Annotated in this window: 47 protein-coding genes and 2 pseudogenes (2 of these 49 cut by a window edge); 30 read left to right on the plus strand and 19 right to left on the minus strand. The window is 39.9% G+C overall.

The genetic code is table 11. From position 1 onward, the window contains the following. Positions 1 to 1,089, plus strand: partial view of a DEAD/DEAH box helicase gene (locus QMA00_RS02065; RefSeq protein ID WP_290155778.1) — the 3' portion only. 213 nt of this gene lie to the left of the window's left edge; the window shows 1,089 of its 1,302 coding nt (coding positions 214-1,302); its start codon lies beyond the left edge, outside the window; the stop codon is at positions 1,087 to 1,089. Positions 1,090 to 1,118: 29 nt separating this feature from the next. Here the strand turns inward: QMA00_RS02065 and QMA00_RS02070 are convergent, their stop codons facing one another. Together QMA00_RS02070 and QMA00_RS02075 are read right to left on the minus strand one after the other, a co-directional pair. After that, a complete protein-coding gene (locus tag QMA00_RS02070; RefSeq protein WP_290155781.1) occupies positions 1,119 to 2,624 on the minus strand; it encodes an amidase family protein in 1,506 nt (501 codons plus the stop codon). Between the two features lie 92 nt (positions 2,625 to 2,716). After that, positions 2,717 to 4,324, minus strand: a complete 1,608-nt coding sequence (locus QMA00_RS02075) for an NAD(P)/FAD-dependent oxidoreductase (protein ID WP_290155783.1) — start codon at positions 4,322 to 4,324, stop codon at positions 2,717 to 2,719. 188 nt (positions 4,325 to 4,512) lie between these two features. Between QMA00_RS02075 and fdxA the strand changes: the two genes are divergently transcribed. Both fdxA and QMA00_RS02085 read left to right on the plus strand, forming a co-directional pair. After that, the gene (gene fdxA, locus QMA00_RS02080) at positions 4,513 to 4,836 is read left to right on the plus strand and encodes a ferredoxin FdxA (protein WP_008114035.1); all 324 of its coding nucleotides are present in this window, start codon (positions 4,513 to 4,515) and stop codon (positions 4,834 to 4,836) included. A 141-nt stretch (positions 4,837 to 4,977) separates the two neighbouring features. After that, positions 4,978 to 7,224: a carbohydrate binding family 9 domain-containing protein gene (locus QMA00_RS02085; RefSeq protein ID WP_076921844.1), complete on the plus strand. Its 2,247-nt coding sequence runs from the start codon at positions 4,978 to 4,980 to the stop codon at positions 7,222 to 7,224. 351 nt (positions 7,225 to 7,575) lie between these two features. On the opposite strand, the gene QMA00_RS02090 is transcribed toward QMA00_RS02085, so the two are convergent. From QMA00_RS02090 to QMA00_RS02120, 7 genes are all read right to left on the minus strand, one after another. Then, on the minus strand, positions 7,576 to 8,280 hold the full coding sequence (locus QMA00_RS02090) for a TorF family putative porin (protein ID WP_076921792.1): 705 nt from the start codon (positions 8,278 to 8,280) through the stop codon (positions 7,576 to 7,578). A gap of 8 nt (positions 8,281 to 8,288) precedes the next feature. Further along, complete coding sequence (locus QMA00_RS02095; RefSeq protein WP_008111451.1) at positions 8,289 to 9,506, minus strand: BCCT family transporter; 1,218 nt, start codon at positions 9,504 to 9,506, stop codon at positions 8,289 to 8,291. A gap of 166 nt (positions 9,507 to 9,672) precedes the next feature. Continuing rightward, a complete protein-coding gene (gene betA, locus QMA00_RS02100) occupies positions 9,673 to 11,340 on the minus strand; it encodes a choline dehydrogenase (RefSeq protein WP_008111455.1) in 1,668 nt (555 codons plus the stop codon). A 9-nt stretch (positions 11,341 to 11,349) separates the two neighbouring features. Continuing rightward, the gene (gene betB / locus QMA00_RS02105; protein WP_008111456.1) at positions 11,350 to 12,813 is read right to left on the minus strand and encodes a betaine-aldehyde dehydrogenase; all 1,464 of its coding nucleotides are present in this window, start codon (positions 12,811 to 12,813) and stop codon (positions 11,350 to 11,352) included. Position 12,814: 1 nt separating this feature from the next. Continuing rightward, a complete protein-coding gene (gene betI, locus QMA00_RS02110; protein ID WP_008111458.1) occupies positions 12,815 to 13,390 on the minus strand; it encodes a transcriptional regulator BetI in 576 nt (191 codons plus the stop codon). Positions 13,391 to 13,829: 439 nt separating this feature from the next. Further along, a complete protein-coding gene (locus QMA00_RS02115; protein ID WP_290155791.1) occupies positions 13,830 to 14,132 on the minus strand; it encodes a hypothetical protein in 303 nt (100 codons plus the stop codon). Then, positions 14,132 to 14,389, minus strand: coding sequence for a DUF3081 domain-containing protein (locus QMA00_RS02120; RefSeq protein WP_008111462.1), 258 nt, complete (start codon positions 14,387 to 14,389; stop codon positions 14,132 to 14,134). Before QMA00_RS02120 ends, QMA00_RS02115 begins: the two co-directional genes overlap by 1 nt. Before the next feature lie 146 nt (positions 14,390 to 14,535). Between QMA00_RS02120 and QMA00_RS02125 the strand changes: the two genes are divergently transcribed. Then, positions 14,536 to 15,816, plus strand: coding sequence for a flavohemoglobin expression-modulating QEGLA motif protein (locus tag QMA00_RS02125; RefSeq protein ID WP_064663025.1), 1,281 nt, complete (start codon positions 14,536 to 14,538; stop codon positions 15,814 to 15,816). Positions 15,817 to 16,035: 219 nt separating this feature from the next. Here QMA00_RS02125 and QMA00_RS02130 read toward each other — a convergent pair whose 3' ends face one another. From QMA00_RS02130 to QMA00_RS02145, 4 genes are all read right to left on the minus strand, one after another. Next, on the minus strand, positions 16,036 to 16,839 hold the full coding sequence (locus QMA00_RS02130; RefSeq protein ID WP_036983952.1) for a DUF1338 domain-containing protein: 804 nt from the start codon (positions 16,837 to 16,839) through the stop codon (positions 16,036 to 16,038). A 27-nt stretch (positions 16,840 to 16,866) separates the two neighbouring features. Then, entirely contained in the window at positions 16,867 to 18,333 is a 1,467-nt protein-coding gene (gene astD / locus QMA00_RS02135; protein ID WP_248474373.1) for a succinylglutamate-semialdehyde dehydrogenase, read from the minus strand. Positions 18,334 to 18,341: 8 nt separating this feature from the next. Next, the gene (astA, locus tag QMA00_RS02140; protein ID WP_013463229.1) at positions 18,342 to 19,376 is read right to left on the minus strand and encodes an arginine N-succinyltransferase; all 1,035 of its coding nucleotides are present in this window, start codon (positions 19,374 to 19,376) and stop codon (positions 18,342 to 18,344) included. An 81-nt stretch (positions 19,377 to 19,457) separates the two neighbouring features. Then, entirely contained in the window at positions 19,458 to 20,663 is a 1,206-nt protein-coding gene (locus QMA00_RS02145; RefSeq protein WP_036984073.1) for an aspartate aminotransferase family protein, read from the minus strand. Between the two features lie 190 nt (positions 20,664 to 20,853). On the opposite strand from QMA00_RS02145, the gene QMA00_RS02150 reads away from it, so the two are divergent. The 3 genes and pseudogenes from QMA00_RS02150 to QMA00_RS18925 all read left to right on the plus strand — a co-directional run bounded on the left by QMA00_RS02150 (position 20,854) and on the right by QMA00_RS18925 (position 23,086). After that, a complete protein-coding gene (locus QMA00_RS02150) occupies positions 20,854 to 21,282 on the plus strand; it encodes an Lrp/AsnC family transcriptional regulator (protein WP_036983954.1) in 429 nt (142 codons plus the stop codon). A 255-nt stretch (positions 21,283 to 21,537) separates the two neighbouring features. Further along, positions 21,538 to 21,912 carry a hypothetical protein gene (locus QMA00_RS02155; protein WP_036983956.1) on the plus strand — a complete coding sequence of 125 codons (375 nt, stop codon included), beginning with the start codon at positions 21,538 to 21,540 and terminating at the stop codon, positions 21,910 to 21,912. 296 nt (positions 21,913 to 22,208) lie between these two features. Continuing rightward, a pseudogene (locus tag QMA00_RS18925) lies at positions 22,209 to 23,086 on the plus strand (GGDEF domain-containing protein). Between the two features lies 1 nt (position 23,087). On the opposite strand, the gene QMA00_RS02175 reads toward QMA00_RS18925, so the two are convergent. After that, positions 23,088 to 24,011, minus strand: a complete 924-nt coding sequence (locus QMA00_RS02175) for a hypothetical protein (RefSeq protein ID WP_028834784.1) — start codon at positions 24,009 to 24,011, stop codon at positions 23,088 to 23,090. Positions 24,012 to 24,395: 384 nt separating this feature from the next. On the opposite strand from QMA00_RS02175, the gene QMA00_RS02180 reads away from it, so the two are divergent. The 10 genes from QMA00_RS02180 to rluF all read left to right on the plus strand — a co-directional run bounded on the left by QMA00_RS02180 (position 24,396) and on the right by rluF (position 39,823). Then, the gene (locus QMA00_RS02180) at positions 24,396 to 24,698 is read left to right on the plus strand and encodes an isoamylase early set domain-containing protein (protein ID WP_013463235.1); all 303 of its coding nucleotides are present in this window, start codon (positions 24,396 to 24,398) and stop codon (positions 24,696 to 24,698) included. Positions 24,699 to 24,707: 9 nt separating this feature from the next. Continuing rightward, positions 24,708 to 26,696, plus strand: coding sequence for a 4-alpha-glucanotransferase (malQ, locus tag QMA00_RS02185; RefSeq protein ID WP_290155803.1), 1,989 nt, complete (start codon positions 24,708 to 24,710; stop codon positions 26,694 to 26,696). Beyond that, complete coding sequence (gene glgB, locus QMA00_RS02190; RefSeq protein WP_262976434.1) at positions 26,697 to 28,919, plus strand: 1,4-alpha-glucan branching protein GlgB; 2,223 nt, start codon at positions 26,697 to 26,699, stop codon at positions 28,917 to 28,919. Next, complete coding sequence (gene glgX, locus QMA00_RS02195; protein WP_290155852.1) at positions 28,912 to 30,975, plus strand: glycogen debranching protein GlgX; 2,064 nt, start codon at positions 28,912 to 28,914, stop codon at positions 30,973 to 30,975. Before glgB ends, glgX begins: the two co-directional genes overlap by 8 nt. Then, positions 30,968 to 33,493: a glycogen/starch/alpha-glucan phosphorylase gene (locus QMA00_RS02200; RefSeq protein ID WP_076921804.1), complete on the plus strand. Its 2,526-nt coding sequence runs from the start codon at positions 30,968 to 30,970 to the stop codon at positions 33,491 to 33,493. The genes glgX and QMA00_RS02200 overlap by 8 nt, the downstream gene beginning before the upstream one ends. Positions 33,494 to 33,513: 20 nt before the next feature. After that, complete coding sequence (gene glgC, locus QMA00_RS02205) at positions 33,514 to 34,788, plus strand: glucose-1-phosphate adenylyltransferase (protein WP_290155806.1); 1,275 nt, start codon at positions 33,514 to 33,516, stop codon at positions 34,786 to 34,788. 58 nt (positions 34,789 to 34,846) lie between these two features. Then, positions 34,847 to 36,379, plus strand: coding sequence for a glycogen/starch synthase (locus QMA00_RS02210; protein ID WP_076921806.1), 1,533 nt, complete (start codon positions 34,847 to 34,849; stop codon positions 36,377 to 36,379). 83 nt (positions 36,380 to 36,462) lie between these two features. Next, positions 36,463 to 37,677, plus strand: coding sequence for an HDOD domain-containing protein (locus QMA00_RS02215; RefSeq protein ID WP_290155808.1), 1,215 nt, complete (start codon positions 36,463 to 36,465; stop codon positions 37,675 to 37,677). 27 nt (positions 37,678 to 37,704) lie between these two features. Next, the gene (locus QMA00_RS02220; protein ID WP_290155854.1) at positions 37,705 to 38,790 is read left to right on the plus strand and encodes a DUF418 domain-containing protein; all 1,086 of its coding nucleotides are present in this window, start codon (positions 37,705 to 37,707) and stop codon (positions 38,788 to 38,790) included. A 43-nt stretch (positions 38,791 to 38,833) separates the two neighbouring features. After that, positions 38,834 to 39,823, plus strand: coding sequence for a 23S rRNA pseudouridine(2604) synthase RluF (rluF, locus tag QMA00_RS02225; RefSeq protein ID WP_290155810.1), 990 nt, complete (start codon positions 38,834 to 38,836; stop codon positions 39,821 to 39,823). Positions 39,824 to 39,878: 55 nt separating this feature from the next. On the opposite strand, the gene QMA00_RS02230 is transcribed toward rluF, so the two are convergent. Beyond that, a complete protein-coding gene (locus QMA00_RS02230) occupies positions 39,879 to 42,944 on the minus strand; it encodes an efflux RND transporter permease subunit (RefSeq protein ID WP_290155812.1) in 3,066 nt (1,021 codons plus the stop codon). Between the two features lie 2 nt (positions 42,945 to 42,946). Continuing rightward, the gene (locus QMA00_RS02235; protein WP_290155814.1) at positions 42,947 to 44,029 is read right to left on the minus strand and encodes an efflux RND transporter periplasmic adaptor subunit; all 1,083 of its coding nucleotides are present in this window, start codon (positions 44,027 to 44,029) and stop codon (positions 42,947 to 42,949) included. Positions 44,030 to 44,151: 122 nt separating this feature from the next. On the opposite strand from QMA00_RS02235, the gene QMA00_RS02240 reads away from it, so the two are divergent. Both QMA00_RS02240 and QMA00_RS02245 read left to right on the plus strand, forming a co-directional pair. Next, complete coding sequence (locus tag QMA00_RS02240) at positions 44,152 to 45,054, plus strand: LysR family transcriptional regulator (RefSeq protein WP_290155816.1); 903 nt, start codon at positions 44,152 to 44,154, stop codon at positions 45,052 to 45,054. Beyond that, positions 45,044 to 45,349, plus strand: a complete 306-nt coding sequence (locus QMA00_RS02245) for an MGMT family protein (RefSeq protein ID WP_290155818.1) — start codon at positions 45,044 to 45,046, stop codon at positions 45,347 to 45,349. The genes QMA00_RS02240 and QMA00_RS02245 overlap by 11 nt, the downstream gene beginning before the upstream one ends. Position 45,350: 1 nt before the next feature. Here the strand turns inward: QMA00_RS02245 and QMA00_RS02250 are convergent. The 3 genes and pseudogenes from QMA00_RS02250 to QMA00_RS02260 all read right to left on the minus strand — a co-directional run bounded on the left by QMA00_RS02250 (position 45,351) and on the right by QMA00_RS02260 (position 49,211). Further along, a pseudogene (locus QMA00_RS02250) lies at positions 45,351 to 47,894 on the minus strand (EAL domain-containing protein). 35 nt (positions 47,895 to 47,929) lie between these two features. Beyond that, complete coding sequence (locus tag QMA00_RS02255) at positions 47,930 to 48,379, minus strand: hypothetical protein (protein WP_290155820.1); 450 nt, start codon at positions 48,377 to 48,379, stop codon at positions 47,930 to 47,932. 199 nt (positions 48,380 to 48,578) lie between these two features. After that, positions 48,579 to 49,211, minus strand: a complete 633-nt coding sequence (locus QMA00_RS02260; RefSeq protein WP_290155822.1) for a hemolysin III family protein — start codon at positions 49,209 to 49,211, stop codon at positions 48,579 to 48,581. Positions 49,212 to 49,492: 281 nt separating this feature from the next. Between QMA00_RS02260 and QMA00_RS02265 the strand changes: the two genes are divergently transcribed. The 11 genes from QMA00_RS02265 to QMA00_RS02315 all read left to right on the plus strand — a co-directional run. Then, complete coding sequence (locus QMA00_RS02265) at positions 49,493 to 49,771, plus strand: hypothetical protein (protein WP_076921815.1); 279 nt, start codon at positions 49,493 to 49,495, stop codon at positions 49,769 to 49,771. A gap of 210 nt (positions 49,772 to 49,981) precedes the next feature. Beyond that, positions 49,982 to 50,578, plus strand: coding sequence for an LON peptidase substrate-binding domain-containing protein (locus tag QMA00_RS02270; protein WP_290155825.1), 597 nt, complete (start codon positions 49,982 to 49,984; stop codon positions 50,576 to 50,578). A 70-nt stretch (positions 50,579 to 50,648) separates the two neighbouring features. Beyond that, the gene (locus QMA00_RS02275) at positions 50,649 to 51,272 is read left to right on the plus strand and encodes a sigma-70 family RNA polymerase sigma factor (protein ID WP_076921816.1); all 624 of its coding nucleotides are present in this window, start codon (positions 50,649 to 50,651) and stop codon (positions 51,270 to 51,272) included. Continuing rightward, positions 51,265 to 51,939, plus strand: coding sequence for a ChrR family anti-sigma-E factor (locus QMA00_RS02280; RefSeq protein WP_076921817.1), 675 nt, complete (start codon positions 51,265 to 51,267; stop codon positions 51,937 to 51,939). The genes QMA00_RS02275 and QMA00_RS02280 overlap by 8 nt, the downstream gene beginning before the upstream one ends. Before the next feature lie 8 nt (positions 51,940 to 51,947). Further along, a complete protein-coding gene (locus QMA00_RS02285) occupies positions 51,948 to 52,901 on the plus strand; it encodes a DUF523 and DUF1722 domain-containing protein (protein WP_290155826.1) in 954 nt (317 codons plus the stop codon). After that, complete coding sequence (gene phrB / locus QMA00_RS02290; RefSeq protein ID WP_290155827.1) at positions 52,901 to 54,295, plus strand: deoxyribodipyrimidine photo-lyase; 1,395 nt, start codon at positions 52,901 to 52,903, stop codon at positions 54,293 to 54,295. Before QMA00_RS02285 ends, phrB begins: the two co-directional genes overlap by 1 nt. A 1-nt stretch (position 54,296) precedes the next feature. Continuing rightward, complete coding sequence (locus QMA00_RS02295) at positions 54,297 to 54,725, plus strand: nuclear transport factor 2 family protein (RefSeq protein WP_013463257.1); 429 nt, start codon at positions 54,297 to 54,299, stop codon at positions 54,723 to 54,725. A gap of 2 nt (positions 54,726 to 54,727) precedes the next feature. Further along, positions 54,728 to 55,438: an SDR family NAD(P)-dependent oxidoreductase gene (locus tag QMA00_RS02300; RefSeq protein WP_076921820.1), complete on the plus strand. Its 711-nt coding sequence runs from the start codon at positions 54,728 to 54,730 to the stop codon at positions 55,436 to 55,438. Continuing rightward, positions 55,435 to 56,688, plus strand: coding sequence for an FAD-dependent oxidoreductase (locus QMA00_RS02305; protein WP_076921821.1), 1,254 nt, complete (start codon positions 55,435 to 55,437; stop codon positions 56,686 to 56,688). Before QMA00_RS02300 ends, QMA00_RS02305 begins: the two co-directional genes overlap by 4 nt. Next, positions 56,681 to 57,418, plus strand: a complete 738-nt coding sequence (locus tag QMA00_RS02310; RefSeq protein ID WP_058156007.1) for a DUF1365 domain-containing protein — start codon at positions 56,681 to 56,683, stop codon at positions 57,416 to 57,418. The genes QMA00_RS02305 and QMA00_RS02310 overlap by 8 nt, the downstream gene beginning before the upstream one ends. Before the next feature lie 54 nt (positions 57,419 to 57,472). Continuing rightward, on the plus strand, positions 57,473 to 57,671 hold the beginning of the coding sequence (locus tag QMA00_RS02315; RefSeq protein ID WP_033104221.1) for a cyclopropane-fatty-acyl-phospholipid synthase family protein. 1,064 nt of this gene lie beyond the right edge of the window; 199 of the gene's 1,263 nt are visible here — the first part of the coding sequence; its start codon is at positions 57,473 to 57,475; its stop codon lies off the right edge, out of view.

Genomic DNA, 57,671 nt, shown 5'->3' on the forward strand with positions numbered 1-57,671 from the left:
AATGCGCCAAGCGCCTTAGTCCTTGCACCTACGCGTGAGCTTGCAGAGCAAATAGCGAATAACTTTAAAGACTTTGCTAAGTACACTTCGCTAAAAGTAGTGAGTTTATTTGGTGGTGTTAATACCGCAGGACAAGAAATTGCACTCAAAGAAGGTGTGGATATTGTAGTAGCAACACCAGGGCGTTTACTTGATCATATTCGTTTAGGTAACTTAAGCCTTGCCCAAGTAAAACATTTAGTCCTTGATGAAGCTGACCGTATGCTTGATATGGGCTTTATTAATGACATGCAAAGCGTAATAAAAAGCTGTTCTGATGAGCGTCAAATTTTATTGTTTTCAGCTACTTTCCCAGCAGCAATTAAACAGTTTGCCTCTAAAGTGTTAAAGCAGCCTGAAATTGTCCGTGTTGATCAAACTAACAGCACCGCAAGCACAGTACAACACGTGGTTTACCCAGTAGAAGAGCGCCGTAAGCAAGAGTTGCTTTCTGAACTGATTGGTAAGAAAAACTGGCAGCAAGTGCTAGTGTTTGTAAACATGAAAGAAACCGCAGATGAGTTAGTGACTGAACTTAACCTAGACGGTATCCCAGCGGCAGTATGTCATGGCGATAAATCGCAAGGTAACCGTCGTCGTGCGTTGCGTGAATTTAAAGAAGGCAAAGTACGCGTGCTAGTTGCAACAGAAGTGGCAGCCCGTGGTATCGATATTGACGGTTTACCGCGCGTTATTAATATTGATTTACCTTGGCTTGCTGAAGATTACGTACACCGTATTGGCCGTACCGGTCGTGCTGGTAACCAAGGACAAGCAATTTCGTTTGTGAGTCGCGAAGAAGAAAACATGTTGTTTGAAATTGAAACCTTAATTGGTCAAAAAATTAAACGTGTTTACTTAGAAGGTTACGAAGTAAGTAATCGTGAAGTACTGATTGATAAAATTGGTAAAAAGCCAGCGCATTTACGCCGTACCCGTGCTAACAAGCCATCAGGCCAGGCTACCGGTGAAGCGAGAGCGAAAAACCGTTCGCGTATTTCTAATGTACGTAAAAGCTTAAAAGGCGAAAAGCTGTCACTTAAAAAGTAAGACAGCTAAGCCATTAAAAAAACCTGAGTTTACTCAGGTTTTTTTGTGCCTAATACATTATCGATAATAGCAGCGTACGCATAAGCAGCCGCTTCATCGTTTTGATTAGCAATAACCGACAAACCTACCGGTAAGTGGCTTACTTTGCCAACCGGTAAAGTAATATGGGTCGTCCCTGCAATGGCAGGCAATGAACTGCTACTGCCTTTAAAGTTATCGCCGTTAATTAAATCGGTTTTCCAAGCCGGTGAAACGGTGGGCGTAATTACAATATCTAGCTTATTATTGCGGTATAAATTGCTAATAGCGCGCTTTGCTAGTGCGCGATAACGCACCTTGGTTTTTTGATATTGTTGTTTCTCACTCAAATCAACCGCGTTAGCTTGTTGTAAAATATCTTGCTCAAAGTAGGGCATTTCCTGCTGTTTATTTGCGATATTAAATGCGATTAACTCGTCTAAACTTTTTACCGTTACCTGCGTTGGTGTTTTGCTTAAGTAGTGGTTAATTTCGGCTTTAAAGTCGTAAAGTAGGATGGCGTATTCATCAACGTAAAGCGTGCTTAAATCATCTTTTACTTCAACATTGACTAGCGTATGACCTGCGTCTTTTAATGTTTGTAACTGCTTAGCGTAAAGCTTTTGTGTTGCCACAGTAAACTTATTGGCAGGTAAAGCGCCTATTCTCAGTGACGGCTTAGGCGCTATGCCATCAAGCGTTCTATTTACGTTGAGTGTTGATACATCATTAGGGTCCTCCCCTTGAATGACGGACAATACTGCGAGTGCATCTTTTAAAGAATGCGCCATTGGACCTACCGAATCTTGGCTACTAGAAAGGGGGATCACGCCTGCGCGTGAAACTTGCCCCATACTGGGTTTAATGGCGTACACCCCATTAACAGATGCAGGGCAGGTAATTGAGCCGTCGGTTTCAGTGCCCAGCGCAATAGGCGCAAAATTTAAAGCAACCGCCACGGCAGAGCCTGAGCTTGAGCCACACGGATTACGAGTTACATCATGGGCGTTATGGGTTTGTCCGCCAATGGCACTCCAGCCAGATGACGAATATGATGAGCGAAAATTAGCCCATTCACTTAAGTTCGCTTTGCCTAAAATAATAGCGCCTGCTTGGCGTAATTGTTTAACCACAAAGGCATCTTTATCGGTAACGTTATTTTTAAGTGCCAGTGAACCTGCTGTGGTGGGTAATGTACCTGTTGTTTCAATGTTATCTTTTAGTAATACCGCAATACCATGTAAAGGGCCTGCCCATTTTCTGGCTTTAAACAGCGCATCGAGTTGTTTGGCTTGTTCAATTGCAGTGGGCTCAATACTAATTACCGCATTATATTTAGGATTGAGAGCGTTTATTCTGTCGATATAAGTGCGGGTAAGCTGCTCAGCTGTAGTGCTATTATTTTTATAGGCACTGTGAATGTCACTAATGGTTTTAAGCTCTGTATTGTTAGCCGCTGCGTGTAAGTTAGTTATTGTACAAACACATAAGGTTAAAAGTAGCCGTTTTATACTCATTGTTATTATCTATTTTATGGAAACACAGGTTATTTTTAGCACAAAAAAACCTCACAATGTGAGGTTTTTCGATAAAGGTCGATTAAATCGAGTTAGGCGTTTTCTAGCATCGATAACGCAACCGCTTCAGCGGCTTTAATGCCATCAATACCCGCTGATAAAATACCGCCTGCATAACCTGCGCCTTCACCTGCAGGGTAAAGCCCTTTAGTATTAATACTTTGGAAGGTTTTATCGCGCTTGATACTTATTGGTGATGAAGTACGCGTTTCTACCCCAGTGAGTAAGCCATCATTAGTTGAAAAACCACGAATTTGCTTGTTAAAGGCTGGAATTGCTTCACGCAAGGCTTCAATCGCAAAAGGAGGTAATACGTTGCTTAAATCAGTCAGTTTTATACCTGGCGTATACGAAGGCTGTACATCGCCTAAATTAGCCGACGATTTACCTTTTAAAAAGTCACCAATCAGCTGTGCTGGGGCATCATAATTTTTACCACCCAGCTCATAGGCTTGCTCTTCTAGCTTACGCTGTAAATCGATACCAGCTAAAGGGTGGCCTGGAAAATCTTTTTCTGGCGAAATACCCACTACAATAGCGCTGTTAGCATTACGTTCACTACGTGAATATTGGCTCATACCGTTGGTAACCACACGGCCTTCTTCAGAGGTAGCGGCAACTACAGTGCCGCCAGGGCACATACAAAAGCTATATACAGTTCGGCCATTATTACAATGGTGTACCAATTTGTAATCGGCAGAGCCTAAAATAGGGTTACCCGCATTATCACCAAAGCGGCATTCATCAATCATTGATTGCTTATGTTCTATTCTAAAGCCTACTGAAAAGGGTTTTGCTTCAACATAAATGCCTTTATCGTGGATCATTTTAAACGTATCACGGGCACTGTGACCAACCGCTAAAACCACATGGCGAGTTTCAAGCTTTTCACCATTAGAAAGTGTCAGCCCTGTAACTTGGCCGTTGTCTAAATGGATATCGTCAACGCGGGTGCTAAAACGAATCTCACCACCAAGTTCTATAATTCGGGCGCGCATTTTTTCAATCATGGTTACTAGTTTAAAAGTACCAATGTGCGGCTTACTAACGTATAAAATTTCTTCAGGAGCACCAGCCTCTACAAATTCAGTGATCACTTTACGGCCATAATGTTTAGGATCTTTTACTTGGCTGTAGAGCTTACCGTCTGAGAACGTGCCTGCACCACCTTCACCAAACTGAACGTTTGATTCGGTATTGAGGGCCTTTTTACGCCAAAAGCCAAAGGTGTCTTTGGTGCGTTCACGTACCTCTTTACCGCGCTCTAGAATTATTGGTTTAAAGCCCATTTGTGCCAGCACTAAACCGGCAAATAAACCACATGGGCCAAAGCCAATTACTACAGGACGCTCTTTAATGCTGCTATTAGCGTGTGCTACAAATTTGTAGTTGGTGTCAGGGGAGACTTTAACGTGTTGGTCTTTTTCAAACGAGGCTAACAGTTGTGCTTCGTTATCTACCTCAACATCAAGCGTGTAAATCAGTAAAATGGCGCTTTTTTTACGTGCATCGTAACCGCGTTTAAACACATTGTAGCTGTGTAGCTGCTCTGGACTTATATTTAATTTATTGATGATGGCTTGGCCAATGGCATTTTCGTCATGGTCAAGCGGCAGCTTTATTTCGGTTAAACGTATCATTAATATCTCTTTTGGTGTCATAGCGGAAAGTAAATTCCGCTCACAATAAGGGGTGTGCACAAAGCGCTGATTTATAAGCGCCATATGTTACGTTAAATTGCCCACTTTTGGCACTTATTTATTGTGTTTTGGTAAGGGTTGGGTATGATCCGCAGCTGTTATTGTGAAACATTAGGTATTAAACCATTATGGCGTTTGTAGTCACCGAAAACTGTATAAAATGTAAGTATACTGATTGCGTATCAGTATGCCCTGCAGATGCATTTTTTGAAGGTCCTAATTTTTTGGCTATTAGCCCTATTGACTGTATTGACTGTGGTTTATGCGTACCTGAGTGTGCCGCTGATGCTATTTTTCAAGAAGATGAATTACCTGAATCGCAAAAAGAGTTTACCCAATTAAATGCGGAGCTAGCAGAAATATGGCCACGCATCACCCAAGTTAAACCCGCCCCAGAAGATGCCGATAGCTGGAATGGTGTGGCTAATAAATTAAAACTTCTCGACACATAATCATTCCACTTCGTTGTGTATTGGTTTTTTGTTAATTTTATTGCAAATAATAGCGCGCAACTATTAACAAATGTACCTGTATAATTTACACTCCTGAGCAAAGTTTACTTTTAACAAGTAAATAAACCTAAATGGATGTTTATGCAGTACTTTATACCTATAAAAATAACAACATTGCTGTGTTTTATCAGCTTCAGCCTCGGTTTAACTCTCAGCCCTAATGCACTTGCCGATAAGCTTAATTATCAACTCGCGCACATTAATAAAAATATTGATGTAGATGGCGTGCTTAACGAGCCACATTGGCAACAAGCAACACATGTTGCGGTAAATTATCAAGATGAGCCGAATGAAAAAGGCACACCGCCAGTAAAAACCGATGCATACCTTTATGACGATGGTCATAATTTATATGTGGCGTTTGTAGCTTATGACCCCGATCCGAGTAAAATTCGCGCGGCGCTTCGTGACAGAGATACCCTCTGGCAAGATGATACTGTCGGTTTGGTGATTGATACCTTTAACGATGAACGTACAGGCTATGAGTTTTATGTAAACCCACTGGGCGCTCAAGGTGACCTTCGCATGACGGATACCGATGAATGGGTGTCAGATTTATCGTGGGATGCCATTTGGGACAGTGCCGGTACCGTAAACGAGCAAGGTTACGTAGTTGAAATGCGTATTCCGTTTAAAGCGCTGCGATTTGCGCAAAATAAAGATCAATCTACCTGGGGTTTTGCTGTAATGCGAAACTATCAGCGTGATGTGTTGTATCAATTATCAAGCACAGGCTTTGACCGTGATATTAAATGTAGTTTATGTCAGTTTGATAAAATAAGCGGATTTAATAATTTAGCACCGAGTAAAAACCTGCAATTAACGCCAACCTTAACCGCATTAAGAAACGATCAAAAAACACAAGTACCGGGTGCGTGGGATAATGGCGATGTAGACACTGAGATAGGGCTTGACCTTCGTTGGGGGGTTACCAAAGATGCGGTAATTAATGCCACAATAAACCCAGACTTTTCTCAGGTAGAAACCGATTCGTTAGAGCTGGATGTAAACACCACTTATTCTATTTATTACGCTGAAAAACGTCCGTTCTTCTTAGATGGCGCGTCTTATTTTAAAAGTAATTTATTTGAGCTGCTGTATACCCGTACCATAGCTGAGCCAAATATTGGCGCCAAGCTGACCGGTAAAACCGACAGTCACAGTTATGCGCTGATGTTTGCAGATGACGATAACAGTAATATTTTATTGCCAAGTAACCAAGGCTCGGGCTTTGCCAACTTAAATGATAAAACCAAAGCGGCGGTGGCACGTTATCAATATGATATTGGCCAACAAGGTACTATTGGTGTCACTTCTACACATAGAGAAAGTAGTGACTACCATAATACGGTGCTATCGGTTGATGGAAGCTATTGGTTTAATCAGTCAGATACGCTTAATTATCAAATCGCGAATGCTGATACCAATAACTCGCCGTTTTTAGTTGATAACTACAATTTAGCAGACTCTCAGTCGGATATGGCGTATGCATTAAAGCTGACACGCGATAAGCGTGATTATAAGCTCTACGCGACCTATGACAATATTGGTGAGGATTACCGGACCGATTTAGGTTATCAAGAAAAGGTAGACTATGAAAAAGTAGGTTTTGGTGGCGGACAAACTTGGTATGGTGATGAACATGATATGCTAACAACCTGGTCATACACCGCCGATTGGGATAAAACCTGGGCGCAAAATGGCGAGTTACTTGAAGAAGAATACGAAGGTTACATGACCTTTCAAGGTCAAAAGCAGTCTGTATTTGAGCTGGGTTTGTTAAATCGCTATGAAAATTATAACGGCAAGTTTTATAACCAAAATATTGGTTATTTTTATACGGCTTTTAGACCGTCAAAAGATCTGAGATTATCGTTATATGCCGAATATGCAAGCCGTATAGATTACACTAATGAGCAGCTAGGCGATGTTTTAACCACACAATCGCAGGCTGTTTGGGATATTAATAACCATTGGCAGGTCGATGTTAGGCATAATTATAGCCATTTAGATGATTACCAAGGGCGACGTGTTTTTACCGCAAACCTTATTGATTTTAGGCTTTATTATAAGTTTAGTATGCGCGCTATGCTTAAGCTGATTTTACAGTTTGAAGATATAGACAGAGATGAGGATGCTTACTTTTATCAGGTTAGCGAAATCAACAAAGATTACGGTAGTCAGCTGGTGTACTCATACAAAATTAACGCACAAACGCTATTTTATTTAGGTTATTCAGATAAAGGTTATCAGGATGACTCGTTAAAAAGCATTGAGCGAGACCAACGTACTTTCTTTACTAAAGTCAGTTATGCGTGGCAGTTATAACGCTATAAATAATATAAAAGTAAGATTTTGCTAGGCAATAAAAAAACACGCTAACCAGTAGCGTGTTTTTTATATTTACTAGGGTCTGTTGACCTTTGTGGATTGAAATTTGTTCAAACTAGGGGGTGTTTAATCGCGGCGCGAGGTTTGTAACCTAGTGGGCTAAGTAAAAACCGAGCAACAAAGAGTAAATAGCCCCTAGGAAGAACCCTTTGGGCATCGCCTGTTTGGCATTAATGCTACGTTATCGCCTATTTATGGAGAATAACACTACATAGGCTCTGCTTTGCCTAAATACCAAACAGGCTGCTGCAAATTCAATCTTAAAAGTACAACAGACCCTGCTAACTATTACAAGTCAAATGTACGTGAGATAGCAAGTACAATTCGCTCATCGGCATAATCGTAGTCTAGGCTGGTATTTTCAGCTGCTACTTCAATACCAAATCCTTCATAGCTTGTTTGGTATGCTAAGCGATAATGATGATACGATTTATCGCCCTTAGCTTCATCCCATTGGAACTTATTGCCATCGAGTGAGTTTGAAATATCAAAGCTGGCACGAATCGCATGATTTGGCGCAAGCTCGTAAGTGTGCGCAATCATAGAAATCACATGGCCAGTATCGTAGCCAAAGTAATCCCAGCTGTACCAAAAGTTAAGCTCTGTTTGGCCGTAGTCACTGGTGTAACCAAATTTAGTATACGCTTCGGCGTAGTTACCATCGCTGTTATTACCTTGGTAAGTGTAATAAGCAATACCGTAATCCAGGCTTACTTGTTCGTTTAACTGAATGTATCGGCCTACATAAGCATCTAGTTCAAAGTCGGTGTCATCACCAAAATCTACGTTTGATGCCCATACACCGGCATAAACACCGTTATCATACGCGTAGTCAAGGCTTGCTTGCAGTGCCGGATCGTTATCTGTTTGTGATACACCATTAAAGGTGTAATCAGATGCAGCCGTAATCGTTGTTGACCAGTTAGCCGCTGCCGTTGTTGATAAAACGGTGAACGGTAAAGCGATAAAAAGTTGTTTTAATTTATTGTTCATGTGTTTTACTAGCTGATAGTTTCTATTTTTGTGTAATCAATTTTATTCGCTTTAGGCGATCCTTCGATATTGCTGACCGTTTTAAGTTTGCTGTAGGCAATAAAACCAAGGCAAATAAAGAATAACCCTATAACTAAAGCACCCACCCATTGAATTTGCAAAAACTCAAGCTTAAATAGCAATGTTAGTAGCGACAAAGCGACAACGTTCATGGCAATATATTTAAATTTACCAAAGCGTTTTACGGTTAGGTTTAAATTATCTGTGTATAAACGAATCAGTGAATCGAGCGAGTTAATAACAAATACGATACCTACAAACACCATAGCAAAGTTTTTGATTCCCTCGGTTGGAATACCGGCTTCATGGTAGTGATATAACACACTAAACCAGATAGCGATTGGAATCGATGGGAAAATCAGCATAGCACCAAGGACTTGATAGGTTTTTAAACCGCCCACAAAACGCGATGTAAATTGACCAATCATAATGCTCCACGCAAACCACCAAAATAAGTAAAACTCATGGTAATCATTCAGTGGTAATACAAACTCATTGATGTTGGCAAAGTAATTACCAATTAATCCAATGTTTTTAGTAAATGCAGAGAGTTCGCTATCGCCAAATAAGAAGGCATCAGCCCACATAAAGCCAATTAGGGCTATAAACAACCAAGTAGTTGCAATACTTAAAAAGCGTACATATTTAATATCGGTACTTGAATACACCGCAAAACAAATAGCGGCAAGCACGATTAAGTAAAACTCAGGAATAACATTTGAGCCGTCTCCGAGTTCAGGTAAATACCACGGTAGGTTGCTCAATAGTAAGTAAGCGGTAAACGCACAAGTACCAATGATAACTACGTTGTTTAAAAATTTAACCCATGGAATTTCAAAAAATTTTACTTTGGGTTCTATTACACAGAAATAAAAGCACGTAAGAAAATAAAATCCCCAAATTAAAAATCCCCAATAACCAAACTCAATAGAGAGAGGGTTGGCAAATGCATATTCTGGGCTTGCTTTTATGTCTGCATAACCGGCAAATTCGGTTAAAGGAAACATAATGAGGCCAACGTCTAGGCCCGAGGTAAACAGGATTGCTATAAAGGTGAATGTTCTCACTGGTGTGACGCCTACTACGCGTACATTGCCCCATTTAATTAAAATAGCAACAATCGCAAGTAAGGTGAAAATAATGCCAGCATTAAGCCAAATAGTCATTATCGCCCTCCCAGAATGAATAAAAGTAACACATATATACTCCGTTTTTTATTGTGCTTGCATTAACACAGGCATAACCTATTTATGCTTGTGAGCCACTGCAAGGCGCATAAAGGCACTCCTTAAAGCATTTTGCTTAAAGGAGTGGCCTTTATGGCAGGCTAAATTAAAGGGTTTTATTTCGTTGTGTAGTTTGCCAATCAGTGGCATTCACAACATCAACTCCTGTATGAGCTAAGGGCTTATTTCCTAAAATAATATCAGCGGCTTTTTCGGCAACCATAATGGTAGGCGCATTTAAATTACCGTTAGGTATTGTTGGAAAAATTGACGAGTCAACCACACGCAAGCTTTGCATGCCATGCACTTGAGTGTTTGAATTAACCACCGCCATGGCGTCTTCACCCATTTTACAAGAGCAAGAAGGGTGGTAAGCACTTTCTACTGCTTGGCGCACAAAGGCATCAATTTGCTCATCAGTTTGAACTTGTTGCCCTGGTTGAATTTCTTCACCACGGAAATTGTCAAAGGCAGGTTGTTCAATGATTTCACGCGTTAAACGTACGCACGCTCTAAAGCCTTCAATGTCGTCTTGATGCTCAAGATAATTAAACACAATTTTTGGTGGTTGTGTTGGATCAGCTGATGCAATGGTGACACTGCCACGACTTTTAGGTTTGTTATGACCTACATGCACTTGAAAACCATGCCCTGCAAAAGCACTGCGTCCATCGTAACGCATTGCTGCCGGTAAAAAGTGATACTGAATATCTGGCCATTCAACACCGGGTTTTGAGCGAATAAACGCACATGATTCAAAGTGATTAGTTGAGCCTAAACCTTTACGGGTAAGCAGCCATTTTGCACCAATCAAGCCTTTTGAAAACAAGCCTAATTTACCGTTTAAAGTAATGGGTTGTTTACACTTATATTGAAAGTAAAACTCGAGATGATCTTGCAAGTTTTGACCAACACCTGGTAGGTGATGTTTTACTTCAACACCTGCTTTTTCAAGTATTTGTGTATCACCAATACCGGACAGTTGTAACAGGTGAGGTGAACCGATAGAGCCCGCACTTAAAATAACCTCTTTATTTGCTTTGGCTGTTTTAACTGTGCCATTGAGCTTGTATTCAATACCGGTTGCTTTTTTACCGTCTAAAATAACGCGCTGCGCAAGTGCACCGGTTACAATTGTTAAATTACTGCGATGCTTAATCGGATCTAAATATTCACGAGAGGCTGAGCTGCGCACACCGTTTTTAACGGTCATGTGCATAGGGCCAAAGCCTTCTTGTTGAGCACTATTATAATCAGCTGTAGTGGCATAACCCGCTTGAGCACCAGCATCAATAAAGGCGCTATACAAAGGGTTTTCCATGTTATTACCGTTATTAACGCCAAGGGGGCCTTTTCCACCACGATGGCTGTTTTCACCTAGGTAAAAACTTTCTGCTTTTTTAAAATACGGTAAACAGGCTTGATAATCCCAGCCATTAGCGCCATGTTGCTGCCATTCATCAAAATCTTTCGCATGACCACGTACATACACCATGCCATTAATAGATGATGAGCCGCCAAGCACTTTACCGCGTGGGCAGTGCATTTCACGGTTATCTAAGTACTTTTCTGGCTGCGTATGAAATTGCCACGCATACTTATCGGTATTCATTGGAATCGACAGAGCAGTGGGCATTTTAATAAAGATGCTTTTATCGCTGCCGCCGGTTTCAAGTAACAATACTTTGTTACTTGAATCTTCAGACAAGCGATTTGCTAACACACAGCCTGCAGAGCCTGCGCCTACAATAATATAATCAAAAGAGTGGTTCATAATGATTCCTTAAAATGGGCTTTCTATGTCAGCCATACCAACATAAACAGACTTAGTTTGCGTGTAATGATCAAGCGTTTGTATGCCGTTTTCGCGGCCGATACCTGATTGCTTATAGCCACCTACAGGCATTTCTGCCGGCGAGTTACCGTAAGCATTGATCCAACAAATACCGGCTTGTAGCTGATGAATAACGCGATGAGCACGTTTAATATCGCTGGTGAAAACGCCTGCAGCTAAACCTAAGTGAGTGCCGTTAGCACGTGCAATTACATCATCTTCGTCATCAAATACTAAAACGCTCATTACTGGGCCAAAAATTTCTTCTTTAACGATGGTCATTTCATCGTTGCAATCAACAAATACGGTTGGCGCTACAAAATAACCATTTGGCGCAGATGCTGGTGAAAGCGTTGAGCCACCGGTTAATAGCGTTGCCCCTTCTTCAAGGCCTTTGTTGATGTAGCTCAGCACTAAATCTTGATGCTTTTTAGAAATAAGCGCGCCAAAGTTAGTGTTTAAATCTTGTGGATCACCGGCAATAATATTGTTTTCGGTGCGAGTTTTAAGCTCATCAATAAACTGCTGGTACACATTTTTGTGAACATAGATACGAGTGCAATTAGTACAAATTTCACCTTGGGTATAAAAGTTCCCTAACATTGCCGCGCTTACTGCTTGCTCTATATTGGCATCGTCAAAGACAAGTAACGGCGATTTACCACCTAGTTCCATAGTCACATCTTTTAATGTACCTGCAGCACTGGCGACGACTTTCTTACCGGTACCTACTTCACCAGTAAACGATACTTTTTCAATATCTTGGTGTGCAGTAAGCCATTGGCCTACTTCACTCGCGCCTTGAACTACATTGAATACGCCAGCGGGTACACCTGCTTCAATAAACACCTCTGCTAATTTAATTGCGCCAAGCGGGGTTTCTTCTGAAGGTTTAAAAATAAATGCATTACCCGCTGCAAGGGCAGGGCCAGACTTCCAACATGCAATTTGTAATGGGTAGTTCCATGCACCAATACCAGCACAAATACCTAAAGGCTCTTTGCGTGTGTAGTAAAAGTCATCGCCAACCATTTGTTGTTGACCAACTTGTGCAGGGGCAAGGCCTGCAAAATATTCAATTACATCTGCACCTGTTTCAACATCTACGCAGTTAGCTTCTTGCATTGGTTTACCGGTATCGAGCACTTCAACTAGTGCAAGCTCATCATTACGCTTGCGTAAAATAGCAACGGCGGTTAATAAAATACGGCTGCGCTCAATAGGGGTCATGGCTGACCAAACTTTAAAGCCTTGTTTTGCACTTTCAATTGCTGCGTTTTGAACGTATTCATCGGCAACTTCAACGGCATAAATTACTTGGCCGGTTGCAGGATTTACTACATCAAATGTTTCGCCGCTTTTGTTTGCAAGGAATTGACCGTTGATAAAGTTTTGATAGATAGGTGTAGTCACGTTAGGCTCCATATTGCTTGATAAGTGAATGCACGTAGTTTTTAGCCAGTGATTCACTGTGTTTAAACTGATTTTCGTCTGATTGGCTTAATACGGCTCGTAGCCATAAACCATCGATCATTGCTGCGGTTAACTCTGCCGCGAGATTTGCTTGCGCTAAAGGCATTAATTGCTTAAATGAAACGGTTAAATTGCTTTGCAAGCGTTTGCTGTTTACATTTTGTAAACGATGAAGTTCCTTGTCGTGCATTGATTGCGCCCAAAAACTTAACCACGTCCGAGTGGTGTCTTTTCGTTGTTGTACTAGCGCAAAGTTTGATTCAACAATAAACATTAACCTTTGAGTTGGCGTGGTCTTTTCATCTACTTTGCTGATCAAGTCATCTTTCAAGTTAGACAGTAAGTAACGCACAGTTGCTTCAATTAGCCCCTGTTTCCCACCAAAGTAATGGCTAATTATGCCAGAGGACATCCCCGCATTTTTGCTAATACTATTAATTGTGGTTGCTTGTAACCCTTTTTGAGCAACTGACTCTATTGTTGCGTCAATTAGCTGCTGACGCCTTACAGGTTCCATTCCAACTTTAGGCATAATTTTTATTAATTGATCGTTCAATAAAGATAAGCTTAAGGTAATAGCTCTAACAATTCAAGGTTCGTGCAAATGGTGAGTGTCTGAAATGTGGATAAATAATTAATAAAATAAGTCTAAAATGAAGTTATATTAACAAGCTGGATTTTTATAAAATATCATTTAATAACAACTTGTTACGTGTGTTTTTTTGATTGCTTTTTGCGGTGTAAATATTTTTTTTACATAATTGGTGAAACTTTTAGTGATTTATTTATTAGTGTGATAACTATTAGAGTACTAATTGTATTTTTTGTGGGCAGGTTACTTTAAAAAGCGGTAAGGCGAGTTTGTGGGAAGATCCAAGAAAAAAGATTTAGGAAGTGTAATATGAGATTAATTTACAGAAATGTTAACTTAGTGAAGAGATAAATAAAGACGCTGTTTAGGTTTCAACAACGCCTTTAAATAACAAAGGATAACGTCTTAAACGGTTGCCAATATAATCGTCAGCCATAATTTGGTCGCAAATTTCATCAATATTATCGGTCGCTTCAAATACCCAATCAAAGCGTTCTATTGCAAGTAAAAATCCACGTTTTAAATGCGTTTGCGCACGGTAATAAGCAAGGTTGTTTTTGATGAGTTGCAGTTTTTCAGGCTCTGCTTTTAATTGCGCAATAACTCGGTTAATAAACTGCAAATTGCGCGAACTGGTTGGTCTGTTTCTTCTATTTGTTGATCGCATCACTCTTCATTAGCTATGTTGTAAAGTTTTTTCAAAAAGTCGTCTTTGTGTTTGTCATGTTCATAATCAAGGTGATAAGTATTATGAAACCCAAAGCGAAGTAAAACACCACTGCCTTGTAAATAGACGGTATAGCCGTCAATATCAGAAAATGCAGTGATCCCTTGATAAAATTTACCTTCTTCTGTGACTTCTCCGCGTTGTTGAATGCGTTCGTAAACCGCTAGAATCTGTTTATTGTCGATTTCATTTTTCATTGTTTGTCCCTTTTATTTAATCACTCATACGCTATAGAAGTGAGGGTCGATCATCATAAAAACAATAGTCTAAAAAGTATGATATTGCTTTGTTATTTTTCATTTATAAATTATGCTCAAAGTTCACTTTTTGTTGAGCTTTTACCATGATAGACAAAGCGTTACTTTTGAAAACTCGTGAATTATCCGACCAACTCATTGCATTGCAAACACCCATTAGAATACTCGATGCAATAAATTGGGATAAACAAATTAAAGAGGAATTTTTTAGACAAAAATGTCAAAAAAATCCACTTATTGATCGTGCTTATTATCAACAGCGCGATTTAGGGTTTGTTCCTAGCGAGTTGCGCCAAGCATTTTCAACACTGCACCGCAATATTATTAACCAGTTGGGGCAATTAAACCCAATTGCACAATATATGGGTAAAATGTGTACCGAATATAAAACGGTTCTGAGCATGCTTGAATACCGCGGTACGCCAGAGTTTCATGACTTATCAGTGGAGCTATTTGGTCATCCTAAAGATTTGTTTCATGCCGGTGAGCCATCGCTATCAGAACTGGCTAATATGCTCGAACAGCCTTTAAAAAATTTACTTGCAGCGGATATTTTGCCTGAAGATCCTAAAAATATTGATGCCAGCGACGCGGTGCGAATTTTATCTGAACAGGTCAATGCCAGCATGCCGGGAATAAACGTAGAGGTGATGCTAAGTGATGGTATTGTCAGCGATGCGGCAGCAGGTGCTAATAATATTAAGCTCAATCAAGATGTTAAGTTTTCTCAGCGCGAATTAGATATTTTAGAAGTGCACGAGGGATGGATCCATGTAGGCACGACTCAAAATGGCTTAGCGCAACCTTATTTAACTTGCTTGAGTAAAGGCACACCAAGCTCTACGGTTACCCAAGAGGGGCTTGCAGTACTGACGGAAATTATTACTCTTAAATCAACACCACGTCGTTTATCAAAATTAGTAAACCGTATTCAAGCGGTGACGAAAGTGATTGATGGTGCTGAGTTTATCGATATTTACCGAGATTACGTTGCTCAAGGTTTATCAAAAGACGACAGCTATACTCTTGCACAGCGCGTTTTTAGAGGCAGTACCGCAACCGGCTTACCCTTTACCAAAGATATTGCTTACATAAAAGGCTTTGTTTTAGTTTACAACTTAATTAGGGTGGCGATACAGCTTGGTCGAATTGATCAGTTGCCATTATTGCTGGTGGGTAAAATATCAATTGATGACTTTAGATTAATATCGCAATTGCATGACTTAGGTGTCATTGAAAATCCGCAATTTGTGCCGCCTCATTTTAAAGATTTAAGAGGCCTTGCTACGTGGCTCAGCTTTGGTCGATTTATTGGCGATTTGTCATTCGAACAACTAGAAAACGACTATAAGCCGTTGTTTTTATAATTTTAAAAAGGAAGCGCAGGTTCCTTTTTTAGCAAAAAAACGCAGTTGAAATGAGCAACTGCGTTTAAGTTTACACACATAAGCCTGCATGCCCATAAGGGGGCAATTGATTGTTCTCATTTTTATTTATCGTTTTATCGATATATAAAATTGTTTTAAACCATTCATTAGGCACAAAAAAAGCCCAAAAGTGGGCTTTTTAAATTCAACACACTTTGGTTATCGTGCGTTGGTGCTTTCAAATATTTTGTCTGCAGAGGCAGCGACAAAACCGGTGTAAATTTCACCATCAGGTTTTGGATAACGAATAGCAAACTCGTAAAAACAGCTAGGAATGCGCATATCGCCATCGCTAAAGGTTACAGCGTATTCATCAGCTAATGTTGATGATTGCTCTAATAGCACCTCTGGTGAGCCTTTTACTTCACCCCCTGAGGTATTGAGTGCAAAACCTGCATCTTTAAGAGCTTGGTTTACATCATGGATGTTATCAAACTTAGCCAAAGTATTAATGTTCACGGTGAAGTGATTGGCACGATAACCCCACGCAGACATCCACGCCGCATATTCGCTCTCAGCTAATAACTTTTTGTATGTATCGGTGCTTACTTGCCAATGCGTGCCTGAATATAAAAAGTTATCGGCAGTCACTGCGCTTTCGTCAATTTGTGAAACCATATCAGTGACAATTGCTTGTAGTTCAGGCGAGCATTTTTCAACTAATAACTCAGAAATAAACACTTTAGGTTGCGTTGGATCGCTGTGCTCGTAATGCTTAGCGTAGAGTTTTTTTGCTTCAAAATGATACTCACCACACTCTTTGTAGCCAATGGCTAAAAAGTGTGCAGCTAGTTTTTCAAGGCCTACTTTTTCAATATTAAAAGTACGCAGCGCAATATGGTCGTTGATTATATCGTCTTTTTGCGTTGAGCCTAATAGGTCATGAATTTTGTCAGCCGATGGCGTTACGCTTAGGTAGTTTTGCCACAGGTTATCAAATAATGTGTTTACATCAGTATGCATGGTAAATCCTTAAATCTGTTTAAATTGTTATTCAATTATTAAGCCCGGCGCGAGGGTTTGCGGTAAGTTAACTTTTTCTGACTCTACTGAGGCCACTGGGTATGCGCAGTAATCTGCAGCGTAGTACGCACTGGCTCTGTGGTTGCCACTGGCACCTATACCACCAAATGGCGCTGCGCTTGATGCGCCTGTAATAGGGCGATTCCAGTTAACAATGCCGGCACGAATACGTTTTAAAAAGTGACTGTAATCATCTTCGCTATCAGCAAGTAAACCAGCAGATAAACCAAAGCTGGTGTTGTTTGCTTCTGTTATAGCGCTATTGAAATCAGTGTAACGATATACTTTTATAAGCGGGCCAAAGTGTTCTTCATCGGCAATTTCGCTTATATTAGTGACATCAATAATGCCTGGGCTTACAAACCCAGTGCCTGATTTTAACTGCTTAAGCTCAACAAGAATCTCAGCACCTTGTTTAACTAGCTCAGCTTGCGCTGCCACCATGCCTAATGCGGCTTTTTCACTGATCATGGCACCCATAAAAGGTTGATCGTCCGCAAAGCTATCGTCTACTAAGATATTTTTGGTGGCGCTAATCAGCTTTTCTAAAATAGCATCGCCATTGGGCGACTTTTCAATAAACAAACGGCGTGCACAAGTACAGCGTTGGCCAGAGGTGATAAAACCCGATTGAATAATATCGTGCACGGCGGCGCTAACATCAGCAACATCTTTAACCACTAGCGGGTTATTACCGCCCATTTCAAGCGCTAAAATTTTACCTGGGTGGCCAGCAAATTGTTTATGTAATAAATGACCAGTGTTTGAGCTACCAGTAAAAAATAGGCCATCTATATCTTGGTGTGAGGCCAGCGCTTTACCTGTTTCTAACTCACCTTGAACAAGGTTTATAACCCCAGCAGGTAAGCCTGCTTTTAACCATAGTTCTAAGGTAAACTGCGCTACATGAGGTGTTAACTCTGATGGTTTAAATACCACGGTATTACCGGCTAGTATGGCTGGTACAATATGGCCGTTTGGTAAATGCCCAGGGAAATTATACGGACCAAAAATAGCGACCACACCGTGAGGTTTGTGGCGAATAAAGGCTTTTGCACCAGGCATTGGGTTTTCGGTTGTACCAGTACGTTCATTGTAAGCACGGATCGAAATGGCCACTTTGCCTGTCATCGCGCCCACTTCTGTGCGTGTTTCCCATAGCGGTTTACCTGTTTCACGAGCAATAATAGTGGCCAACTCTTCGCTGTGTTCTTTTAGTTGGGCTACGAAGTTTTCTAAAATAGTAATACGTTGCTCAATTGGCATGTCTGCCCATTGAACTTGCGCGGCTCTTGCCGCTTTAATGGCACTGTCAACTTGCTCTGCGTTGGCGCCATTACCTTGCCATACAATTTCACCATTACTTGGGTTAATAGAATCAAACGCTGGGCCTTTGCCTACAAGCCATTGATTATTAATTAGTTGTGTGTTCATAAATAATGTTACAGGCGGAAAAATCGCGCTGCATCTCCTTGTTTTAAATGAAGTGCATCAGCTACTTCTTGGCTGATGATTAAGGTGTGCTTTGCCTGATTGTAATGAGCATGTTTAGTGAACGTGGCTCTAAAGTCACTAACCCCTTGATTACAAATAGCAAGGGTGTCTGAGCTTTGCTCATTGATATGTTCAAGCTCGCCGATAGTAATAGGGCACACCTGTGAATCACGAATACTGCGAATATTACCGAGTTTTGCTTCTACAGTGGGGCCTGCGTCAAATAAATCAACATATCCGCGGTGTTCAAATCCTTCTTTTTCAAGCAGTTTAAGTGCTGGTTTGGTTTTATCATGCACATGGCCAATCACCGCTTGTGCTTTTTTGCTCAGCAAATTCACATAGATAGGGTATTTAGGCATGAGTTCGCTAATAAACACTTTATCGCCTAACCCCACTAAATGGTCGGCTTGTGGGAATTCAATGCTAAAAAAGTGTTCCTGTAACCATTGCCAAAATGGCGAGTGACCGTCTTCGTCGCTAACACCACGCATTTCAGCAATTACTGTGTCGGCAAAGCGCTCGCTGTGTTGCGCCATAAATAAAAAACGTGAACGTGATAAAAAACGTCCCGTCAGGCCTTTTCTACTGTCTTCACGTAAAAATAAAGTACATATTTCTGAGCAGCCAGTGTAGTCATTACACATACTCAAAATATCTACGGTATTGTAAACGTTTAAGGTAGGTGAGTGATGAACGGTTTTACCTAGATGATAATGATACAAAGGTACAGATAACCCGACGGCCGCTTCAATGGCGGTAGTACCAATTACCTTTCCGGTTTCACTGTCTTCTAAAACAAATAGATAGCTTTCGTCGATGGGCTTATCTACGTTTTTAGTAAAACTGTTTTGCGCACGATCAATTTTTTCTTGTAGTTGCCCATCATCGACAGGTAAAGAGGTAAAGCCATGGCCAGACTCAATGGCAATCTCTTTAAGTGCTGCAAAATCATTGACAGTAATAGGACGTAATACTTGCATTAACTACTTGCTCCAACAACATATAAAATCCTGAGGTAAACGTGTGTTTGCCTCAGGACTTAGTTATGTTTTACTTAGTTATTAACCGTTTACTACATCGCTTACTGCTTTTTCAAAGCGAGCTAAGCCTTCTTTAATGTCCTCAAATGGGATCACTAATGAAGGTGTAAAACGAATAACGTTCATACCGGCTACTAAGTTCATTAAGCCGTTATTTGCACTTGCTACTAAAAAGTCACGAGCGCGGCCTTCAAATTTCTCATTTAGTACCGCACCGATTAGTAAGCCTTTACCACGGACTTCGCTAAATACATGGTATTTTTCATTAATTGCATTTAAACCATCACGGAACATATGTTCACGCTCTTTTACGCCATCTAATACAGCAGGTGTATTAACGGTATCAAATGCCGCTTCTGCAACAGCACAAGCCAACGGGTTACCACCATATGTAGACCCATGCGTGCCTACTTTTAGGTGTGCTGCAATTTCAGTGGTGGTGATCATAGCGCCAATTGGAAAACCGCCACCTAAGGCTTTAGCCGTCGTTAAGATATCAGGAACAACATCTAAGCCTTCGTATGCGTATAAGTGACCTGTACGGCCAACGCCGGTTTGCACTTCATCAAAAATAAGTAGTGCGTTGTGTTTAGTACACAGTTCACGTACTTTTTGTGCAAATTCATTAGTTGGTGGCACAATGCCGCCTTCACCTTGTAATGGCTCCATCATTACCGCACAGGTATCATCACCAATTAAGGCTTCAAAAGCGGCAATATCATTGTAGTCACAATGCACAATATCAGCAGGTTTTGGACCAAAACCGTCAGAATAAGCAGCTTGGCCACCCACTGTTACAGTGAAAAATGTACGACCATGAAAACCTTTATTAAAAGCAATAATTTTAGTTTTTTCAGCACCAAATTTATCCAGTGCAAAGCGACGTGCTAATTTTAATGCTGCTTCGTTTGCTTCAGCCCCTGAGTTTGCAAAGTAAACTTTTTCAGCAAACGTGGCATCAACCATTTTTTTAGCTAGACGAAGAGCTGGCTCATTGGTCATTACATTTGATAAGTGCCAAATTTTTTCGCCTTGCTCTTTAAGTGCACCGACTAATGCAGGATGGCAATGCCCTAAACAATTAACTGCAATACCACCGGCAAAATCGATAAATTCGTTATTGTTCTGATCCCACACACGTGAGCCTTCACCGCGAACAGGAACAACAGCTGAAGGGTTGTAATTAGGGACCATTACGTCGTTAAATAAATCTCTGGTTACTTGCATTTTTACACCTAAATTATTCACATAAAAAATACGTTGCTGAAAAAATAACGATAAGGTCAAGATGATTCAGCAATACAATGTGTTTTACTTATTAAAAATGTCATTATCAAAGGTTATGAATGAAATTTGCAGTGCTATTTTGTGAAAAATGATTAGAATAATAGTCAAATTAACGAATTTAATTAGCATTATGATAACTCCCCAAGATGAAAAACTACTCTCAGTATTAAAAACGAACGCCCGCGCTAGCATTTCTGATCTTGCAAGGCACTTGAGTTTATCTCGTTCAACGGTGCAAAGCAGAATGCTAAAATTAGAGCAAAGTGGGATCATTAAGGGTTATAGCGTTGACTTTGGAGATGACTTTTTAAATAGCTTGGTCTCTGCGCATGTTTCAATAAAAGTAAAACATAAGCTAACAACAAAAACTAATATTGAATTAAAGCAAATTGATGCGATTTCTCAGTTGTATGCAATTAGTGGAGAGTTTGATTTAATTGCCATTGTAGAAGCACAGAACCTTGAGAAGTTAAGCCACTTACTTGATGATATTGGTAACTTAGATGGGGTAGAGCGTACCCGTTCCTCGGTTATTTTAGAGACTAAATTTAAGCGTTAATTCGATTTATTTAGTACATTCAGTGAGCATTAATTATTGCATTTAAGCTAACTTGATTGTAGTCTACTCGATATTAGGAACAAGGAATATTTTTAACCAAATCAATAGGCTTATTGCCCTGCATTTGTTGCAATTCTCCGGTACTTAATAAATCTCATCAATACAGTTACTAATTTTATTAGCATTGGCTAATAAGATGTGAGTGAAATAGGACGTTTTTAGCACCACTGGGCTAAGACTTTACAAGGAAATGTTATGAAATACACAACAATGGCTGCTGTGGCATTATTAATAGGTGGCTCATATTTAAGTGCAAAAACGACTTTATTTGACCCTGCACAGAGCATAACGGTTGAAACTTACAGCGATATATTCTTCAAATTAGAATCCTCTCCTGTCAGCATTAATGAAATTATTACCGGGGCGAGTCAATTTGCCGATAGCTTGTGTGATGAAACTATCTACCAAGAAGTAATTGGCGAATCGGTAAACTCATGTAAGCAAAAATTCAAACAATCTCAAGCACAATGTGCTGAGTTTATAATAAAAAATAACGAGCCTATGTACACTGATAAAGTGGCTATAACACAGCTCTCTGAGAAGTTTATTAATTGCATGACCAATAGCTAAAATAGCACTTACAGTTCTTAATATATTAAAAGCGCGGCTCCTAAACTGAATGAGCATTGATGCTTGAATTTTTATTTAGCATATTCCACTGCGTGGTCTATTCTAAATTTTATTAATGCTCAAACGCCCAGTTTGCTTTAGGGAGTACAATGCAAGAAAATTTACTGAATTCAGTCATTAAAATAACAAAAAATAGAGATGTAGATTCTCTTGAATATAGTTTGATATCGACCATCCAAGAATTTATAGGCTGTAAAAAGGTCTTAGTTTATAAAGATATAGAATTTTAAGGCCAACTGACTATTGAGCAAAGTCTTTGCTTAAAAGTGACGGGTGAAAAGCAATTCGAGTGGGTACAACGACAAATTGTTGCACAGCCTGAGGATGAACTTCTATCGTGTTTACGCTCTGCCTGTATTATTACTGTTCAGTCTGCCGATGGAATTGAACGCCGTTGCCTCCCCATTACCCGCCAAGAAAAAACAGTTGCTGCCATTTCTGTGGTTTCAAAAAGTTTAGATAGTTCGGCTCAAGTGATGCTATATGCTTTTTGCCGCATATTTGAAAACTATTTAGTGATACTCCATTAAAACGAAAGAGATAAATTAACGGGTCTGTTAAATAGATAGACCTTTGAAGAAAATAAAACAGCTAATTGAAAAACAAGTATTAAAAATGCACGGCTCATCCCGAGATGAGGATAAAAGGCAACAAAAGCAGGCATCAACATCTTGGCTGGCTATTTTAGATATTGATCATTTTAAAAATATAAATGATCAATACGGTCATATCTGTAAAGATGAAGTGTTACTGGTATTAGCGCAAAAAATGCGTCACTTTTTTCGCTCAACAGATTTAATTTTTCGTTTTGGTGGGGAAGAATTCGTGATTGTTTTTGAGCCCACAGATGCTGACTCAATCAGTAATAAAATGGCTGAATTTATACAGCTCATTAGGTAATACATCGTTTCCTTTTGTTGAAAATATGACGATCAGTGCTGGTTTAGCGCGTATTAGTCCTTATGATTTTCCAATTGCAGTGCTAGAAAGCGCAGATAAAGCGCTTTATTATGCAAAAAATAATGGCCGAGATAAATTTTGTATCTATGAAGATTTACTTGCCGAGAACTTAATAAGTGTACAAGTTAATTTCTCAGAAATAGATTTATTTTAAACTACTGCGGCTGAGGATGGCTTCGCTGCACTTTTACTTTGGTTACTTGGTCGAGCTTTATAAAATAAACATTGCCGCCAATGCCTTTGAATTCTTCATCGGTAAAGGCGATGGTGTTGTCATCATAAAAGGTGATTGCCTCTTTTTGGGTTACAATACCTAAGTCAATTTTAAATACATCGCCAGAGAAAAACTTATCGCCTTTAAAGTTTTCAAACAGCCAAATACTGGTTGAATCTAGTAGTGCGAGCTTTTTTCTATCTGGGCTAAGTGCTGCGGATGTGATCCAGCAAAGCTTTTCCATAGTGGTGCACGTTTTAAATGAATCTATCAGCTGAGCATCAAAATTCGCTGCATGGTCGCCTACTTTGTAAACGTTAGTAATTCCATCGAATGGCTCTGTGCGATTTTTAGTAAACAAGTATAAATGTCGACCAAAAGCCACAAACGCTTCTAAGTCATAATTACGTTGATCAGGCTGTATTGGGCTGCCATCTAATTCTGGGTAGGTAAACTTTATAATTTCAGCTTCTGTTGTATTGGTTTTTATATCTATGGGGTTTTCTATTTTATAAATTGTTAGCCATTTACGTTCATTTTTATTATTACCAAAGTCGCCTAAAAAGAAATGACCAAACTTATTTTGCGTCATATCTTCCCAGTCTATATTTTTTGCATTCGTGACGAGTACTTCTTTTGCAATTGAACCATCGTCATTGAGCCTATAAAGCTTAGGCTCGTCGCCACTATCGTTAATAGCCCAAAGCCGTTTATGTTTATCAAACTCAATGCCTGAAATTTCTTTTAGTTTTGGGTCTACAGAGACCACCTTTTTACTATATAGTGTATAAATTGAACTGCCTACAACAGCCGTAATGATGCTAAAGACGATAACAGAAGTAATAAGGATGCTTTTTTTCAACATTGTATTTAAGTGTTCATTGGGTTGGCTGAGTAGATAGTTATTATCGCTGATGATGTTGTTAAGCTAAAGGTTTTTATAGTTTTAATGTAGTAATAAAAATTAATAAGTATGTGTATAAGGACAAAAGCAAATTAATTAGCTGTTATGGTGTAGTTGGTTTAAAAGTTGCTCAGTTGCAGTGTTTACTTAAAAATCAGTTTTAATGGTTAAAATTTCACCAAATCAGTGCGATAAAATAAATAACGCACTGTAATAATGCGTAAATAAAGTTTTGATTAACTTTAAAGCTGTTTTTATGTGAATGAATGGATTCCACATCGCCTTTTTAAGCTGTTTGGCCTGTGGCAAAGATGAATAACCCTTATGGTTTAGTTGGAGCCTATTATGTTGAATAAACGCTTTTTTAAAACAAAAAATGAAGCAGAAGTAACCTTTGAATTTTCTCACCCAGATGCAGATGATGTCTGTTTACTTGGAGAATTTAATGATTGGCAGCCGGTGCCAATGAAGCACAACAAAAAGCTTGGCGTATTTAAATGCAAGCAACGTCTTCCCGTTGATAAAGAGTTTCATTTTCGCTATTTAATAAATGGTAAACAGTGGGATAACGATCATCAGGCTGATGGGTATATTGCTAATAATTTTGGTACAGAAAATAGTATAGTAAATACACAACGCATTAATTAAGGTCGCTGAATGGACGCACTATCGCAATTGTTTTATTTGCATGGTATTGGTTACGAATACACTAAGTATACGGGTGAACACGTTATATTTAGCGAAGACACCCGTAAATTTGCTTTGCACTGCTGTGGCGTTGACACACGTGATACGGCGCAAATAACCCAGTTAAATTATCAATTGGATGCGGCTACATGGTTAACACTCGCACCTGCTGTTAGCATAATAGATCAGGCTAGTAATGTGCTAAAGGTGCGTGTTAATGAAGCTGATACGCATCACAAAATTACATTAACTGTGGCAGCATTAAATATAAAGCTGCAATTTGAACACATTGCTCAGTATGCAGCATTAGGAGAGTACTTTGTAAATGGGTGTCGTTATATAGAAATAGCGCTACCACTGACGCATTTACCAACCGGCTATTATGATGCGTTATTAACGATGGGTGAGCAATCTGCTAAAACACAAATTTGGTCGACCCCTGAACAAGCCTACCAAATAGCGGATAAAAAACGCTTTGGCTTATCAATTCAGTTATATACATTAAAAAATAAAGCCGGACTCGGGATTGGCGATTTTAGTGATTTACTTGAGTTGGCAACCTTATGTGCAAAGCAAAATATGGACTATATTTTACTTAACCCATTGCACTTATTGTTTGCAGATAACCCTGAGTGCGCCAGCCCCTACAACCCAAACAATCGTGCCTTACTCAATCCGCTATATATCGCAATTAATTTATCGCCAGACAGCTTTAACAATCCGGATTTAACTGAGTTGTTATCTGCTAATACCTCAAGCAAATACAGCGACCAAAATGTAGCGTTTATTGATTATAGAACGGTTACTGAGAGCAAATATGCTGCTTTTAAGCTGCTTTTTAAGCATTTTCAACAACAGGGCAGTCAAACACGGCAAAACGAATTTAGTGCGTTTTGTAAACAGTACAGTGATGTACTTGCTATGTTAGAAACCACAGAGCCCACATTTGAATATTACCTCCAATGGCAAGCACACAGCCAACTTACGCAATGCCAACAGCATTGTATTGACCAAGGGATGGCGATTGGTTTAATTAATGATTTAGCGGTGGGCTGTGCTAATGAGGGCACTGAATTTAAATATCAGCAGGGATTATTTAGTCAAGATGCAACCCTTGGTGCACCACCAGATCCTTGGGCACCTAACGGCCAAAATTGGGGGCTGCCAGCAATAAACCCGCAGCGCCTTGCTGACAATAACTATCAGTTTTATCGCTCACTTATACGCGCCAATATGGATGCAGTAGGCGGGTTACGAATCGACCATGTAATGGCGATTAGGCGTTTGTGGTGGTGTTTCATAAACAATAATACCCAAGATGGCTGTTATGTGTACTACCCATTTGAGCATTTATTAGCAATTTTAAAAATTGAATCTCATCTTAATCAGGCCATAGTAATAGGCGAAGATTTAGGGGTTGTACCACCGGAGGTAAAAGAGGCACTGGTTGATAGTGGCATTTTCTCAAACAGCTTATTTTATTTTGAAAAACAACAAAATGATGAATTTGTAAATAGCGATGACCTTAGCGATCAATGCCTGCTAATGATAGCCAATCATGATGTACCGCCATTTGTGGGCTGGTGGCAGCATAGCGATTTAAAAATTAAACAGCAGTATGGGCTGATTGATACTGATGAGTATCAGCAGTTAGTTCAGCAGCGAGAGCAAGAGCAACACCGGTTATTACGCTTTTTAAATCCACAAAACACTTCCTTTTCACTTAACACGGATGCTTTTGACGTTTATAGCGCTTTGGCTGTATGTTTAGCTAAATCGCCGTCTCGTTTATTTGCATTACAGCTTGATGATTTAGACAAGCAACACTACCCAGTCAATATTCCTGGCACCGATAAAGAGTATCCTAATTGGCGACGGGTACTCACACATACGTGCGACGATATTTTTAAAGATAATGCTGCTCTTTTGGCTGCAATACATTCAATAAGGAATGCGTAAATGGGCAGTACTAAAAATAGGGTATCAACGCAATTAGTTGATTATGACGCACAGGTAAACGCATTAACTGCAGGGCGATTTAAAGACCCGTTTAGTTTTTTAGGCGCGCACAACACCCAAAGAGGCACTGAAATACGCGTGTATTTGCCAGCGGCATTACGCGTCGAACTGTTAATTGATGGTCAAGTTATTAGCGCGTTACGCTATAAACACAGTGATTTATTTATCGCTGAGTTATCAAGCATGCCTAGCAGTGTTTACCAATGCCAGGTTAGTTATGAAAATAGCGATGTTACATTTTATGATGAATACAGCTTCAGCAGTACATTGGATGAAGAGGCTATGTACTTGTTTAACGAAGGTAGCCTTGAGCATGCTTATACTCACCTAGGTGCGCAATTTACTACACAACAAGGGGTAGATGGTGTTCGTTTTTGTGTGTGGGCGCCTAATGCCGCCAGTGTATCAGTTATTGGTGAGTTTAATTTTTGGCAAGCGAATCGCCATTTTATGCGATTTCATCCGGCAAGTGGGGTATGGGAATTATTTATCCCCGACTTAAGTGCAGACATGTGCTACAAATTTGCTATTACTACGCTCAGTGGCGAAGTTTTAGATAAAGCCGATCCTTTTGCATTTAAAATGCAGCAATCACCGGGCACTGCCAGTATATTACAGTACAAACCAGCGCCTATTTTGCTAAGTAAACAAGCGATTATAAATCGCCAAAAGCGTAATCATATTGATGCCGCTATTAGTATTTATGAAGTGCACTTAGGCTCTTGGCAACGCGCTGAGCATAACCGTTACTTAAGCTACACCGAGCTTGCAGATAAGCTTGTAGGCTACGTGATTGAAATGGGGTTCACGCATTTACAACTTATGCCGATCAGTGAATACCCGTTTGATGGCTCTTGGGGTTATCAGCCAGTAGGGCTATTTGCACCTACGAGCCGCTTTGGTGATTACAACAGCTTTAAATACTTAGTTGAGCAATGTCATAAAGCTAACATAGGCATATTACTTGATTGGGTTCCTGGGCACTTTCCAAGCGACCCACATGGCTTACATTGCTTTGATGGCACCCATTTATACGAACACGCTGATATGCGCCAAGGGTTTCATCCTGATTGGAACACCTATATTTATAATTATGACCGCCCTGAAGTAAAAAGCTTTTTAATTTCTAATGCGATGTATTGGCTTAGCCAATTTGGCATAGACGGACTGCGTGTAGATGCGGTGGCGTCAATGCTTTACCTTGATTACAGTCGTAAAGAAGGACAGTGGGTAGCTAATTGTTATGGCGGTCGAGAAAACTTAGGGGCAATAGAGTGCCTAAAACAAGTGAACTTACGCAGTTATAAAAATAACCCCGGCATTATGATGGTTGCCGAGGAGTCAACGGCTTGGCCTGGGGTCACGCAAAGTGTTGAACACAATGGCTTAGGTTTTGGTTATAAATGGAATATGGGCTGGATGAATGACAGCTTAGATTATATGCAGCAAGATCCGTTATTTAGAAAATATCACCATCATAAAATGACATTTTCTATGGTGTATGCATTTAGTGAAAATTATATTTTACCGCTCAGTCATGATGAAGTGGTGCATGGCAAGGGATCACTACTAAACAAAATGCCCGGTGACGATTGGCAGCAGTTTGCAAACTTACGTGCTTATTATGCGTTTATGTGGGCACATCCAGGCAAAAAATTACTGTTTATGGGCGCCGAAATAGCACAGCGTAAAGAGTGGGATCATGACCATTCACTAGACTGGCACTTGCTTGAGCATCAAAGCCATCAAGGGATTCAGCATACGGTTAAACGTCTTAATCAAGTGTATCAAGCGCATCCATCTTTATATGAGCTTGATAGCTGTGCAACGGGCTTTTCATGGATAGATAATAATAACAGCCAGCAGAGTATGTTTAGCTTTATTCGTTATGCTAAAAATGCTGACCACTTTATGGTTATTGTCGCTAACTTTACACCAACGGCTTACCAACACTACACCTTAGGTGTGCCAGCGAAGGGCACATATAAAGTGGTATTAAATACCGATGAGGTCTGCTTTTTTGGCTCAGGTTATCGTGTCACAGAGGATAAAAACCAGCTTATCCATTCAGTCGTTCAGCCAAGTCATGGGTTTGATCACAGTATTACAGTTAATATTGGTGGCTTAACCACACTTTACTTAGAAAAGGTGAATGATGAGTAATTGCTTTGAGGTTACTCAGGGTGCGCCTTTGCCACTGGGTTCGAGTGTACAAAACCAAGGAGTTAACTTTGCCTTGTATGCCCCTAATGCAAGCCAAGCTTTTGTGTGCTTATTTGATAAAAGTGGTCATACAGAAATATTAAAAATAGCCATGAATATTAATGAAGGCGGCGTATGGAGCATTCACATAGCCCCATTAAGCACAGGCGCATTGTATGGCTTTAGGGTTGATGGCGAATACAGCCCAGAAAAAGGCATGTTGTTTAATGAGCATAAATTACTGATTGATCCGTATGCAAAAGACTTGTTTAACGAATTTACTTGGAGCGAACGTCATTACGGGCAAATGCCCATTGGCACTAAAAGCGTGGTTAATAATGCGATAGATATGCCTAAATCAAAAGTGACTGCGCCGGTTGCTTATTCAAATAATAAGCCACAGCAAAGTTGGGCCAATACCGTTATTTATGAGTGCCATGTTAAAGGTGCCACCTGTCGCCATCCTGATATCCCTAAAGCGTTACAAGGGACATTTTTAGGTTTGAGTCATCCCAGTTTTATTGAGCATTTAAAAAGTTTAGGGGTAACGGCTATTGAGCTTTTGCCTGTGCATGCTTTTATAAGCGAACAGTTTTTAACCGCTAAAGGACTGCAAAATTACTGGGGCTATAATAGTCTTAATTTTTTTACTCCTCATAAAGACTATTTGGTTAATGACGATATAAACGAATTTAAACAAATGGTGAGTAAGTTACATCGCGCCAATATTGAAGTTATTTTGGATGTGGTATACAACCACACCGCAGAGGGAGGAAATGATGGCCCTATTTTATCTCTGAGAGGGCTCGACAACCTGACATATTATCGCACCATTGAGCGGCAACCCAATGTTTATATTAATGATACAGGGTGCGGCAATACGTTAAATATCGATCACCCTAAAACCTTACAATTGGTACTCGACAGCTTACGTTACTGGGTTGAAGTTATGGGCGTTGATGGCTTTCGATTTGATTTAGCCACCATTTTAGCGCGTTCAAATACGGGCTTTAGTGCGTCTCACACCTTTTTACAAGCAATTGCCCAAGATCCTGTGTTAAATAAAGTTAAACTGATCAGTGAGCCGTGGGATATAGGCCCTGGTGGTTATCAGCTTGGTGCATTTCCTTCACCTTGGCGCGAGTGGAACGATCAATATCGTGATGTGATTAAACGCTTTTGGCAAAGTGAAAAAGGCATTATTAGTGATGTGGCAAAGCGTTTACATGGCTCGTTTGATATTTTTGAACACAGTAACCGAGGCCCGCTAAATAGCATTAACTTTATTACCAGCCATGATGGGTTTACGTTAGCCGACTTAGTCAGTTATGAACAAAAACATAACCAGGCCAATGGTGAAAACAACCAAGATGGCCATAGCGCTAATTATTCGTTTAACTGCGGGGTTGAGGGATTTACCAGCGACCCAGAAGTAATGAGTTTGCGCTTACAACAACAAAAAAACTTTCTACTCACCTTATTACTCTCCAAAGGCGTGCCAATGATAGCCGCTGGCAGTGAGATGGCGCACTCGCAAGGCGGTAATAATAACGCTTATTGTCAAAATAATCGCACCAGCTGGCTTGCCTGGAAAGACTCACAACTGAATCATACATTGATTCAGTTTATTGATGATGCGCTAAAAATCAGGCGTGGTCACAGTGCATTTAAACACAGTGTGTTTTTGGATGATATTGATGAGCGCTTCACCGTTAAGTGGTTTACCGAGCAAGGTAAAAAAATGGATGAAACACATTGGCATGAAGATACACGGCAATTTTTAATGTATAGCTTACTTGATAAGCAAAATAAGCATGCGTTATTGATTATTCTTAATGCTAGTAAACAGCCTGTGGTCTGCCAATTACCACAATCGCCCATTATCGCGCCATGGACGTTAGTGTTATCAAGTGTAAATAACGCATCATCTGTTATTCAAGAAGATGCAACCGTGAATATTTCAGCACAAAGTAGTTGGGTTTTTAGTGCCAATTTAGAAGGCGATGATTATGACTAAGCAAGACGAGCAAGTGTGTGTAGTAAAAGGCTGGCAAGCAGGCCCAGTGATAGACGAAAGTACTTTAAGTGATGATTTAACACGGCACTTTTATTATACCTTAGGGCGTGATGTGGTGGGCGAGTCACAGCTGTATTTGTATCATGCATTAGCACTGACGATCAGAGACCGATTAGTGGCACGCTGCAGGGAAACCAATCAACAAATAAAACAACAAAAACGCCGTAAAACAGCCTATTTATCGTTAGAGTTTTTAATGGGCAGAGCGCTGGGTAATGCAGTATTAAATCTAGATTTAGAATCACAAGTTACAAAGGCACTGCAAGCTTACTGTACTGAGCTTGAAAGTGTGGAACAAGCTGAGCATGATGCCGGTTTAGGCAATGGCGGCTTAGGGCGACTAGCGGCTTGCTTTTTAGATAGCTGTGCCAGTTTAGCGCTGCCAGTGGTCGGTTATGGTATTCGTTATGAATATGGTATGTTTAATCAGTCAATAGAAGAGGGTAATCAGGTTGAGCAACCAGATAACTGGTTACGAGAAGGTCATCCTTGGGAATTGAGCGCACCGGAGCAAGCTAAACGAGTTAAGTTTTCTGGTTATGTACAAAGCTACACCGATAAATTTGGCCGTGAGCATCGCCAATGGAACAGTTCTCAAGATGTATTAGCAGTGCCTTATGATGTACCTATCCCGGGCTATAAAAATAATATTGTTAATACCCTTAGACTTTGGAAGTCTGAAGCAACGGACGAATTTAACTTAACAGAATTTAATGCCGGAAGTTATTCTGAAGCAGTAGCACAAAAAAATCTCGCTGAGCAAATAACCATGGTGTTGTACCCTAACGACAGCAGTGAAAATGGTAAAGAGCTGAGATTACGTCAACAATACTTTTTATCATCGGCAAGTATTCAAGATGTACTTACACAATGGATTGAACAATACGGTAATGATTTTACTGAATTTGCTCAGCATCATGTGTTTCAGCTTAACGATACCCACCCAAGTATTGCGGTTGCCGAGCTGATGCGAATTTTAGTTGATGACCATGAACTGGATTGGGATCAGGCATGGAATATCACCACCAAAACCATGGCTTACACAAATCATACCTTACTACCAGAGGCATTAGAGAAGTGGTCGGTATCGTTATTTGCTAAATTATTACCGCGTATTTTAGAGATTATTTATGAAATTAATGCCCGCTTTTTAGCCGAGGTGGCCATGCATTGGCCAGGTGATGTGCAAAAACAACGGGATTTATCATTAATTGAAGAAGGGGGCGAGCCGCAAATACGTATGGCCTTTTTAGCCATTGTCGGCAGTTACTCTGTCAATGGTGTGGCAGCGCTACATACGCAGTTATTAACCGCGGGTTTGTTTAAAGATTTTTACGCGCTATGGCCTGATAAATTTAACAACAAAACCAATGGTGTTACTCCACGGCGCTGGCTTGCATACTGCAATCCGAGTTTAAGCCAGATCATTAGCGAAAAAATAGGCAAAGACTGGATAGGTGATTTTGCACAAATTGGCCAATTACGTCGTTACTACGATGACCCGCAGTTTCATATAAAGTGGCAGCAAGCAAAACAGCAAAACAAACAACGCTTAGTTGATTTAGTAAAACAAAGATGTGGCGTAGAGTTTGATATCAATATGCTATTTGATGTGCAGGTAAAACGTATTCACGAATATAAGCGCCAGTTACTTAACATTTTACACGTTATTCATTTATATGACCGCATACGCCGTGGCGACACACAAGGGATGGTGCCTCGTTGCGTTTTATTAGGTGGTAAAGCAGCACCGGGTTATATGATGGCTAAAAAAATCATTAAACTCATTAATAATGTTGCTGAAGTGATCAATAAAGACCCACAGGTATCTGCTTTTCTAAGAGTCGCGTTTTTACCTAATTATAATGTCACCGCCATGGAAACCATTTGCCCTGCAACGGACTTATCGGAGCAAGTATCAACCGCGGGCAAAGAGGCCTCAGGTACCGGCAACATGAAGTTTATGATGAATGGCGCGCTAACAATAGGCACCCTAGATGGCGCTAATATCGAAATACGTGACGCTGTTGGGGCTGAGAACTTTTTCTTATTTGGCGCACAAGCTGAGCATATTGACGACATAAAAGCGCATTATAACCCCAGTGAAATAATTGCGAATAACCCTGATTTGAATAGTGTGATGCACTTACTCGAAAGTGGCCATTTCAATCTATTTGAACCTGGCTTATTTGACGATGTGATTAATGGCATTAAAAGTAACAACGATCCTTGGTTAACCGCCCATGACTTTGCCAGCTATATAGCTGCGCAACGTGATGTTGATAAAGCCTATGCAGATCAAACCTACTGGACTCAAATGAGTATTTTAAATACTGCCGCCAGTGGCTCATTTTCTAGTGACAGAACAATTAGTCAATATTGTGAAGATATATGGCATTTAACTCCACTAGATACCACACACCAAACAGTAAAAACAAACACTGACACTAAAAGCTGACACTAAACGGAGAGAGTAATATGCCCAGTTATGCAAATCGTTATATAAGTAATTTAACAAGAGAAACCTACGCTTTAATTCTTGCCGGAGGTCGCGGTTCTCGCTTGCATGAGCTAACCGACTGGCGTGCTAAACCCGCCGTTTATTTTGGTGGTAAACATCGTATTATTGATTTTCCACTATCAAATTGCATTAACTCAGGTGTAAGACGTGTCGGAATTGCAACGCAATATAAATCACACTCACTGATTCGCCATGTAAATCGAGCGTGGGGGCATTTTAAAAAGGAATTAGGTGAGTCAGTTGAAATATTACCTGCGTCACAGCGCCATGGTGATGAATGGTATTGCGGTACTGCCGATGCGGTATTTCAAAATATGGATATTATTCGCCATGAGTTACCTAAATATGTGATGATTTTATCTGGCGATCATGTGTATCGTATGGATTATGGCGGGCTGTTGGCAAAGCATGTAGAAAATGGCGCCGACATGACGGTATGCTGTTTAGAAGTACCGGTTGAAGAAGCTGCGGGTACCTTTGGTGTGATGACGGTTGATGAAGAAAGTCGTGTACGTCGGTTTGACGAAAAACCTGCCGAGCCCAGCTCAGTGCCTGGTAAACTAGGCACCTGTTTAGCATCAATGGGAAATTATGTATTTAATACTGAGTTTTTATTTGAGCAGCTACAAAAAGATGCGCAAACAGAGGGCTCAGGGCGTGATTTTGGCCATGATATAATTCCTGCCATTATTGAAGAGCATAATGTGTTTGCCTACCCGTTTAGAGATCCCGCACAGGTAGGACAACCCTATTGGCGCGATGTGGGAACTCTAGATTCGTTTTGGGAAGCAAATATGGAACTGGTTATGCCAGAGCCTCAACTGGATTTGTACGATCCTACTTGGCCAATTTGGACTTACCAAGAGCAGCTTCCTCCTGCCAAATTTATTTTTGATGATGATGATCGCCGAGGGATGGCGGTTGACTCAACGGTGTCGGGTGGGTGTATTGTTTCCGGCTCTTTAGTGAGAAAATCATTATTATTTTCTAATGTCCATATTCGTTCATATTGTACCATTGAGGAGTCGGTCATTTTACCCGGTGCTATTGTAAATCGAGGGTGTAAAATTAAGCGAGCAATTATAGATAGAAGTTGTGAGATCCCACCTGGATTAGAGATTGGTTTTGATCGTAAAACCGATGAAGCCAATGGATTTCGGGTATCAAAAAAAGGGATTGTATTGGTCACCCGCGATATGCTGATGAAGTTAGACAATAAGTCACATCGTTAATAAATAATAATTAAAAGAGCAAGGCGAAAGCCTTGCAGCAAACTATAAGAGTAAATTAATGCATGTATTAATGGTTGCTGCAGAGAATGATGCGTTACCTAATGCCAAAGTTGGTGGTGTTGCTGATGTTATTCGTGATGTACCAAAGGCGTTAGTGGCGCAGGGGCTGACGGTAGATGTGGTTATTCCTGATTATGGTTTTGAACTAGGTGAGCGCTGTTTTATTGGTGAAGTGAGTGTGGCATTTAAGTCAGAGACCCACGTTTTATCTTTGTTTGAAATTACACAGAATCAAAAAGGGGTGAGGCAAATAGTTATAAGTCATCCTCTTTTTAGTCAATCATTGAGTGTGTATTGTAACGACAACGATAATAGACCATTTGCTACCGATGCAACCAAGTTTGCACTGTTTAATGCCGCTATTTGTGAAGCCCTGATACAGGGCGTATTAACACAACCCAACACTTTACATTTGCATGATTGGCACAGTGCCTGTGTGGCTGTGTTACTTAAATTTAATCCTCGTTATGGCAAGCTTGCTAAGCTGCGCTTGGTATATACGGTGCACAATTTAGCTTTGCAGGGAATTCGTCCTTTTAAAGGGGATGATTCAAGCTTAGAAGCATGGTTTCCCTCGTTAAGTTACGACGGGCAACGATTATGTGACCCTCGTTATCCGCATTGCTTTAACCCTATGCGCAGTGCCATTAATTTAGCCGACAAAGTACATGTGGTTTCACCGAGTTATAGCCAAGAAGTGCAAATAGCAAGTAATGACGCCCACGGATTCTTTGGTGGCGAAGGACTTGAACGAGATTTACAACAAGCGGCTGAGCAAGGCAAATTAATTGGCATACTCAACGGCTGTGATTACGCAATTCAAGACGAACATGAAGCAACCTATAGTCAGCTATTAGAGCAAATAGAATCGACTTTATTTAGTTGGATGGCAAAAAGCGCGCAATTACACAGCAGCCACTACATCGCCCATCAGCGTGTTTTACAATTTATGGCGTGTGATAAGCAAGGGCCACTTGTAACAAGTGTAGGCCGGCTCACTGAGCAAAAAGTATTGTTACTTTGCCAGCAACAAAGCAAAGACCTGACTATTGATTCAGTGTGTCAGATCATTAATCAATTTAAGGGGCGTTTACTTGTGCTGGGCTCAGGCGATAGTAAACTTGAACACCTTTTTACCTGCGCCATGGCACGTAATAACAACTTTTTGTTTTTAAAAGGCTATGGGCAAGGTGTTGGCGATTTAATGTATCAATTAGGTGATTTATTTTTAATGCCGAGTTCTTTTGAGCCCTGTGGAATTAGCCAGATGCTCGCAATGCGAGCCGGCCAACCTTGCTTAGTGCACAGTGTCGGAGGTTTAAAAGATACCGTAGAGCATAATGTCAGTGGATTTTGTTTTAACGGCGATACGCTAAGTACACAAGCTGATGCACTCTTGCAGAGTTTAACTGAGGCACTTAGCCTATATCAAACAAACCCTAAGCAATGGCAAGCAATAAAAAGGCGAGCTGCTGATGCACGATTTAGTTGGGATAGTGTGGTAACTGATTATATAACATACTTATATTAAAAAATTTTATAAAGTTCAGTGACATCCGTTCTTATTTACGCTTTAATTACTTAGTCTGGTGGAAATAATATAAAGTAGGTAATGTGTCTGTATTTGTGGCAAGGCAAGCAATACTAAATCGAAATCAAAATGTAGTTGCTTATGAACTGCTATTTCGCGATAGTCCTGAAAATTGCTTTCCTGGTGTATCTGATGGTCAAGCAACGGCGAGGCTTATCATGGAAAACCAGCTTAACCTAGGTACTCGTCACATTACCTCGGGTAAAAAAGCATTGATCAATATTGGCCCTGAGTCGTTAAAACTTGATTTGTGTGATTTTTTACCTTGTAAAGATGTGGTTATTGAATTACTTGAAACCATAGAGCCCACCGACGATACCTACGAGCTATGTCGCAAGCTATTCCACAGTAACTACAAATTAGCCCTGGATGATTTTGTTTATACGCCGCAGTGGGAGCGCTTTTTAAAGCTGGTCAACTTAATTAAATTTGATATTCGTCTTACTCCACTTGCTGAAATTCCGCTGGTGGTTCATAAGCTTAAAAAGTACAAAAATATTAAACTACTAGCCGAAAAAATAGAAACCGATGAAGAATATAAATTGGCCCGTAAAATGGGCTTTGATTATTTTCAAGGTTATTATTTTGCGCGCCCAGTGATGATAGAACAAAAAGATATTCACTATAATTACGGCCTAGTGATCGCCATTTACTCAGAAGTAATGAAGCCAGATCCTGATGTTAAAGTGATCACCGGTTTATTTGAGCTTGATGCGGCATTGGCCTACAAGTTACTGCGTTTATTAAATAGCGGTGTGTTTCCGCTACAAAGCCAAATTTCGTCGTTAAAACAAGCGTTAGTTTACCTCGGCCAAGCACGTTTAAAAAAGTTTGTTAGTTTAATTGTCAGTGCCCATACAGCACGCTCTAAGCCTATAGAGCTCATGCAGATGTGCGTTATTCGCGCACGGTTTTGTGAATTAATAGCCGCTAAAGTTGCTAAGCAGGTTCAAGGTGAAGCATTTTTAACGGGGCTTTTTTCACTGCTCGATGCTATTTTAGACAAGCCAATGGACTTGCTGGTTGATAAACTTCCATTCCCGGAAGATATAAAAGCAGCGTTAACTGGTGAAAAAAATAACTTATATTATATCCTTGAAACAGTAAAAGCCTACGAAACAGGAAGCTGGTGGGCGCTTGAGAAAGCGGTATTACTGATTAATTTAGACAGTGCTTTTTTACCAAAATTATACAAACAAGCGGTACAATGGGCCGATAGCCATAAAGATAATATTTAGGGAATTCATGCTTTGCGCAATTATAATATGGACTTTATAAGGGGTATAGCCGTACTTGGTCTGGTATTTATTAACTGTTTTTCCTTTGCTATTTTCGAGCTTAATTACACGCCACTCACAACACCACCACCTAGTGATCAGTTTCTAAACATACTAAGCCTTATATTTGTTGAAGGGCGGTTTCGCACTTTATTCACTTTACTGTTTGGTGCGGGTCTTTATATTCAGTATCAGCGATACCAATGCACTGAGCCACTAAAAAAACGATTACATTGGCTAATTGTGTTTGGCTTAATACATGGTTTTTTATTGTGGGCGGGCGACATTTTGTTTTTATATGGGGTGTCAGGTTTATTTATATTGCGCTATTTAGATTGCACTAATGAAGAACTTAAAAACAAAGCAGCTTTTTTTACTTTTATTTCTTTAATGACCATTGCCATATTTATGTTAGGACTTAATGAGGCGCCATTATACAGAGATTCCCCCGAGTACTACGAAATATACACTAGTTACTACCAAAGCATCGGTGCTCACTTTGGCCAAAATATAGCAATGAGCGCCTATATGTTGCTTGCTGTGCCAATTTTATTATTGTGGGCTAGTGCTGGGTTTATGCTAATTGGTATTTTGGCTTACAAATACGGTGTGTTTAGTAAAGGGCTTAGTAAGGCGCTGCTTATTAAGCTTATTATATTAAGTGCGTTATTTATTAGCTTAAGGTTAATGTTAGTGCCATACAATCAAGGTATTGGTTATGCGTTACAAGAGCCTGTTAATGAACTTGCTGCCTTATGTGTTGCACTGCTTTATATTCATTTAATCGTTAAACTTTGTGACAACAGCGCCCACATAGGGGGGCTTATCCAACAAGTTGGACGCTTAGCGTTTACTTTATACATAAGCCAAACCATTATGCAGTTATTGTTGTTTAAAGTTTTTTTTCCGCAGTGGACGCTTAGTTTTAATCGACTCGATTATTGGCTACTAGCCATTAGCTTAGTGATTGTACAGCTAATATTTACAGCTATTTATTGCCGGTATTTTAAGCAAGGCCCGCTTGAATACCTATGGCGTAAATTAGCGAAAATTAACCGCGAAAAAATAGCTTGAGTAGTTTAAACTATGCGCCTTTATATTTAAGAAGATTTGCCAGATGACAGACTTGAAGCGTTTAAATAAATTTATTAGTGAAACCGGGTTTTGCTCTCGCCGCGAAGCCGATAAATATATTGAGCAAGGTCGTGTTACCGTTAATGGCAAATTACCAGAAATGGGTGTTAAAGTTGCCCAATCAGATGTAGTTTTGGTTGATGGTAAACCATTAAAAGCACCACCTAAACGTGTGTATATTGCTTATAATAAGCCTGTGGGCATTACCTGTACCACAGAGCGTAAAATTCAAAGTAATATAGTTAAAGCCGTTAATTATCCTGAACGTATATTTCCGATTGGTCGTTTAGACAGACCCTCAGAAGGGCTGATTTTTTTAACCAATGAAGGCGATATCGTTAATAAAATTTTGCGAGCTGGCAATAACCACGAAAAAGAATATGTGGTAACTGTAGACAAACCACTTAATCGTCAGTTTGTAAATAAAATGGCGAACGGTATTCCTATTTTAGATACCGTGACTAAAAAGTGTAAAGTTACTCAGACCGGTGCGCAGCAATTTAGCATTATTTTAACCCAAGGCTTAAACCGTCAAATTCGCCGTATGTGTGAATACTTAGGCTACGAAGTAGTTACACTAAAACGTGTGCGCATTATGAACGTAACCCTCAAAGGCTTAAAAGTAGGGCAGTGGCGACATTTAAGCGACGCTGAAATGGCGGTCATTAACGACTCAATTGCTGATTCAGGTAAAACGCAAGAACACTCACTTTATGATGATACTGAACAGCGCAATTACACTGAACAAGCTAAAAATAGTGGCGCTAAATCTGCTCATAAGCGTGATTTTCAGGGCGGGAAACTACGTCGTGAAAATAATGACGAGCAACAAAAGCACGCTAAAAAAAATAGTCGAAATACCCCTTACCAAAAACGCTCTACTACTTATGTGGGTAAATCAAATACTCACAAAGCAAATACTGCCACAGGAAACAAAACCCGCAGCAGTGGCACGTTAAGCTTAAAAAAGTAATTAAGCTTTTGTAAAAAAGCAAATAAAACGCAGCCTTAGCTGCGTTTTTGTTAGCCTACTGTTTGGGGTAATCAATCCTAAATACCACAGTGTATAAAACCGGTACTACAATTAGCGTCAGTATGGTCGCAAACCCTAAGCCAAACATAATGGTGACCGCCATCGACTGAAAAAATACATCGAATAGTAATGGGATCATGCCAAGTATTGTCGTGATAGCGGCCATGGCTACAGGGCGTACACGGCTTACGCCTGAGTCAAACACTGCTTGATATGGCGATTTACCTTCACTCAGTTCTAAGTTTATTTGATCAACCAGTACAATGCCGTTTTTAATTAGCATGCCGCTTAAGCTTAATAATCCTAGTAGCGCCATAAAGCTAAACGGTGCATTCATCACTAATAAGCCTGCACTAACACCAATAATAGCCAGCGGTACAGTTGCCCAAATAACCAAAGGTTTTTTCACTGAGTTAAACAGTAATACTGTTACTGCAAACATTGCTAAATAGCCCAGTGGTAACGAGCCAAAAATAGCCTTTTTCGCTTTGCTTGATGATTCAAACTCGCCGCCCCATTGCATTTCATAGCCACGAGGTAAATCAATTGCTTCAACCTCAGCGCGAACCCGAGCAAATAATTTTGCAGGGGTTTCATCACCCAATACATCATGATCTGCCATTACCGTTATGGTACGTTTACGATCACGACGCATAATTAAGCTGTCTTCCCACTCAACAATAAATTCATCAACTACTTGAGTTACCGGCACAAACACGCGTAATACCGGGCTGTAAATTTGTAAATCGTGAACACTGTCTACATTTAAGCGCTCGCTAGCTGGTGAGCGGGCAATAATAGGCAACAATTGCGTACCATCACGATAAACACCCACTTGCTTACCCGACAGGCTCGTTAACAGAACTTGGTCAAGGTCAAACTTGGTGATCCCCAAGCGGCGTGCTTTTTGTTCATTAAATTGCGGACGAATCATTTTAGTGCGTGCACGCCAATCATCTCGAATGTTAAAGGCACCGTCGTCTTTGGCGATAATCTCTTTAGCCTGTGATGAAAGCTGTCTTAAAACAACCGGATCGGGGCCTGAGAACCGCGCTTCTATTTTGGCATCAGTTGAGGGACCAATCTCCATTGGTTTTACTTTTAACTTTGCTGACAGTGGATGTTGCTTTGCGTAATCGCGCACTTTTTGCATGACTTTTGCGACGGCTTCACGATTGGTGACACGAATAATTAACTGCCCATAAGCAGGATAAGACTTTTCTGGCGCGTAAGTTAGCATAAAGCGCGGCGCACCTTGGCCCACCGTACTGGTTATTTCTGTGACCAGTTCATCCTTTTGCAAATAAGCTTCGAGCTGTTTTATGCCCTCAAGGGTGGCACGAATATCAGCACCTTGATCTTGCCAGTAATCGACATAAAACATCGGGGTATTCGAGGCTGGAAAAAATGATTGCTTCACAGCACCAAACCCCACTACAGCGCTGCATAAAAGAGCAACCATAAGGACTAAGGTTGTTTTTCTAAAGCGCATAGCTAAATTTAATATCGCTTTATAACCATTGAATATGATGCCTTGGTAAGGGTCTTCATGGTCTTGATTATGTTCGTGTTTAAATTCGGTTTCTTTAAACATTAAGTGGGCAAAAAACGGCGTGAGCGTAATTGCGGTGATCCAGCTCAAGAGCAAAGAAATAAACAGCACCCAAAATAAGCTACCAGCAAATTCACCACTGGCATCTGAGCTTAAACCAATCGGTGCGAAAGCGGTTATGGCAATAACTGTTGCGCCAAGTAGTGGCCACTTAGTTTGATCGACAATATTAACTGCCGCTTTAAGCTTTGTTTGTCCGCGCTTGAGGTTGATGAGAATACCTTCGGTCACAACAATGGCATTATCAACCAGCATACCTAGGGCAATAATTAGCGCACCTAATGATATACGTTGTAAGTCAATCGCAAACAGCTTCATAAATATAAAGGTGCCTAATACGGTCAGTAATAATATACCGCCGATTAAAACCCCACTTTTAAAGCCCATAAAAATAAGTAGTACTACAATAACTATTGCAATGGCTTCTATTAAACTAACAATAAAGCCATCTACCGACTGCTCTACTTCTTTAGGTTGGTTATACACTGAGCTAATATCAATACCATGCGGGCGTTGATACTCAAGAGATGCTAAGTGCTCATCTATGTGTTTACCCACATCAACAACATTAACCCCAGACATAAACGACACACCAATAAGCAGAGCCTGTTGTTGATTGTAATGAATCACATTGGTCGGTACTTCAGCATATTCACGGTAAACCTTTGCAACATCGCCTAGATAAATGAGTTCGCTGGCACCTGATTTTGAAATTAATAAGGTTTCAAGTTCTTTTACATCTTTAAATTCACCAGTAGGGTGCAAGCGAATAGACTCATCACCCACGCGAATACGTCCAGCGTTAGATACGGTGTTTTGTGATTGCAGTAAATCATAAATATGACTAGGCGCAATACCAAGTTGGGCAAGCTTTTGCGTCGACACCTCAACCATTACTTGTGGCTGCTGTTGGCCAGCAATTGTAACTTTGCTCACTCCTTTGACTAAAACAAGTTCACGTTTTAAATAATCAACATAGTCTTTTAATTCATCATACGAGTAGCCATCGCCCGTGACGGCAAACATAACGCCGTAAACATCGGCAAAATCATCAATCACACTACTAGGGTAAACACCACTTGGCAGCGACGGGCTAAGGTCGTTTATTTTACGACGCATTTCATCCCATATTTGTCTAAGCTCTTGTTTACGATAGGTCCTTTTTATTTCTACGGCAATTTGTGATTTACCATTGGATGAAATAGAGGTGACATAATCAACATAGGGGAGCTGTTGAATGGCATTTTCAATCGGAAATGTGACTTCTTCTTCGACTTGCTGTGGAGAGGCGCCTGGGTACAAAGTGATCACCATGGCTTTTTTTAAAGTGAATTCAGGGTCTTCCAGCTGGCCTAAATCAAAATAAGATACACTGCCGCCAATTAACAGCAACAGCGTAAACATCCAGCTAATGACTTTTTTCTCAATAGATAGTTGCGCAAAGCCCATAATTATAAGCCTCGCTCTTTATTCCAAGGACGAACAGACATGCCCTCTTGTAAAGAGTGAACACCAGCAGAGACAATTTGTTGGCCTTCTTTTACGCCGCTAAGTACTTCAATAGTGTCGTGATGCAATTGGCCCACTTGTACTGCTTGTTTATGCACAGTGCCAGTTTGCTGATTAAAAACCCACACATAGGCATTATCGCTTAGGCTTTTATTAGGATCTGAAAATACCGACTCAATAGGTAAAATAGTGTAGGGGGTTTGTGAGCGTGTAACTTTGCTCAAATCTATCATCACTTGTCCCGACATACCCGCAAGTAAGTTAAAATCTTCTGGCACCGGTAATGAAAACACCACTTTATAGGTGAGTGTTGCAGGATCGGCTTGGGTATCCCATTCTTTAAACGTGAGTTTGTATTGCTTGTCGTGATAGCCATCAAATTCAACCATAGGTTGATATTGGGTATCTTTTTGAATACGTGCCACGATTTTTTCAGGAACCTGTATTGCTACATCCATAAAATCGCGGGTTTCTAAGCGCAAAACATTTTGTTTTGCTTGAATACTTTCAAAGTTTTTTACAAACACTTTGGCTACTATGCCAGCAAAAGGAGCACGAAGTTCACTGTACTCTAAATTTGTTTCTGCAATTTTAAACGCTGACTCAGCGACTTGTTCATTGGCAACCGCTTGATCAAGCTCGGATTGACTGGTGATATTTTTATCAAATAGTTGTTTAATACGTTTTAGCTGCGACTTAGCCAGTTCATAGCGCGCTTTACGCTCATTATATTGTAATTGAAAATCTTCAGGGTCTAATTTCGCCAATAGTTGCCCTTTTTTTACCTGCTCACCGGCTAATACAGGAAATTCAACCAACTCACCATTGACCCTAAAAGCCAGGTACGAGCCCTGGTTTGCAACGACTTCCGCAGGAAAACTGCGTATGTTTGTTTGCGAATCATGGCCAATACTAAATAATTTAACAGGGCGAATCGGCTCTTCTTTAACTATTTTCTCGGGCTCCGAGCAGCCTATTAAACTTAGTAATGTCGCAGATAGTAAACATAAGCGAAACAGTGGCATTATATCTCCATGATAAAAAAAGGCTAAATAAGTCAGTGCAGCATACGCTGCAAACATATAAAATAAAATTCATTAAATTTTAGAAACTCAATAAGTTTTACTTATAATGTGCTGGGCTGGCTATGAAACTTAACCAATTACAAATTTTAGATGCTATTGTGCAAAGTGCGAGCTTAAGTGGCGCTGCATTAAAGCTACATAAAACTCAGCCTGCATTGACACTGGCGATTAAAAACTTAGAGGCGAAATTAGGTTTTGATCTACTCGACCGTTCTAAATACCGATTACAACTTACCGAAAAAGGACGTATTTTTCATCGTGAAGCTAAACAGCTTTTAAACGCGAATGAGCAGCTTACACAGCTTGCAACCGAGCTGGCGCTGGGGAATGAAGCGCAATATAGAGTTTGCTATGAGCAAATTTGTCATATGCAAAGTTATAACGAGATCATAAGTAATACTTTTAAGCATTTTTCTAGTACAGAATTTCGTTTAACCAGTGGTAAACGGTTTGTATCTTTAGAGCAAGTGAATACCGGCCAAGCCGAGCTTGGGATTGGCCCATGGTTTGATTTATTTCATGCCACCGGCGATTTAGAAAGCTTACCGATAGGCAAGCTCGATATAGGTATTGTTGGCGCAAAAGGGATTTTACCTAAGCAGCTTACCTACGATGAGTTACAGCTTTACCCGTGTTTAGCGATGTTTGAAAGTGGCTTGAGCATAGACAGCGACAGGCTGTCTTATTCTAAAGGGGCTGCGGTGATGAAAATAGATGACATATCTACCCTAAAGTCGTTTTTATTGTCAGGTGCAGGATGGGCAATGATGAGCTTAGGCCACTGTAAAAAAGAAATTGCCGCGGGCTCATTACAGCAAATAATAGTAACAGACAGAGAGCATCAGTTTAGCGCGCAAATTCGTGCTTTTCGTCAACATGCTATGCTCCATGGTCCTGTTGCCCGTAAAATTTGGCAGCAATTTGAATTACTCAGTCAGGAGTACTTAAATAATAATGGACGTTAATAAAGAAACGGTTATTTATACTATTATTGCGAGTATACCCTCAGGGTGTGTTGCCAGTTATGGCCAAGTAGCGGCGCTTGCAGGGTATCCTAATAATGCAAGGCTAGTTGGCCGATTATTAAAAGAGATGCCTAAAGATTCGGCGATCCCGTGGCATAGAGTGGTTAACAGCCAAGGTAAAATAGCGTTTGCACAGGGCAGTGCGCAGTATCAAACACAACGAGAAAAGCTACTTTCTGAGGGTGTTACTTTTAACAATCAACGAATTAATATGGCAAAACACCGCTGGCAATAAACTAATTATCCATTTTATGTAAGTCAGTTAAAGCCCAAATTTCATCTGCGGTCCATTCGTCTAGCCAAATAGGAATATCTTCGGCTTTCATTGGCTTAGCAATACCATAGCCTTGTGCTAGATAACAGCCAAGTAGCATTAGTGTTGCTGCATGCTCAGGGGTTTCTACGCCTTCAGCTATAACGCTTCGTTTAAACGAATTAGCTAGTGCAATAACGCCTTTTACAATTGCTAAATCGTTCGAGTCTTCAAGCATATCTCTAACAAAGCTTTGATCTATTTTTATTAAGCTTGCAGGTAAACGCCTTAAGTATGTTAGTGAGGAGTAACCCGTACCAAAGTCATCTAGTGAAAACTCAACGCCCAAAGCTTTACAATCTTGCATGGTCTTAGATACGTGGGCCACATCTTTAAGTGCACTGGTTTCAAGTACTTCTAGCTCTAGGTTTCTAGCATCGACCTGTGGATGAGCCAATAGTAATTCAGTTAGCCGCGCTGTAAATTCAGGCTGCTGTAATTGAACTGCGGCAACATTAACGCTCACTTTTATGTTTAAACTAGGTGTTAAAATTTGCCATTGGTTAATTTGAGATAATGCAGCGTTAATAACCCATTCGCCAACGTCTATCATTAGCGCGTTGTTTTAAATTACCGGTAAAAATTCAATAGGGCTAAGCAGACCGCGCTCTGGGTGTTGCAAGCGTATTAATGCCTCAACGCCAATCATACTGCCCGTTCGCATATCTACTTTTGGTTGATAATAAAGTACAAACCAATCATTAGCTAAGGCTTCACGGATAAGTGAAATACCGGTTTGCTGTAATTTAACTGTATCTCCTTGACTCGTATCAAATAAATGATAACGATTTTTGCCCATTTGTTTGGCAATATACATGGCTTGATCGGCATGGCGCATCAGTTGTTCAGCATCTAAATTATCTTCTGGGTATATTGTTACGCCAATACTGGCAGAGACATTCAAAACAATATCGTTAACAGTGACAGGTTTTGCTGCTGCGGCCAGAAGCCTCTCAAGTACGGGCACACAATCGGCAACTGACCCTAAATTAGTTAATACAGCAACGAATTCATCGCCACCAATACGGGCCAAGCTATCACCTTCACGAAGTGCATCTTTTAAACGGATTGAAAGTGCAATTAATAACTTATCGCCAATATCGTGGCCATGAGAATCATTAACCTGCTTAAATCCATCTAGGTCAAGAAACACCACCGCCAGAGAATTGTTATGGCGACGACATTGCAACATGGTTTGGCTGAGCCTATCGGCAAGCAATACGCGGTTTGGCAAGTTAGTTAATAAATCATAATGTGCAATACGGCTAAGTTGCTCTTGTTGGCGTTTAGCTTGGGTGATATCGGTAAATATGCCTAAGTAAAAAGTAACGTTGTTGTCGTCTTTTAAAACTGAAATATTGAGTAGTTCAGCATACAGTTCACCGTCTTTTTTGCAGTTCCACACTTCACCTTGCCAATGACCATATAAGCTGAGCTGTTTCCATATGTTTTTATAAAATGACTCCGTTTGTTTGCCCGAATTTAAAAATGATGGATTGCGACCTATAACTTCATCGTGGCTATAACCGGTTATATGACAAAAGGCAGGATTAACATCAACAATAACTTTATCCGCATTTGTAATAATTATCCCTTCGTGGGTGTCTCTAAAAACCCGAGAGGATAAATGCAGTTTTTCTTCAATTAATTTACGTTCAGTAATATCAACCGAGACACCCAGCATGGTAATTGCGCTACCAGAGTTGTCTCTAACAAGAGTCCCTTTAGTATTAAACCAACGAACGTTACCCCGTTTAGTAATAATACGGTGATCAACATTATATTCTTTCGCAGCGTCAATACATTGATTTATATCGCTTACTATATTGGCACGATCATCTGGGTGAATACTGGCTAGGTATTCATTTTTAGTCATTTCTAATTGTTTAACATTGCCGGTAATTAATCTAATACCATGTTCAGAAAAGCGGATTATATTGGTTTTTATGTCCCATTCCCAAGTCGCAATTCCCCCCACTTTTTGGCTTAAAAGAAGTCGCCTTTCGGTATCAGTTAGTGCTTTAATATTATTTTGTAATGCATGAGTACGTTGCTCAACTTTTTTTTCTAATTTTAGCTGGCTCGCTCTTAATCGGGTTATCAGATAAGATGAAAGCGTAGTTAAAAAGATAAACAGTATAGAAATAGCAATACCTAATAGCAGCATACTACTGTCTTGCCAGCCCCTGATAGGGTAGGCTTTAAATACCCAAACGCCGTTTGGTACTTGTATGTTAAAGTCGACCGTATTTTTTGTTTTTTGGTTGTGTGAGGTAACAATGATTTGCACATTATTTGTATTGGGCATGACTTTTGAAAGCTCATAACCAATGCCTGCCTGTGGCAGTTGGGCTAAATTAAAGCTTTGAATAATATCCGGAAAACGAATAAGCGCAGTGGCAAATCCCCAAAATTCTTTTCCCTGTGAGGTATCTAGATACACAGGCAACCTAGCCGCTGCACCCATACCACCTTGAAATAACTCGAAAGGGCCTGCAAGAGTTAATTTACCTGTTTTTTTGCTAAAAATGCCTCTTGCGTTCGCAGTGGGTTCTCTAAAACATTATTACCGATAGCACTTTCATTGCCCTTAAGTGGAACAACGTGTGTAAGAATACCGTTTTTATGAAGTTGTAAGGCATCAAGACCAGGATAAAGACTTAACATTTCAGAAGCGAGTTCTTCAAAGCCTTTAGTCTCGCCATTTTGAGTACGAATTAATGCCGCAATTGGGTAGGCTGCAGAAAGTGCTTGGTTAAGGTTATTTCTAATATGGTTAACGTAGCTACCCGCCACCTTTCTAATAGAGTTTTGCTTTTGCTGATAAATGTATTGATCAAGTAAGGAGATTGAATACACAGATGCAAGCGTTGAGATTAACAATGTGATCAACACCAGTCTTGCTTTTATAAACAAGCTCAGTATCTGTGGTCGAGTATTAGATGGTGACAATGTAAATAACACCTAGCGTTGTTTAAGCCGCGTCCATTTAGAACAATGGCGTTTTAAGTTCCAGAAACATTATAGCAAACAGTCATCTAAAGCATTAGGTAGATTTAATTATACTTTGAAATAACCACAGTGATTTACTAAAGCTTGAGTAAAATAATAGGCTACATTGTGAGATTAGCTAGGAAGGCACTATGTGTATTTAGTAATACACATAGTGGGTAATGGCAATGTAATGACTTACACAGCCACCGATGACAAAAAGATGCCAAATAGCGTGGCTATACTGAGTGCTTTTAGCGCTGTAAAACAATGTACCCACGCTATAAAACAAACCACCAGTAAGCAGCCAGTAAAGTGCGTTGATAGGTAAGTTTGAGTAAAGTGGGTATATAATTGCCAGTGCAAACCAGCCCATCAATAAATAGGTAGCGAGTGATACTTTTTTATTACCATTTTTAACAAGCAGTTTATAAGCAACGCCAGCTAAAGCTACTGTCCAAATAAATACCAAGGTGGCCCAAGACCAAACCCCAGATAAAGAGAGTAATAAAAAAGGGGTATATGTGCCAGCAATAAGCATGTAAATAGCACAGTGGTCACATGTTTTATAAAACGCTCTTAATTTAGGACGAACACTGGCGTGATAAAGTGTAGAGGACAAAAATAAAATAAATAAGCTGCAGCCATAAACGACTGTGCTGGCGTAACCTTTTACAGAGTTAGCTTGTTTAAATAAATCCCAAATTACAAATGCAGCAAATAAAATACCTAAAGCATGACTAACAACATTTAATAGCTCTTCTTTTTTAGAATAGGGCGCTTCAAAAGACATAACAGATCTTACCACTTTGCGAATAAATTTTAGTGTACATGTGTACGCTGAAATTTTCAAATACGAAATAAAGTCATTAATTTACTGAACATTAACAAACACACTATTATTTGGTTTTATTTTTAAATTCATTGGTCAAAATTACTAATCTAGATTTTGTGGATTTCTTTTGAATTTATTTATTTCATTTTAAAACAATGGTTTATAAAGTTTTTCTATTGTGGCATAGCCCTTGATAGTAACTAAGCGTACTAACCAATAAACAAACAAGGAATACTATTATGAATACTTCAATCAACATCACAATCGCAAGCTTACTTGTATTAGGTTCAACTAACGTTAACGCTACAGAGGTCGATTTAGATATTACAGATATGTTGACTAAAACGGTGACGACTTATGTATCACAAGCAACCCATGAACTTGAACAGTCAGTAAAAAAAGCCGTTTCTTTTGATGTCCAAGCTATTTTAGATGGTTTACTACAAACCAACCCAGTTGTTGATAATAGTGGCATTGATGAAAAGCAACTTGTAGTAAAAACACAACAAAAGCAATAAAAATAGGGAATAAGTGATGAACAGCGAGTTCGAATTGTTAGCCCTGATGTTGGCGCCAGTGGCAAGTGTACTGAGTGTATATTACATCGCTTACATGATAAAAAATGTGGGAACGAGGTTTAATTAGCGAATGCACTTACACGGTAAAACAATCGATGTAACTAAAGCTGATCGACTTCAATAGAGCGCACGTAAATAAAGGCAGAGTGTTTGAAAGAAGTAGACTTTATGAAACGTGCGATTTTCCCATTACCGATTTTTATATTACCTGAAGGCTATACGCGATTACGTATATTTGAGCCTCGTTATTTGACGATGGTTAAAAACGCATTAAAAACAAACAGCGGTTTTGTACTTTGCACCTTCGAACACGACACACCATTTAATATAAGCGCCCAAGGGTGTTTAATGGATATTATTGATTTTGATCAAGACGAAAGCGGTATGCTGTTGATTGATGTTTTTGCATCAAAAACTGTGCAACTAGATAACGTGTACCAAGACGAACAGGAGTTACGCCATGGCGAGGTCTCTGCGTGCAATACACCTTATTGGTACAACAGCAGTAACCATGACATTGGTGAACATCAACTACTTCAAGTGGCACTAGAAGAAGTATTCTCTAATATCCCACAGCTACAGTCTCTTTATAAACATACCCAGTTTAATCAACTTACTTGGGTTGTTGCCAGATGGCTTGAGCTTCTCCCTATTTCTATTGAGAAAAAACAACAACTTGCATTTGAAACTAATTTTGATAACTTGCTGAATTTCCTCCATACTGTGATTAATAACGAATTTGCCTAAAATAATTTTGATCCGCTTATATTCTTAGCTCGTAATGGTATTCGCTAAAGCAATAACGGGACATTTTACTATGGTAAGTCAACAACAATCACTAAGTTGTGAACCTAACACAGGTAAGTACACTGCCATGCCAGAAACGCCAAGTACGGAACTCAGGGAAGCATTAGTTAATGTAGCTCAATCTCGCGATAAAAAATCTTTCGCGTACTTGTTTGAATATTTTGCACCAAAGATCAAACGCTTTGGCATTAAGCAGTTTGGTGTAGAAGCCCAAGCAATGGAGTTGGTGCAAGAAACGCTCACTTCAGTGTGGCGAAAAGCGCATTTGTACAACAGCGACAAAGGCGCAGCCACTACGTGGGTTTATACGGTAATGCGTAATGCGTCCTTTGATATGCTTCGAAAAATGAAAAGCAACAAAGAAGAAAATATCAGTGAAGACATCTGGCCGTTATTGAACGAATCTGAAGGTACACATCACGAATACAGCGACCACCTTGAAGACCAACAAATTAAACGTTATTTGGATAAATTGCCTCAAGCGCAAAGAGAAGTGGTGCGCGGCGTTTATTTTCAAGATATGTCGCAAGAGCAGCTTGCTCAACAATTAAACATTCCAGTAGGCACGGTAAAATCACGATTACGTTTAGCCTTGCAGAAATTACGTAATGAAATGGGAGATCAGCATGATTAAACATCACCCGAGTGAAACACTACTGACACAATACTGTGCAGCAACACTTCCAGCATCGCTTAGCCTTGCCGTATCAATACATGTTGATATGTGCCCAGTGTGCCAAGCTAAAGTTGAAAAACTTGAAGCGGCTAATGCGCGAGCAGTTTTTAGTGACAACATGGATGTTGCAACTGATGAGCAAGCCGATCAAGCCGATGATGTAATTGAATCAAGTTTACTTGATATGATCACGTCCGATGACTCGATTGATGAAGTATATTCTGTTGAACCAGTTAGTATTAATGTTAATGATCATAATTACAGCTTGCCGAGAGCTTTAACAAGGATCTCGCATGGTAAATTTACCCAAGTAGGTAAGCTTGCGCGTTCTCGAATTGCCCTTGATGATGGCCATTTACGTTCAAGCTTGTTACATATAGATGCTGGTGGAGAAATTCCTGAGCATACACATACAGGTTTTGAAGTTACGCTACTGCTTGATGGCGAATTTACAGATGAAGAAGGCAGTTATGTACCAGGTGACTTTATTTGGCAAGATGGCCGTCATCAACATACTCCTTTAACAAAAGAGGGATGTTTGTGCTTTACTGTTGTTAGTAGTGCGCTACATTTCAATAAAGGACTCAGCAAGTTACTTAACCCAATTGGTGGCTTGATTTATTAAGAGAATCTATGCAAACAGATACAATAAAAATAGGTATTAGCGCCTGCTTGGCAGGCGAAAAGGTGAGATTTGACAGTGGCCATAAAAAATCAAATTTTTGTATGGAAGAGCTGGCAAAACATGTTGAATATAAAATGTATTGCCCAGAGGTTGCGGTAGGATTACCAATACCTCGTCCAACCATTCGTCAAGTAAGAACTGCTGATACTATTAAAGTGTGTCGTCCGGATGGCACGGGAGATGTTGGCCCACAGCTCACAGAATACGGTAAAAAAATAGCCACAGAGCAAGCTGGTCATTTAAGTGGTTTTGTTTTTTGTGCTAAAAGCCCGAGTTGCGGCATGGAGCGCGTTAAAATTTACAATGAAGCAGGAACCGGTAACACCTCTGAAGGGATTGGTTTTTTTGCAGAACAAATCATGAAACACAATCCATTACTGCCCTGTGAAGAAAACGGTCGCTTGAACGACGTTCATTTACGCGAAAATTTTGTTATGCGTGTTTATACATTACATAACTGGCAACAGTTAGTGAAAGAGCCCGTTACTGTGCATCGTTTGACCCAGTTCCATGCTCAATACAAATATTTGTTAATGGCTCATAATTATCAAGCGTATCGTGATTTAGGCAATCTACTCGGAACGTTTGTTGTTGACGATGTTAATGCTTTGGCCGACGAGTACATATTAGGTTTAATGAATGCGCTTAGACGTCCTGCGTCAAGAAAAAACAATTCAAATACTTTAATGCACTTGCAAGGTTACTTCAAAAGAGATTTATCGAAAATCGAAAAAGAAGAAATGCGAGATGCAATAGATGAATATCGCCAAGGGTTGGTACCGCTTTATGTACCACTAACCTTGCTTAAGCATCATTTAAAGGTTCATCCTAATGAATATTTAAGCAAGCAAATATACTTTAACCCTTATCCTAATGAATTAAAGTTACGTTACGGTTTGTAATGAATACACTATTTTGGTTTAGGCGCGATTTGCGCCTTTTTTCAAACGAAGCGCTTATTGAAGCGTTAAATAATGGTGCTAAACACACCATTTTTTTTGTGTGCGAAAAACAATGGGCACAGCATAACACTGCCCCAATTCAAATTGACTTACTAAAACGCAGAGTCAGTTACATACGTGAAAAATTAGCTGAGTATGGCATTAATTTACACGTGATAGAGGCTCCTTATTTCACAGACTGCCAAACTAAGCTTCTCGATTTTTGTCAGCAGTATGAGATTAAACACATAATAGCCAATAAAGAATATGAGCTTAATGAGTTTAATAGAGATAAAGCGATTCAAGCGCAATGCGATCAACAGCAAATAACATTTACTTTATACGAAGGTGACATCATTGCACCTGTTGGCAGTGTACGCACACAAAACAATGAAATGTATAAAGTGTTTACGCCCTTTAAGCGGGCGTGGCTAAAACAGTATCAAGATACTCACTTTAGCTTGGTGCCGTGGCCATTATCTTCAAACCCTATTGACATTGAATCGTGTGAATTACTCAGCAGTGATGACAGTTCAAAAAAATGGCCGGTTGATGACGACACCTTAGCGAATGTGGTCGATAATTTTATCCTTGATAAATTAGCAAGTTATGATGATGTACGCGATATACCTAGTGTCAAAGGAACATCGGGTTTAAGCCCATATTTAGCATTAGGGGTTGTTAGCAGTAAGCAGTTAATGGTCAACATACAACAGCAGTATCCAGATATTTTGACTACCTCAAAAAGTAAAACCTTTACCTGGGTTAACGAACTGATCTGGCGTGAATTTTACAAACACCTCATTGCTGAATTTTCAAAACTTTCACGCGGCGCCAATTTTAACGAAAAGTACGATAGTGTGAGTTGGCGTGACAGTGACGCTGAGTTTAAGCAATGGTGCGAAGGCCGTACAGGCTATCCACTTGTTGATGCCGCCATGCAACAGCTATTGCAAACAGGCTGGATGCATAATCGTTTAAGAATGGTGGTTGCGAGTTTTTTAACTAAGCACCTACTGATTGATTGGCGCAAAGGCGAGCAGTTTTTTATGCAGCACCTTATTGATGGTGATTTAGCCTCGAATAATGGCGGCTGGCAATGGGCGGCAAGTACAGGCTGTGATGCACAGCCTTATTTTAGAGTGTTTAATCCTATTACTCAAAGTGAACGCTTTGATCCAAGTGGTCAATTTATTCGTAAATATCTGCCTGAATTAGAAAAAATCCCAGATAAACACATTCATTTTCCTCATACCTATTTAGCAGCAACGGGGCAAAGTGAACACTGTTACTGGCCGGCAATTGTTGATCATAAAGCAGCACGAGCTAGGGCTTTAGATGCATTTAAGGTGTGATATGGATAACCAATTATCAGTCGATAAATTTGTAGAAATATATCAAAAGCTTGATAAAAATAACCTTGAGTTATTAACCGAAATATATGCAAAAAATATACAATTTATAGATCCGCTGCACGAAATTAATGGTCTAGAAGATTTAAGGCGTTATTTTTGTGGTTTATACAGTAATGTTAAGGATTGTCGATTTGACATAACCGATTCATTTACCAACGATAATAACGCATTTGTGTATTGGACAATGTATTACTCTCACCCAAAACTGAATGCCGGTAAAACCATCACAGTGCAAGGGCACAGCAAGTTGGTATTTGAAGGCGACAAGATTGTAAAACATCGAGATTACTTTAATGCTGGTGAGCTGTTATACAAGCATATCCCATTACTAGGTAATATCATTAATTTTATTGATAAAAGGGCTGGTTAACTATGATTACCCTTATTACAGGTGCAACGTCGGGTATTGGTGAGAAACTTGCTATTAAGTATGCCGAGCAGGGTGATACAGTGATTGCCTGCGGGCGTAATACGCAAAAACTTGCTGAACTAGGTAAACACAACAACATAGAAACCAGCCAATTTGACGCCACTAATTTACAAGATATAAAAGCGGCAACGTTAGGGTACACTCAATTTGACCGCGTAATTCTCAATGCTGGCAACTGCGAGTATGTTGACGATGCACGTAATTTTGATAGCGCCTTATTTGAGCGTGTTATTAACGTTAATTTGTTATCAATGGGTTACTGCTTAGAGGCGCTTTTGCCAAAAATAGTTTCTGGCGGGCAATTAGTATTGGTTAGTTCAAGTGTTACTTATTTACCATTACCACGTTCAGAAGCCTACGGCGCATCAAAGGCGGGCGTTAGCTATTTAGCTAAGAGCCTAGCGATAGATTTAACCGATGTTGATGTGACATTAGTACATCCTGGTTTTGTAAAAACCCCTTTAACTGATAAAAATGATTTCCCTATGCCGATGGCTGTTACAGCCGAAAAAGCGGCTGACTATATAATAAAAGGCGTCGCTAAACGCCGCAAAGAAGTTCATTTCCCCTATCGTTTTACACTTATACTTAAAGCATTGCGAATATTGCCACTTTCGCTTTGGCTTAAAATTGCAAAAGGATTAACCCGTTGAAAAAAATAGCAATAGTTGGGACTGGCGTATCAGGTTTAACCTGCGGGCATTTACTGCACAAGCATTACGATGTCACATTATTTGAAAAAAATGATTATATTGGTGGTCACACCGCAACTGTAGATGTAGAGCACAGCGGTATTAATTACGCGGTAGATACGGGGTTTATTGTATTTAATGATAGAACGTACCCTTATTTTGAAAAGTTGCTTGAACGCATTGGTGTAAAACGTAAACCGACACAAATGAGTTTTAGTGTGCATAACGAAGCAACCGGCTTTGAATACAATGGGCATACATTTAGTAGTTTATTTGCTCAGCGCAGAAATATAGTTAGACCTAAATTTTGGCGTTTATTGTATGACATCGTGCGTTTTAATAAGTTATGTAAGGCTTTGCACGCAAAAGGTCACTACACAGAGCAATCACTAGGTCAATTATTACAACAACATCGTTTTAATGACTTCTTTAAATACCACTACATTTTACCTATGGGTGCTGCCATTTGGTCTACTAGCATTAAAGAAATGGAAAATGTAGGGGTTGAGTTTTTTGTAAAGTTTTTCTTCAACCATGGTTTGCTAGACATTACCAATAGACCTCAATGGTACGTTATTCCCGGCGGCTCGCGAGAATACATTAAGCCTTTAATTGCCGGTTTTGCCGACAACATAAAACTTAACAGTCACATTAAGTCTGTCACTAGAAACGCAGAAGGCGTAATAATTACCTTTGCAGATGATCAGCAAGCACAGTTTGATAAAGTCATTTTTGCCTGTCACTCTGATCAAGCTTTAGCTTTGCTTGGCGATCCTTGTGAGCAAGAAACCACTGTTTTGGGTGCTATCCCGTACACAGAAAATTCAGTAGTACTTCACACTGATGAATCATTATTACCGGATAGAAAAGCCGCATGGGCAAGTTGGAATTATTTGCTCAATAATAATACCGATAAAGCGGCGGTGGTTACGTATCAAATGAATATACTGCAAGGGATCAAATCAGATACACAGTTCTGCGTTACCTTGAACCACTTAGAAGGTATTAATCAGAGTAAAATTTTACGTGAATTTACCTATCACCACCCTGTATTTAACCAAGAGTCTATTGCCGCCCAACAGCAAAAACATACCGTTGATGGACAAAATAACACGTACTTTTGCGGAGCGTATTGGTACAACGGTTTTCATGAGGATGGTGTGCGCAGCGCCGTTGATGTGGCCAAGCAACTTGGAGTAGAGTTTGACTAATGCAGTGTATTTAGGCGATGTTAAACATCGCCGTTTTGCTGTTAAACATCATGCGTTTAATTACCCGCTTTATATGATGTGGGTTGACTTAAATAACATCGAAGCACTTAATGGGGTACATAAACAACTTGGTACCACAGGATTTAAGGCTTTAAAATTTAAACAGTCTGACTATTTGAAAGGATTGGCGAACACTGACAATAAGCCCATTGTAGAGCGTGCTCACGCTCAGTTAGCTGCGCTAGGGGTTACAGAAAAGTTCAGTCATGTTTATATGTTAGGGCAGTTACGCTGCTTGGGTATTTACTTTAGCCCCGTTAATTTTTATTTTTTTGGCCATGACGATAATCAATTTAGCTACATGGTCGCTGAGGTGAGTAATACCCCATGGAATGAACGACATTACTACTTGGTTCCACTACAAAAAAAAGTGAACTTTAAGAAAGTTTTTTCCGTATCACCTTTCATGAACTTAGATATGAACTACCATTGGACTGTTCGACAAAAGCAAGACAATATACTGATACGTATAGAAAATAAGCGTGATGACGAATTACTTTTTGACGCATCACTAAGGTTACAGCGTCAAACACTGAGCTGTGAACAAATGAGTAAATTGCTTAAGCGTTTTCCAGCAATGACATGGTCTATTTTCAAAGGTATTTACTATCAGGCATTTAAACTATTTGTTAAAAAAGTCCCATTTTTAGGTCATTCAGGTAGATCATAATTTTTTATTAATTTATGTTGTTTAACAAGTAATAACAATAATATAGGTAAGTGTATGGAAAAGGTATCGAGCTTACGCGTTCAAGAACGCACAAGTTGGTTTACTAACTTATACAAGAAGTTAGTATTCAAAGCGTTCTCGTCTATTGAAACAGGCCAAATAGTGCTTGTAGACAATAATCAGCAGTCTGTATTTGGCGATACGTCATCAGAGCTTAAAGTAACGGTAACCGTTAATGATACTGCTATGTATA

The organism is Pseudoalteromonas sp. APC 3694, assembly GCF_030407565.1.
In the GTDB taxonomy this organism is placed as follows: domain Bacteria; phylum Pseudomonadota; class Gammaproteobacteria; order Enterobacterales; family Alteromonadaceae; genus Pseudoalteromonas; species Pseudoalteromonas tetraodonis.

Excerpts from the sequence above, each read along its gene's own strand:
- QMA00_RS02180 (WP_013463235.1), top strand. The coding sequence starts at position 24,396 with ATGTTGAATAAACGCTTTTTTAAAACAAAAAATGAAGCAGAAGTAACC.
- QMA00_RS02085 (WP_076921844.1), top strand. The coding sequence starts at position 4,978 with ATGCAGTACTTTATACCTATAAAAATAACAACATTGCTGTGTTTTATC.
- astA (WP_013463229.1), bottom strand. The coding sequence starts at position 19,376 with ATGCAAGTATTACGTCCTATTACTGTCAATGATTTTGCAGCACTTAAA.
- QMA00_RS02285 (WP_290155826.1), top strand. The coding sequence starts at position 51,948 with ATGCAAACAGATACAATAAAAATAGGTATTAGCGCCTGCTTGGCAGGC.
- glgX (WP_290155852.1), top strand. The coding sequence starts at position 28,912 with ATGAGTAATTGCTTTGAGGTTACTCAGGGTGCGCCTTTGCCACTGGGT.
- betA (WP_008111455.1), bottom strand. The coding sequence starts at position 11,340 with ATGAACCACTCTTTTGATTATATTATTGTAGGCGCAGGCTCTGCAGGC.
- QMA00_RS02155 (WP_036983956.1), top strand. The coding sequence starts at position 21,538 with ATGAAATACACAACAATGGCTGCTGTGGCATTATTAATAGGTGGCTCA.
- QMA00_RS02145 (WP_036984073.1), bottom strand. The coding sequence starts at position 20,663 with ATGCAAGTAACCAGAGATTTATTTAACGACGTAATGGTCCCTAATTAC.
- QMA00_RS02120 (WP_008111462.1), bottom strand. The coding sequence starts at position 14,389 with ATGAAAAATGAAATCGACAATAAACAGATTCTAGCGGTTTACGAACGC.
- QMA00_RS02125 (WP_064663025.1), top strand. The coding sequence starts at position 14,536 with ATGATAGACAAAGCGTTACTTTTGAAAACTCGTGAATTATCCGACCAA.
- astD (WP_248474373.1), bottom strand. The coding sequence starts at position 18,333 with ATGAACACACAACTAATTAATAATCAATGGCTTGTAGGCAAAGGCCCA.
- phrB (WP_290155827.1), top strand. The coding sequence starts at position 52,901 with ATGAATACACTATTTTGGTTTAGGCGCGATTTGCGCCTTTTTTCAAAC.
- glgB (WP_262976434.1), top strand. The coding sequence starts at position 26,697 with ATGGGCAGTACTAAAAATAGGGTATCAACGCAATTAGTTGATTATGAC.
- QMA00_RS02235 (WP_290155814.1), bottom strand. The coding sequence starts at position 44,029 with ATGCCACTGTTTCGCTTATGTTTACTATCTGCGACATTACTAAGTTTA.
- QMA00_RS02075 (WP_290155783.1), bottom strand. The coding sequence starts at position 4,324 with ATGATACGTTTAACCGAAATAAAGCTGCCGCTTGACCATGACGAAAAT.
- glgC (WP_290155806.1), top strand. The coding sequence starts at position 33,514 with ATGCCCAGTTATGCAAATCGTTATATAAGTAATTTAACAAGAGAAACC.
- QMA00_RS02240 (WP_290155816.1), top strand. The coding sequence starts at position 44,152 with ATGAAACTTAACCAATTACAAATTTTAGATGCTATTGTGCAAAGTGCG.
- QMA00_RS02265 (WP_076921815.1), top strand. The coding sequence starts at position 49,493 with ATGAATACTTCAATCAACATCACAATCGCAAGCTTACTTGTATTAGGT.
- QMA00_RS02245 (WP_290155818.1), top strand. The coding sequence starts at position 45,044 with ATGGACGTTAATAAAGAAACGGTTATTTATACTATTATTGCGAGTATA.
- QMA00_RS02230 (WP_290155812.1), bottom strand. The coding sequence starts at position 42,944 with ATGGGCTTTGCGCAACTATCTATTGAGAAAAAAGTCATTAGCTGGATG.
- QMA00_RS02175 (WP_028834784.1), bottom strand. The coding sequence starts at position 24,011 with ATGTTGAAAAAAAGCATCCTTATTACTTCTGTTATCGTCTTTAGCATC.
- QMA00_RS02130 (WP_036983952.1), bottom strand. The coding sequence starts at position 16,839 with ATGCATACTGATGTAAACACATTATTTGATAACCTGTGGCAAAACTAC.
- QMA00_RS02260 (WP_290155822.1), bottom strand. The coding sequence starts at position 49,211 with ATGTCTTTTGAAGCGCCCTATTCTAAAAAAGAAGAGCTATTAAATGTT.
- QMA00_RS02300 (WP_076921820.1), top strand. The coding sequence starts at position 54,728 with ATGATTACCCTTATTACAGGTGCAACGTCGGGTATTGGTGAGAAACTT.
- QMA00_RS02295 (WP_013463257.1), top strand. The coding sequence starts at position 54,297 with ATGGATAACCAATTATCAGTCGATAAATTTGTAGAAATATATCAAAAG.
- QMA00_RS02150 (WP_036983954.1), top strand. The coding sequence starts at position 20,854 with ATGATAACTCCCCAAGATGAAAAACTACTCTCAGTATTAAAAACGAAC.
- QMA00_RS02090 (WP_076921792.1), bottom strand. The coding sequence starts at position 8,280 with ATGAACAATAAATTAAAACAACTTTTTATCGCTTTACCGTTCACCGTT.
- malQ (WP_290155803.1), top strand. The coding sequence starts at position 24,708 with ATGGACGCACTATCGCAATTGTTTTATTTGCATGGTATTGGTTACGAA.
- QMA00_RS02200 (WP_076921804.1), top strand. The coding sequence starts at position 30,968 with ATGACTAAGCAAGACGAGCAAGTGTGTGTAGTAAAAGGCTGGCAAGCA.
- QMA00_RS02280 (WP_076921817.1), top strand. The coding sequence starts at position 51,265 with ATGATTAAACATCACCCGAGTGAAACACTACTGACACAATACTGTGCA.
- QMA00_RS02220 (WP_290155854.1), top strand. The coding sequence starts at position 37,705 with ATGGACTTTATAAGGGGTATAGCCGTACTTGGTCTGGTATTTATTAAC.
- QMA00_RS02210 (WP_076921806.1), top strand. The coding sequence starts at position 34,847 with ATGCATGTATTAATGGTTGCTGCAGAGAATGATGCGTTACCTAATGCC.
- rluF (WP_290155810.1), top strand. The coding sequence starts at position 38,834 with ATGACAGACTTGAAGCGTTTAAATAAATTTATTAGTGAAACCGGGTTT.
- QMA00_RS02095 (WP_008111451.1), bottom strand. The coding sequence starts at position 9,506 with ATGACTATTTGGCTTAATGCTGGCATTATTTTCACCTTACTTGCGATT.
- QMA00_RS02275 (WP_076921816.1), top strand. The coding sequence starts at position 50,649 with ATGGTAAGTCAACAACAATCACTAAGTTGTGAACCTAACACAGGTAAG.
- fdxA (WP_008114035.1), top strand. The coding sequence starts at position 4,513 with ATGGCGTTTGTAGTCACCGAAAACTGTATAAAATGTAAGTATACTGAT.
- QMA00_RS02070 (WP_290155781.1), bottom strand. The coding sequence starts at position 2,624 with ATGAGTATAAAACGGCTACTTTTAACCTTATGTGTTTGTACAATAACT.
- betI (WP_008111458.1), bottom strand. The coding sequence starts at position 13,390 with ATGGAACCTGTAAGGCGTCAGCAGCTAATTGACGCAACAATAGAGTCA.
- QMA00_RS02115 (WP_290155791.1), bottom strand. The coding sequence starts at position 14,132 with ATGCGATCAACAAATAGAAGAAACAGACCAACCAGTTCGCGCAATTTG.